The sequence below is a fragment of the Paraburkholderia sp. WC7.3g genome (genome assembly GCF_050436345.1).
GTDB lineage: Bacteria > Pseudomonadota > Gammaproteobacteria > Burkholderiales > Burkholderiaceae > Paraburkholderia > Paraburkholderia podalyriae.
On sequence record NZ_JBNDMA010000002.1, the window covers coordinates 3,326,793 to 3,384,463 of the forward strand.

Here is a 57,671-nt window from a genome sequence, read left to right on the forward strand (position 1 = left end):
CGTAATGGATCGCGGGCGCGAGCACCTGCTTCCATTTGAGCTTGCCGAAGCGTCGTTGCGCTTCCCACATGCCATCGACGGTGCCCGGCACGGCCACCGCGCGATGACCGACCGTGCTCATGCCTGGCACCACGCTGCCCTTGTCGTCGAGGTACATGTCGCGTGTCGCCTGCTGCGGCGCGCGCTCGCGATAGTCGAGAAAATATGGCTTGCCGTCGACCAGCAGCGTCATGAAACCGCCGCCGCCGAGGTTGCCGGCATCGGGCCGCGTGACGGCGAGCGTGAAGGCCATCGCGACCGCGGCATCGACCGCGTTGCCGCCTTCGGCGAAGATCTGCTGCGCGGTGTCGGCGCTGTAGGGATCTGGCGCGGCGACTGCCGACGCATCGAGCGCCGGCTTTGGCGGCGGCGTTTTCGCGGCGGCCGGCAACGGCGCCGCGACGTTCACGGCGAGCGCGGCACACCACGCCGAAGCGAGCACGCGGCGGCTTCGGCAACAGAAACGGGCGCTAGCCAAAGCGCTGGCGAAAGGCGCGCGGAACGCGCCGTGCGTCGGGACAGACATCCGAGAAAACTCCGGCAACGAGGCGGGCATGGCGCACGAGCGGTAGAGCTTCGTGCAAGAACATGAGGGACAGCGTGGACGGCTCGGGCAAGCCCGCCCGCGCGAAGGGCCGGGACAGGCGCGCGGGCCGCGCGCAGCAGCGCATCCTAAGTCGTCGCGCCGCGCGCCGCCAACCCGTTTTACCTCCTGTTACAGCCCCGCGCGCTCACTGCGCTGACTGCGGCACCCGCGCCAAACCCGCCCCGCCGTTGGCTGCGCGCCGCAAGCACCTGCCGCGAACCGGCTCGTCAGGTAGAATTGACGGCTAGGCGGGCGCATTGCGCGCCCCTACGGACTCTCATCTTCTCGCATGACTACCGAACGCAAAGACGCTGAACGCACCGACGCGCCCGCGGCATCCAATTTCATCCGCAACATCATCGACGACGACAACCGCACCGGCAAATGGAGCCAGCGCGTCGAAACGCGCTTCCCGCCGGAGCCGAACGGCTATCTGCACATCGGTCACGCGAAGAGCATCTGCCTGAACTTCGGCATCGCGCGCAGCTACGGCGGCGTGTGCCATCTGCGCTTCGACGACACCAATCCGGAGAAGGAAAGCGTCGAGTACGTCGACTCGATCATCGACTCGGTGCGCTGGCTCGGCTTCGAATGGCAAAAAGACCGCACCGAGCATCTGTACTACGCGAGCGACTACTACGACAAGCTGTACGAGTTCGCCGAGCTGCTGATCCAGCGCGGCAAGGCTTATGTGGACAGCCAGTCGGCCGAGGAAATCCGCGCGAACCGCGGCTCGGCCACCGAAGTCGGCACGCCGTCGCGTTTCCGCGAGCGTTCGGTCGACGAAAACCTCGATCTGTTCCGCCGCATGAAGGCGGGCGAGTTCAAGGAAGGCGAGCACGTGCTGCGCGCGAAGATCGACATGTCGTCGCCGAACTTCAACATGCGCGACCCGGTCATCTACCGCATCCGCTTCGCGCATCACTACCGTACCGGCGACGCGTGGTGCGTGTACCCGATGTACGACTACACGCACTGCATCTCGGACGCGCTCGAAAACATCACGCATTCGCTGTGCACGCTCGAGTTCGAAGACCATCGGCCGCTCTACGACTGGATCCTGAACGAGCTCGCCGAAGCCGGCGTCTTCAGGCGTCCGCTGCCGCAGCAAATCGAGTTTTCGCGCCTGAACCTGACCTATGCGATCACCAGCAAGCGCAAGCTGCTGCAACTGGTCAACGAAGGCCATGTGGAAGGCTGGGACGACCCGCGCATGCCGACCATCGTCGGCCTGCGCCGGCGCGGCTTCACACCCGAGTCGATCCAGCTGTTCTGCGAGCGCATCGGCGTGACCAAGGTCGACTCGTGGATCGACATGAGCGTGTTCGAAGGCGCGCTGCGCGACGATCTCGACGAGAAGGCACCCCGCATCGCCGCCGTGCTCGATCCGGTCAAGCTGATCATCGACAACTTCCCCGAAAACCTCACCGAGCCGTGCAGCGCGCCGGTGCACCCGCATCACCCTGAACAGGGCCTGCGCGAGTTCCCGATTTCGCGCGAGCTGTGGATCGAGCGCGAGGACTTCACGCAGACGCCGCCGAAGGGCTACTTCCGCCTGTTCCCGGGCAACAAGGTGCGCCTGCGCTACGGCTATGTGATCGAATGCACGCACGCGGACACGGACGAAAACGGCAACATCGTCGCGGTGCACTGCAACTACTTCCCGGACAGCAAATCGGGCACCGAAGGCGCGAACAACTACAAGGTCAAGGGCAACATCCACTGGGTCAGCGCGACGGCCGCGTGCCCGGCCGAAGTGCGCATCTACGACCGGCTGTTCAAGGAACCGCAACCGGACGCCGGCGGACGCGACTTCCTCGAAGCGCTGAATCCGGACTCGAAGCGCGTGGTCCAGGCCTACCTCGAAACCGGCGCGCGCCATGCGCTGCCGGAACAGCGCTACCAGTTCGAGCGCCACGGCTACTTCGTTGCCGACCGCGTCGATTCGAAGCCGGGTAAGCCCGTATTCAACCGCATCGTCAGTCTGCGCGACAGTTGGGGCAAGCCGGCGTAAGCTCGCGTCAGCGACGTCCCGGCGTTGCCGGCCGATCCGGTTGCGGGATGTTCGATCGACACTCACTGCGCGCTCGCCTGGGGCGCGCCGGTCCGGGAGGTCCGATGAAGGTTGCAGACCGCCGCGGGGAAAGGTCTGTGGGCACCGTTCGCGTCGCGCGGGGCCCGCGCTATTTACACTTCACGCGTCTGCCGCGCGGCATGCGCAGCGTGCTGCTCGCGCTGGCCGCCTGCGGCCTGGTCATGTTCGCCGCCCCCGCCCGCGCGGACGAACTGACCGGTACGCTGAGAAAGATCCACGACGACGGCGTCATCGTGCTCGGCGTGCGCGAAGCGTCGATCCCGTTCTCGTACTTCGACGGCAAGCGCACGGTCGGCTACTCGCAGACCATCGCGATGCAGATCGTCGATGAGGTCAGAAAAGCGCTCGGCATGTCGCAGTTGCGGGTTCACGAAGTCACGATCACGTCGTCGAACCGCACGCCGATGCTGCTGAACAACCAGATCGACCTCGAATGCGGCTCGACCACGCACACGGTCGAGCGCGAAAACGTCGCCGCGTTTTCGGACAGCTTTTTCCAGTACGCGGTGCGCATGATCACGCGCAAAAACAGCGGCATCGCCGATTTCCCCGATCTGGCCGGCAAGCCGGTCGTGACGACCGCGGGCACGTCCGACGAGCGCCTGCTGCGCAGACTCAACACCGACAAGCAGCTGAACATGCGCATCACGAGCGTGCGCGATCATCAGGACGCCTTCAACGCGATGAAGGAAGGCCACGCGGTGGCGTTCGTGATGGACGAGCCGATCGTCTACGGTTTCAAGGCGACCGACCCGCATCCGGACGATTTCATCGTGACGGGCACGCCGCTCGGCTACGAGGTGTATGCGTGCATGTTCCGCAAGGGCGACGAGCCGTTCCGCGCGCTGGTGAATCGCGTGATCGCGCACTCGCAGACGTCGGGCGACGCCGAACGTCTGTACCGGCAGTGGTTCACGCAGCCGATTCCGCCGCACGGCATCAACGTCAATTTCCCGCTGTCGGAACAGAACCGCGCGTTGTTCGCGCATCCGAACGACCACGCGCTCGATTGAAAGCGGCGTGCGCCGTCTATAGCGAGCGGTGCAGGTCCGCGAGCGACAGCGTCGTCTCGAAGAGCCGCGTCAGACTACGGCTCGCATAGCGCGCGATTTCATCGATCGACGCCCAACGGTAGTCGTCCATTTCGGGGATCAGCGTGCCGTCCGAACGACGCGGAAACAGCGACGTGCAGGTGCAAGTGCTCAGGTCGAGTTCGTCGGCACCCGCGCGCGCCGCGAACAGATGCAGGTCCTTGTCGCGCCGGTAGACGAACAGGCCGAGATCCTTCAGACGACCGGCATCGAGCGCGATGCCGGTTTCCTCGACCATCTCGCGCAGCGCGGTCACGTGCGGCGCCTCGCCCTCCTCGCCCTGTCCTTTCGGGATGTCCCAGTGCGTCGTTCCGGTTGCGTGCGCGAGCAGCACGCGTCCGTCGGGATCGAGCAGCACGATCCCGCACGAGACGATTCGCGGGCTCATCGCGCAGCCTCACCGCATGCACCTGTCCGGCCGCGCTCGCGCATGCTCAACGCTTCTGCAGTTGCCAGGCGCCGCCTTCCTTGCAGAAGTTCGGGCGCAGGTTCATCGATTGTCCTTTCGCCTTGAGTACGACCGCGAGCGAGCGGCAGGCGCGTCCGCCGTCGGTCGAGGTGCTGTCCATCGTGACGGTCGCGTCGATCTTCACGCTATTGCCGGTGCCGTCGTTGACCCACGTGAAGCTCTCGCCGTCCTTCCTGTCATTGAGCGCGCTTAAGACGGCATGCTTGAGCGAGTCGTTGTCACGCTGTCTCATATAGGTGATCGGCGTGTCGTTCAGAAAGGCGAGGCTCGCCCCTTGCGCGCCGATCGCCGCAACGAGCAGCAGGCTCGCGGTACTGAGGTGGAACAGCACACAGGTTCGCGACGACATGAAGGACTCTCCTCGAAGTGAGCACGGCGCGCACGGGCGCACTGCGGCTTTTGATCCAGACCTCAAAAGCATAGCATGCACATTTCGGCAGGCAGCGGCCCTCGCTGCTCACCCACGCGCGGCAGCCGTCCCCTGCAGGCGGAACGTGTTGACGACGTCGCGCAGCATCTGCGCCTGCTCCTGCATCGACTGCGCGGCGGCGGCCGCCTGCTCGACCATCGCCGCGTTCTGCTGCGTGGTCTCGTCCATCTGTGCGATTGCGAGATTGACCTGTTCGATGCCGCGGCTCTGTTCGTCGGACGCGGCGGCGATCTCGCTGATCACGTCGGTCACGCGCTTCACCGCATCGACGAGCGACGCCATCGTGCCGCCCGCCTTCTCGACGAGCGCCTTGCCGCTGCCGACGCGCTCGACCGAATGCTCGATCAGCGTCTTGATCTCCTTGGCCGCGTCGGCGCTGCGGCGCGCGAGATTGCGCACTTCGCTCGCGACGACCGCGAAGCCGCGGCCCTCCTCGCCGGCGCGCGCGGCTTCGACGGCCGCGTTCAGCGCGAGGATGTTGGTCTGAAATGCGATGCTTTCGATCACGCCGATGATATCGACCACCCGCGCCGAACTCGCCGCGATGCTCTGCATGTTCGCGACAACGTGCTGCACGGCCTCGCCGCCCTCGCCTGCGAGCTGCGACGCGGAGCGCGCCATGCGATTGGCCTGCAGCGCGTTGTCGGCGTTCTGCTTGACGGTGGCCGTCAGCTGCTCCATGCTCGCGGCCGTTTCGCCGAGCGACGACGCCTGCTCTTCGGTTCGCGCCGACAGATCCAGATTGCCCGCGGCGATCTCTTCCGCCGCGACCGTGATGGTTTCGGTGCCGCCGCGAATGCGCCGGATCGCGTCGGCGAGGCGGCTCTGCATGCGCTGCATCGCGAACAGCATGCTGTCCCGATCGTCGCCGGCGAGTGTGACCGGGCTCGACAGATCGCCATCGGCGATCGTCTGCGCGACGCTCGCCGCATAGGCGGGCTCCCCACCGAGGCTGCGCTTCACGTTGCGGATGATCAGCACGAGCGCAATGGTGCTGAAGCTGCCGATCACGAGGATGGTCAACAGATAGCGCAGCAGATCGGCGCGGAACGCCGCGTTGATGTCGTTTACGTAGACGCCCGAGATCAGATACCAGTCCCACGCGGGAAAGCGCTTGACGAAGCTGATCTTCGGCACGCGCTCGTTGTTGCCGGCGAGGCGTCCCATGTAGTCGACGAAGCCCTGGCCCCGCGCCTGGGCGACCTTGACCATCTCGACGAACAGCAGCTTGCCGTCGCTGTCCGCGTAGTGAGACACGTCCTTGTTGCGCAGATCGGCAAGCATCGGATGCATGATCACGACCGGCGTAGCCGTCGACACGATCATGTAGCCGCTACCGGGGTAGCGCATCGCGGACAGGCTCGCCAGCGCCTGCTGCCGCGCCTGTTCGGGCGTCAGCTCGTGCTGGTCGGCGCGCTGCGCGTAGTTGGCGACGATGCTGTACGCGCACTCGACGACGTTTTGCACCGCCGACTTGCGCTCGGCGAGCATCGTCGCGCGCGACTGCCACGCGGCCCAGCCGCCGAGGCCGAGCAGGCCGAGCCACGTAATCAGCAGCGCGAGCCAGAGTTTGGTGTTGAGGCTAAGTCGGTTCACGCGGGTTCCTCCATCGCGGCGCGTCAGACGGTTCTGTCGCATTAACGGGCATTAACGGGCATTAACGGCCTGGCGCGCGATTTCCTGAGTCGGGAAACACCTGAAGTGAGCCGTGCGAACACGCGACAGCGTGGCCGCCACCGCGCGCGCAACATTGCACAAAAACAAAAAGGGTTACAGGCGTGAGGCCTGTAACCCTTCGGTGATTCTGGTACGGCAGGAGGGGCTCGAACCCCCGACCCTCGGCTTAGAAGGCCGATGCTCTATCCAGCTGAGCTACTGCCGTATGGATCGATATCTGCATGAAACCGGCACTCGCGACGAGCCGCCCGATTTCCTACAAACTGAAATTCTAACTGACCTGCAACCAGGCGGGCCCGGATTATAACCGATCGCCCAGCGCGCTCAGACCGGCTGCGGATGCAGCAGGAACCAGCCGAGGAACAGGATCCCCGCAATCGCGCAGTACGCGCCGAACGACGCGAGACGTCCGCGGCCTTCGAAATAGCGCATCAGGAAACGCACGCTCAGGTACGCCGCGATCGCGGTCAGCACGCCGCCGAGCACCGCGTCGACGAGCTGGCTCGGCGCGTGAAGCAGCTTCGGCACTTCGAGCACGCCGGCCGCGAAAATGATCGGCGTGCCGAGCAGGAACGAAAACTCGGCGGCTTTCTCGGTGGTGAGGCCGGCCGCGTTGCCAGCGATCATCGTCAGGCCGCTGCGCGAGAACCCCGGAATCAATGCGCCGACTTGCGCGAGGCCGACGAAGAACGCCTGGCGGAACGTCAGCTTTTCCGGCGCCCGATGCGCGCGCGCGCGCTGCAGGCGATCGCCGAACCACAGCAGTGCGCCGTTGACGATCAACGCAATCGCGACGATCCGCAGATCGTGAAAAAGCGCCTCGAGGCGTTTTTCCAGCACGAGACCGACGAGACCCGCCGGTATCGTACCGATGATCAGCGCCCACATCATGTGGCCGTCGTCGTTGCGGCGCCCGCCGAGCGACGCGAAGAAACCACGCACCAGCGCGTACCAGCGCTCGCGGAAGTACCACAGCAGCGCGAACGCGGTGCCCAGATGCAGGGCGACGAGGAACGGCAGCAGTTGCGGCGCATGCTTATCGATATGCATGCCGAACAGCGCGGGCACGAGCAGCGTGTGGCCGAGGCTGCTTACCGGAAACAGTTCGGTAACGCCTTGCAGCACACTCAGAAAAATGAGAAACGACAGGTTCACGCGGCGGTCCTTGTAAGGAAAGTGTCGGGGACTGCGCGCCGCACAAAAACCGAAGCCGGCGCGTCAAGGCGCACCGATTATGCCTGGCTGCAAAGTCAGCGCCAAGCGGGTTAGGCCACATTCGGGGAAATATTGACGCGCCGCGTCACAACTCGACACCGTTGTTACGCGGGAGCAAGAAAGCGGGGCGGCGGATTCGTCGCGCGCGCTGTGAAACAGAGAATGAAACCAGCGGGATCAGCGTTTGAGCGAGTGGAAGAAGTAGTACGTGCTGGCCGTGAATATGCCGAACAAGGCGACCGCCATTGCCGTTGCGAGATCCATGATGCCTCCTGAGCCGATTCGCCCGGGAGTCGAATGGACCGGACGCTCAGGCGGATTATCAATAGGATTCGCCCTTTTCCGACACCCGCAATTTCCCGGGAAGGGTTTCCCCGTAGCGCAAAGCAGCGCAAAATCGCGGTTTCGCCGCGCGCGACGCGGTCGGCGCGAGTGGCGCGAAACGCCGCTTCGATGCAGACCGGGCGGCCCACGCGCACGTCCCCTTTGCGCGACCCTCAACCTTTATCTGGCTACCCATTGACCATGCCTCTCTCCCCGGAACAGGACATTCTCGAGATCGCCCAGGACGCCTCCGTGCTCCGTTTTTCGCCGCAGGCCGGCGGCCGTCTGCTGTCGTGGACGATCGACGGCGAAGAGGTGATTCACTGGCCCGAGCGCGCCGACTGGAGCGTGCCCGCGCGGATTCGCGGCGGCAATCCGCTGCTGTTTCCGTTTCTCGGCCGTCATCGCGTCGACGGCAAGATCGGCTATTGGCGCGACGCGCAGGGCACCGTGCGCGAGCTGCCGATGCACGGCTTCGCGCGCGACCTGCCGTTCGAGCCCCACGCCGACGTGCATGGCGCCGGCCTGCGCATGGTCCTGACCGACAGCGAAACGACCCGCGGCTTCTATCCGTTCGGCTTCCGCTTCGAGGCCGCCTACGCGCTGATCGATCCGCGCACGCTCGAAGTGACGCTCACCACCACCAATACCGGCGACACGCGGCTGCCCTACTACGCCGGTCATCATTTTTACTTCACGCTGCCGCATACGCAGCGCGCGCGGACGACGATCGAGCTGCCGCGCACCAAGCGGTGCCGTCAGCTCGATGACGGCTCGATCAGCCCCGCCGAGCCGGGCGAAGCGAGCTACACGCTCGACGAAGACCGCATCCACGACCGCTTCCATTGCCTGACCGGCACCCCCGACCGACCGGTACGGGTCGAGGCGCCGGGCATCCATCGCGTGATCACGATCGATTTGCAGCGGCCCGGCTCGGTGCCCTGGTACGCGGTGACGACGTGGACCGAAACGCCGCAGTCGGACTTTTACTGCGTGGAGCCGTGGCTCGGGCTGCCCGATGCGATCCATAACGGCCGAGGTTTGCGCTGGCTCGAACCGGGCCAGACCGAAACGGCGGCACTGCGCATGACTGTCGAGAAGACCGGCTGACACGCCGACGCCGGCGGCGAACCGTTCGAAGCGGTCGCGCCCGCCGCCGCCTCGCCCCCCTCGCCGGTGGGGCGCAACACAAAACCGTTAGAATCGAACGCTTTGTCTGACTATGCCGCGTGATCGGGATCGGCGCGCGGCAGCGCTTCGCGGGGTCCAATGCTGGAAACGACAAGAATCAAACGACTCGGCTGCGCGGCGTTGCTCGCGCTGCTCACCGCGTGCGGGTCGGCGCCGGTGGGGCCGGGCTACTACCGGGTCGAACGGGGCGACACGCTATCGAAAATCGCGCGCGGCAACCGGCAATCGGTGCAGAACATCGCGCGCTGGAACAACCTGACCAATCCCGACAGCATCGAAGTCGGCCAGGTGCTGCGTGTCGCGCCGCCGGGCGGCGCGGCGTCCACCAGCGGCGCGATCCGCAGCGGTGGCGGCAGTGGCAGCGCGAGCGCACCCGCTGCGTCGCGTGCTGCGCCCGCCGACTCCGCGCCGGCCACCGCGCCCGCGCCAATCTCGCTGGTATGGCCGGCCGATGGCACCGTGTTCCGCCGTTTCGACGGCGGCAACTCGAAGGGCATCGATATTTCCGCGGCGGCCGGCACGCCCATCGTCGCGGCGGCGCCCGGAACCGTCGTCTATGCGGGCAACGGCCTGCGCGGCTACGGTAATCTGCTGATCCTCAAGCACAACGCCGACTACCTGACCGCCTACGCGCATAACCGCGCCCTGTTCGTGAAGGAAGGCGAATCGGTTCAGCGCGGCCAGAAAATCGCCGAAATGGGTGACACCGATACCGATCGCGTGATGCTGCATTTCGAGCTGCGCTACCAGGGCCGCTCGATCGATCCGTCAAAGGAACTGCCGCCGCGCTAAGCGGCGCGGACGCGGGAGCCCGCCGTGCTATAAACCCTCACTTCGAAGCGGCGTGGCTGCGTGCCACGCCCCTTCCGTTATTTGCAAGGAATCTGAAATGAAAAGCCCATTGGCGCGCGTCGCGACGGCTGCAATGATCGGTCTTGGCCTGCTGACGCTCGGCGGCCTCGGCGGCTGCTCGACCACGACCACGATGACTTATCTGCCGAGCGGCGACACCGGCTTCGCGATCAACTGCAGCGGCAGCGACGCCGGCACGAGCTGGGCCGAGTGCTACAAGCGCGCGGGCGAAGCCTGCGGCAACTATGGATATGACGTGGTTTCGAAAGACGTCGATAACGGCGCGACGTCGGGCGGCACAATCGGCGGGATCTTCGGCGCGAATGTGAAAAATCGCTCGATGGTGATTCGCTGCAGGCAATAAAGACGGCAGCGCCGCGCGGCTGCCCGGCTGGATAGCGTCGCCGGTTAGCGGCGTCGCAAGCGCCCCGAGCGCGGATCGATGCGCGCGGCGAAGCGCAGCAGCAACGCGAGCGCGATCACCCACACGCCGACAAAGACGATCACCCCGGTCATGAGCCCGCGCCGAAAAAGTAATCCGCCATCATCGGCCGCGTATGTGAATTCACGGTGAAGATCGTTGGGCAGATTAAACATCCATGTAAATCCATTCAAAAAAAAGCCCGGCACGAGGGCCGGGCTAACGGGGGTTCGGCGCATATCGGCAAAGGACCGGTTCACCATGCGCCAGAACGGAATCTAACAATCCGCATTTACAAGTGCAATCCATTAATTTTGCGGTCAACGTTACACGGCGTACGGATTCCGCAATTCGTGAATCGGAAATGTCGGAATGAGACCGGCCTAATGCGCCGCAGATGAAATACTCAAGCCGCTAATTCATGGAAACTGGAATGTGCGAGCCTCGCACCAGCTAATGTTCTTGGGGATCGGTGGAAAGTTCCGCGAAAACAGCAGAGGAAAGTGGTCTGGCCGAATAACACTAACTCATTTCTTGATAAAGCCGCTTTTGGTTGCGAATATTAACTTGGTGCGGAAACGCACGTAACGCATCGATTAGTCACGGCAACGCCTCCGAATAAGCTTCGATATCGCTTCACAACAAATTCGCGAATAGTGAAACATTTGACATCGACAATTCCGTGGAAAATCCTGAAATCGCATTCAAAGTGCGTTAAGCCATGAATATTCGGACGATTAATGGTCGCGGTCGTGTGCTGCACGGCTCGCGTGCCCGCGTCGTTGAATCCGCCGCCATCCAGGTTCAGAATCCGAACTGGTCCGATGATGCGCAAAAGACTGCCCGGCGCGTTGCCCCAAGCTCGCCGCGCGGCCCGGCGGTCAGCGCCAATAGTTTATAGTGACGGCCCGTCCGACCCCGCCTACGATGACTTCCCACGACGCCTCCCAAAGCCCCCTGTACGCGAAGCTGCTCGGCGAGACCGCCAAGATCGGCTGGAGCGAACTCGAACGATTCTTTGCGCGCGGCATACTGTTGCGCGTCGCGCGCGATCTCGATCTCGTCAGCGTCGCCGAAGCGATCGCCAACGACGACACCACCCAGGTCGCGCAATGGTTGTCGGCCGGCCTGGTCGAGCGCGTGCAGTCGCAGACGGCCGCCGATTTCGCTGCGCGCGACCCCGAGCTGTGGGCGGTCGTCGTCTCGCCGTGGGTCTGCGTGCAGGAGCGCTCTTGAGCGATGCCGCGCCCGAGGCCGGGACGCCCGAAGCCGGGACGCCCGAAGCGGCCGCGCACTCAGCCAGCGCACCCGGGCTGCCGGTGCACTGGCATCGCCGGGTGCTCGTGCTCGCGTTCCCGATCGTCCTCGCGAATCTGACGCAGCCGATCCTCGGCGCGGTCGATACCGCCGTCGCCGGTCATCTGGACGGTGCCTCGTACCTCGGCGGCGTCGCGCTCGGCGGGCTCTTCTTCAACTTCGTGTTCTGGGGCTTCGGCTTCCTGCGCATGGGCACGACCGGCCTCGTCGCGCAAGCGCACGGCGCGGCCCATAGCGACGAGCTGCGCAACACCGTCGTGCGTGCACTGCTGATGACGGCCGCGATCGGCGCGCTGGTGCTACTCGTGCAGCAACCGCTGATCGACTCCGCGCTGCGGGCGATCGGCGGCAGCGACGCGGTGCAGCGGCACGCGCAGGTTTATTGCCACGCGCGCATCTGGGCGGCGCCGCTCGCGCTCGGCAACTACGTGGTGCTCGGCTGGCTGCTCGGCACGCAGCGGGTGCGGCTAGCGTTGCTATCGCAGGTGTTCATCAACAGCGTGAACATCGTCGCGGTGCTGCTGTACGTGTATGCGTTTCATTGGGGTGTGGCCGGCATCGGCGCGGCCACCGCGACCGCCGATGCGCTCGGCTTCGTGCTCGGCCTCGCCCTGTTATGGCACGGCAGGCCGCGCGGCCTGCCCGCGCTGAATCGCGCCGCCTTGTTCGATGCCGCCGCGCTGAAGCGGCTCGTCGTGCTGAATCGCGACATCTTCGTGCGCACGCTGTGCCTGCTGTCGTCGTTCGGCTGGTTCGCGCATCTCGGCGCGCGCCAAGGCGACGCGACGCTCGCCGCGAACGCGTTACTGCTCAATTTCCAGACCTTCATGGCGTACGGGCTCGACGGCTTCGCGCACGCGGCCGAGGCGCTGGTCGGCGCGGCGATCGGCGCGCGCGATCGTCACGCGTTCGCACAGGCGGTCACGGTCACCGCGCTGTGGTCGGCGCTCGGCGCGATCGGGTTCTCGTTCGTGTACTGGGGCGCGGGCGCGTGGATCATCGAGCGGCTGACCGATCAGGCCGCGGTACGGGCCGCGGCCGAGACCTATCTGCCGTGGGCGGCGCTGTCGCCAGTGATCTCGGTGTGGGGCTTCCTGCTGGACGGCGTGTTTATCGGCGCGACGCGCACGCGCGAGCTGATGACGGCGATGGTGGTGTCGCTTGCGGTGTTCGTGGCGGCCTCATCGGCATTGCTCGCGTTGCACGGCAATCATGGGCTGTGGATCGCGCTGCTGATCTTCATGGCTACGCGCGGCATGACGCTCGCGCGTTATTTGCCGGGGCTGTCGCGAGGGATTGCGGCCGCTTAGCGCGGTGCGCAGCGCTTCGTTGGCCGTTCGCCGAACGACAGGCCGTTACGGCTTGAAACAAGCGCATACATATCGCATAACGAGCGCGTCCTAAAATCCTGTTAGCCCGTGCTCCCCGCGCGAACAGTCGGCGCGGGTCAGAAGCGCCGGCGTGCCCGCGCCGGTGCTTCGCCTTCCCACCCCCGCCCTTTCCCGGTGGTTGTCACTTCATCGGCGTTTGCACGTGGCAGGCGCTTGCGCGGCACGGCGTCATCACAGGCTGCGCTCCTCGCTCTTCGCTGAAACAGCGCTCACTGTACGACGGGTGCCGGCACCATCGCGGGCGGCCGATCGTCGGTGGGCACGCCGTGATAGTCGGCGGGATCGCGTGGCGGGTTGCCGCGATGCGCGGACGGATTGCCGGCACAGCCGGCAACGCCGGCGCACAACAGCAACGCAAGAGTCAGAACGCGGGTCATTTTGCAATCGTCTCCGGGACAAGGATGGCGGACGGACGTCCGCCGGCGCGCCGAGAGTCTACCCGCAAAGAGCGTTCCGCGACGCCATCACGCGCGCTTGCGCCTCGCGGTTTCCATTTCGTGAGATTTCGCCGGAGCTGAGCTACTATGGGTTCATGGCTGGACCTACCGGGAGACTGCCATGGACGGTGAATCGATCGCGGGCCTGATCGGGCTCGCAATAGGCCTGTTCGTGCTGTTGGCGTTGTCGATTTTCGAATCGCGAACCTACCGGCGTGAACACGATGGCGAGGGCATGCTGCATCACTGGACGCATCAGCATCTGCATATGCCGCATTGGAGGCGTCCACGGCATTGATCCGGGTGATCTTTCAGCCGGACTTAATGACCTCTAGTCGCGGCACCGGCATGTTACGGTGCCTCAGTTGCGCGCCCGCTCGGTGACGCGACGGCCGTCGTTGCGGCGCATGCGCGCGCCGCGCGGCTCGCTATGCGCTGGACGGGCGCAATGCCTTTCCAATTCCCTTTCTACGCACAGATCCAACGACGACGCTTCGCCGCGTCACGCTCTGAAAGGCACATGCTTTGCTGATTCAGATCCAGCAAGCGGCGCGCGACCCGCGCGTCGATTGCCGCGGCGCACAGGCGCCAAACCAGCGTGACGATGCGGCCAGCGATTTCGCGGCCCCCTCAAAAAGGAGAACGCCATGACCGTCGGAACCATCCTGCTAATCGTGCTCATCCTGCTGCTGATCGGTGCGTTGCCAAGCTGGCCGTATAGCAGCGGCTGGGGCTATCGGCCGACTGGGCTCGTCGGCGTCGTGCTGATCATCGTGATCGTTCTGCTGTTGTTGGGGCGCATATAGGCCACCCCGAGCCCACCGCGAGCCCACTGCAGTAAATTTCGTTGCCGGCACGATTCGCCCCGCTCACGGATTGACGCTCCTGTCCGAACCCCCTATACTCCCGGATTCGTCGGAGCGTAGCGCAGCCTGGTAGCGCATCTGATTTGGGATCAGAGGGTCGTAGGTTCGAATCCTATCGCTCCGACCACGAAAAGCAACAGGAAACCCGCGAAGCCACCGGCTTCGCGGGTTTTTTGCTTTTTGGCCCAGGTTAGCTCAAACGCCGACGTCCGTCAGGCACTCGCCTTGCACTTCATCACGCGCGCATGCGACAGTGATTGCGCACGCACCTCACTCCGAGGACGTGCAAAACCGAACGCAAACCCGCCGCAACGGCATCCCAAGCCGCTTAAAAAGGAGACTCCCATGGACCTGATCCTCTGGCGTCACGCCGAAGCCGAAGATGTCGCCGCGAGCGATCTCTCCCGCGCACTCACCACGCGCGGCCGCAAGCAGGCGCAGAACGCCGCGAAATGGCTGCGCGCCCGCCTGCCCGACGACGCGGTCGTCCTCGCGAGCCCCGCCGTGCGCACGATCCAGACCGCCGAGACGTTGAGCGACCAGTATCGCGTCGTGCGCGAGCTCGCGCCAAACGCAAGCGCGAACGACGTCCTCGAAGCGGCCGGCTGGCCCGGCGGCATCGCGCAGACGGTGGTGATCGTCGGTCACCAACCGACGCTCGGCCACGTCGCCGCGCAACTGCTCGGCGACAGCCGTGCAAGCTGGCCGCTGAAAAAAGCCGGCATCTGGTGGATCGAGAGCCGCGAGCGCGACGGCGAACAACAGGCGCTGTTGCGCGCCGCCATCAGTCCGGATCTGATCTGACCCGCGCGCGTCGCGCAGCGCACCCGACATGACAGGCACACACGCGAGGGCTTACAGGTAGTCATCCAATCGTCACGGCTTTGCCACGCGAGCGTCACCCCGCATTACTACATTGGCGAAAAAAGAAATCCTCACTCTTTTCGACCTGGACAGCCAATGCGAGAACTGCCGACGCCCACCCTGCCCTTCGCCACGCTTTTCGAACCGCGCCGTCTGCCGCGCGCCGAGGAAACGGTCACCGCGCAACATCGCCTGCAAGTGTCGTGGGCGCGTACCGACGAAGAGCTGCGTGAAGCGCAGCGTCTGCGCTACCGCGTCTTCGCCGACGAAATGGGCGCACGCCTCAGCGGCCCCGCCGGCCTCGATGTCGATGCATTCGATTCCTACTGCGATCATTTGCTGGTGCGCGATCTCGACACGCTAAAAGTAGTCGGCACCTATCGCGCGCTGCCGCCGCATCAGGCCGCACGCATCGGCCGTCTGTATGCGGAAAGCGAGTTCGACGTGTCGCGTCTCACGCATCTGCGCGCGAAGATGGTCGAGGTGGGCCGCTCGTGCGTGCATCCTGACTATCGCAGCGGCTCGGTGATCATGTCGCTGTGGGCGGGGCTCGCCGCGTATATGAAGCACAACGGCTACGAGACGATGCTCGGCTGCGCGAGCGTCGCGATGGCCGATGGCGGCCACTATGCGGCGAACCTGTATTGCTCGCTGCGCGACAACGCGCTGACCGCGCCCGAATATCGCGCGTTCCCGCATACGCCGCTGCCTGTCGACGAACTGCAGACCGGCGCCGCTGTCGCGCCGCCGCCGCTAGTGAAGGGCTATCTGCGTCTCGGTGCGAAGATTTGCGGCGCACCGGCTTGGGACCCCGACTTCAATACCGCTGACTTCCTGACGCTGTTCCGGCTGTCCGATATCAACGCGCGGTACGCGCGTCACTTCCTCGGCGATGCGCTGCCGCGCTAAACCGCGCCGCCGGAAAACGAAAAATCCCTGCTTTTGCAGGGCCTTTTCCGTTCATGCGCACGCTGCAAATCGCAGCGCGGGTCGATCTGCAGCGCATCAGTCGTCCGTATAGACGACACGATACGGAATCCCGACTTTTTCCCACTCGGCCGCTTCCTGGATCAGGCTGTAGTCCGTCAACGGATTGTTGGCCACCCATTCGTTCGGCAGACGCACCTCGTAGCCGCCGTTCGCCCGAGCAACTGCGATGCCCGGCAGACCGACGTCCGCGCGTCGGCGAGACAGCAACGCCGCGAGCCGCAGGCAGAACAGCAGCGGCCATTCGACGTCGCGCGTCTGCGACAGCTTGCCGAGCTTGCCCGCATGGCCGAGCACGAGCGCGGCGAGGCGCGCCTGATCGGTGCGTGAAAAGCCCGGCATGTCGGCGTTGCTTGCGATATACGCCGAATGCTTGTGATATGCGCTATGGGAGATCGACAGCCCGATTTCATGCAGCGAGGCCGCCCAGCCGATGAAAATGCGATTTTCCGCGCGGCGTTCTTCGTCCGGCTCGGCGAACTGGTCGTAGAAGCTCGTCGACAGATCGCCGATACGCGCCGCCTGCGGACGATCGACGCCATAGCGGCGCATGAAGCCCTCGACCGTCACCGTGCGCATGTCCTCGTGCTGCGAACGGCCGAGCAGGTCGTACATGACGCCGAGGCGCAGCGCGCCGTCGGTGGTGTCGACATAATCGACGCCCAGTTCGTCGAACACCGCGATCATGATCGACAGGCCGCCCGCGAGCACCGGCACGCGGTCGCTCTTCAGCGCGACCAGTTTCAGCCGGTTCACGTTTTCGGCCTTGATCAGCGCGCGCTTGAGCCGCTCGAGGCCGCCGCGCGAAATGCCGTGGGTGACGCCCGCATCGTTGAAATTGTTCGCCTCGACCAGTTCGGCGAGCGCGCGCGCGGTGCCCGACGAGCCGATCGCCTGCTCCCAGCCCGTCTTCTTGTATTCGGCGGAAATGATCTGGATTTCGCGGCGCGCCGCAAGCTCCGCCTGGCGCATCGTGTAGTCGTCGACGTTGCCGGCTGGGAAAAACGCGCGGCTATGGCTCACGCAGCCGATGTACAGGCTCTCCATCATGATCGGCGTGTAGTGCGAACCGATGATGAATTCCGTCGAGCCGCCTCCGATATCGACGACGAGCCGCTTGCCTGCGCTCGCCGGCACTGAGTGCGCGGCGCCTGCATAGATCAGACGCGCTTCCTCGCGCCCCGCGATCACTTCGATCGGAAAACCGAGCGCGGCTTGCGCCTCGCCGAGAAACTCGCCCGCGTTCTTCGCGATGCGCAACGTATTGGTCGCGACCGCGCGCACGTGGTCCGGATGAAAATCGCGCAGCCGCTCGCCGAAGCGCTTCAGCGCATCCCAGCCGCGCACCTGCGATGCGCGATCGAGCATCTTGTCGCTCGATAGCCCGGCCGCGAGTCGCACCGGCTCGCGCAAGGCGTCGACCTGATAGATCTGGCTGCCCGCGTCGGTTTCCTCGACCCGGCCCACGATCAGCCGGAAGCTGTTCGAACCGAGATCGACGGCGGCGAGGAGTTGGGGGGTATTGGCCATCGGGTAAGCGTACTCCATGCGCGCGAGCGCGGCGGCCGCGGCCGGGGGGGTGGCGGCGGACGCTGACGGCGCCACGCGCCTGCCCGGCGCCTTCTGCGCATGATGCGCGTCGCGGCCGGCGGCACTGTTCAAAGACGCCATTCTAAGCGTAGCAGCCTTCACTATGTCACCTCGCGGCGCAGAGAGTCCCGTATCGTCGCATATACGGTGCGTCATATTGACGACAGAAGACGATTGCGGCATAAAATGTTAGAAACCCTGCCGATGTCATCAGGACGTCATCAAACCGTGAGAATTTCCGAGCGTCTTTCCGTCTCCATTTCAGACATTCCAATCTCGCCACCGATGTCCGTCCGCTATCCCTTATTGAATCGCGAGCTGGGCATTCTGGGTTTCAACGAGCGCGTGCTGGCGCAAGCCGCCGATCCCGCCGTCCCCTTGCTCGAACGCCTCCGTTTTATCTGCATCACCAGTAGCAATCTCGACGAATTCTTCGAAGTCCGCATGGCCGGGCTTCAGGAACAGATGCGCGACAACCCCGGCGCATTGTCGCCCGACGGCATGTCGCTGCTGCACGTGTACGACCTCGTGGTCGAACGTGCGCAGAAGCTCGTGCATCGCCAGTACACGATGCTGCACGACACGGTGCTCAGCGCGCTCGAACAGGAAGGCATCTATTTCCACGGCACCGAGGCATGGAGCGACGCGCAGACCGAATGGGCGCGCAACTACTTCTTCGACGAACTGCTGCCGGTGTTGACGCCGATCGGTCTCGATCCCGCGCATCCATTTCCCCGCGTGCTGAACAAGAGCCTGAACTTCGTCGTCGAGCTGGAGGGCAAGGATGCGTTCGGCCGTCAGGCGATGATGGGCATCGTGCAGGCGCCGCGCGCGCTGCCGCGCCTCGTGCGCATGCCGCAGGAGCTGTCGGGGTACCCGCATGGCTTCGTGCTGCTGAGCTCGCTGCTCCAACACTTTGTCGGCGAGCTGTTTCCGAGTCTGGTGGTGCGCAGCTGCAATCAGTTTCGCATCACGCGCAATAGCGAACTGTTCGTCGACGAGGACGAAATCACCAATCTGCGCGTCGCGTTGCAGGGCGAACTGCCGGCGCGGCATCTGGGCAATGCGGTGCGGCTCGAAGTGTCGGCGGAAACGCCCGCGCACGTAGTACGGCGCCTGCTCGACGAAAGCGGTCTGTCGAACAAGGACTGCTACTACGTGAACGGCCCCGTCAATCTGGTGCGGCTGATGCAGCTGCCCGAGATGGTCGACCGGCCGGATCTTAAGTTCGTGCCGCACATTCCGTCGACGCCGACACAGATCGCCAACAGCGCGAGCATGTTCGACGTGATCGATCAGGGCGACGTGCTGCTGCATCATCCATACGAAAGCTTCCAGCCGGTGCTCGAGCTGCTGTTGCAGGCGGCCAAGGACCCGAACGTGGTCGCAATCAAGCAGACCATCTACCGCACGGGCACCGACTCGCCGTTGATGGATGCGCTGATGCAGGCCGCGCGCAACGGCAAGGAAGTGACGGTGGTCGTCGAGTTGCTCGCGCGCTTCGACGAGGAAACCAACATCAACTGGGCCTCGCAGCTCGAAGCGGTCGGCGCGCATGTGGTCTACGGCGTGGTCGGCCACAAGTGCCACGCGAAGATGATGCTGATCGTGCGACGCGTGTCGGCGGGCGGCAAGTCGACGCTCAAGCGCTACGTGCACCTCGGCACCGGCAACTATCATCCGCGCACCGCGCGCCTCTATACCGACTTCGGTCTGTTGACCGCCGAGCAGGAGATCTGTGAGGACGTGCACCATGTGTTCCAGCAACTGACCGGTATCGGCGGCGAGCTGAGGCTGCACGAGCTGTGGCAATCGCCGTTCACGCTGCATCCGAAGCTCGTCGAAGCGATTCGCATGGAAGCCGAGCATGCGCGCGCGGGCAAGAAGGCGCGCATCGTCGCGAAGATGAACGCACTGCTCGAACCGACGGTGATCGCTGAGCTATACGAAGCATCGCAGGCCGGCGTGAAAATCGATCTGATCGTGCGCGGCGTGTGCTCGCTGCAGCCCGGCGTGCAAGGGCTCTCCGAGAACATCACGGTGCGCTCGATCGTCGGGCGTTTTCTAGAACACCATCGCATCTACTACTTCTACGATGGCGGCAAGGAGCAGGTTTATCTATCGAGCGCCGACTGGATGGATCGCAATCTGTTCCGGCGCGTCGAAGTCGCATTCCCGGTCAACAACCGGCGACTGAAGCGGCGCGTGATCGCGGAAGGGCTGTCGGCGTTTCTCGGCGACAATCAGTCGGCCTGGCTGATGCAAAGCGACGGTCACTATCGCCGGCGCCGGCCGGGCAAGGCGTCGCGCAATGCGCAGATGAGTCTGCTCGGCAAGTTCTGCTCGTAGTCGCTTGCGTGCCGCGTTCAAACCTGCGCGGTTTGACAACGCGCCGTCCGATACACCGGAAAGCGCACCGTGAAGGTGCTGCCGCGCCCTTCTTCGCTCTTCACTTCGAGTTGCGCATCGTGCCGTTGCAGCACGTGCTTGACGATCGCGAGACCGAGTCCGGTGCCGCCCGTGTCGCGCGAACGGCTGCGATCGACGCGATAGAAGCGCTCCGTGAGCCGCGGGATATCGGCGGCGGGAATGCCGAGCCCGCTATCGGTGACCGAGAACACCGCATGGCCGCCCTGCGCACGCCAGCTCACCTTGATCGAGCCGCCATCCGGCGTATAGCGGATCGCGTTCGTCACCAGATTGCCGAACGCGCTGAAAATCTCGGTTTCGACGCCGGTGACGGTCAGCGCCTCGTCGGCATCGAGAACGATCTTGTGATGATCGCTGGACAGGCTTTGAGCGTCGTCGCGCAGGTGCCGCAACACCGCGCGCATGTCGATCATCTGATCGCTCGGCGGCTTGTTGTCGCCTTCGAGCTTCGCGAGCACGAGCAGATCGCTGACGATATGACGCATGCGCGACGCCTGCTGCTCCATCAGCTCAAGGTAACGCGCGCGCTCGGCTTCGCCCAACGGCAGCTCGCGCATCGTCTCGAGAAAACCGGACAGCACGGTGAGCGGCGTTTTCAATTCGTGCGACACGTTGGCGACGAAGTCACGCCGCATCGCATCGGTGCGTTCGAGCTCGGTGATGTCCTGCGACAGCACCAGCTTGCGATTGTCGCCATAAGGAAACACCTGCACCGACAGCACGTTCTGGCGCTTGGCGCCCATGCCGCGCATGATCAGCATTTCCTCGTATCGATGCGAATTCAGATAGCGCACGAAATCCGGTTGACGCACCAGATGCGTGATGTGCTGACGCAAATCGCGCTTCGCATCGAGTCCGAAGTGGCTTTCGGAAATCGCATTGCACCACTCGATCTGATCGTGATCGTCGAGCATCGCGACACCGTTCGGCGACGCCTGGATCGCCTGGATGAAACGCGAATGCTGCTGCTCGACCTGGCGCACCTGTGCGTGCCAGCGCTTCGCGAGCTTGTGCAGACGGTAGTAGATTTCGCCCCAGATGCCGGGGGCGCTCGGCACTTCGCCGTACACCGGCGCATCGAGCAGACGCCACAGACGCTGCTTGTGGAAGGTACTGAAGGCGCTCTGTGCGAGCAGCATGACGATGGCGAGAGCGAGCCCAGCCTTGACGTTCACCAGTGCGCCGACCACCGCGCACAGAACAGCAAGCAGCACGACCGACACGATGGAGCGCGCCCAGATGATGTTCATGGTCTAGCGAACGAAGAGAAAAATGCAGCGCAGTAGGGAGGTGTGGCGGCAAAGCGCAACGCTGTGCAGTGCGCCGCCGACGGCTATCAGGCGCTCTTCGCCAGCCGGTAGCCGCTGCCGCGTACCGTTTCAATCATAGCATCGCACCCCGCCGGCTTGAGAGCCGCGCGCAGGCGCTTGATATGCACGTCGACGGTACGCTCCTCGACGAACACGTGATCGCCCCACACCTGGTCGAGCAGTTGCGTGCGGCTGTGCACGCGCTCCGGGTGCGTCATGAAGAAGTGCAGCAGACGGAATTCGGTCGGGCCGAGATCGAGCTTGATCTCGCTGCCTTCCGCATGCGCGGCGACACGGTGCGTGGCCGGATCGAGCTTCAGGCCGTTGATCGCGACGACGTCTTCGGTCAACTGCGGCGCGCGACGGCGCAGCACCGCCTTGATGCGCGCCATCAGTTCCTTCGGCGAGAACGGCTTCGTCACGTAGTCGTCGGCGCCGATCTCGAGGCCGAGCACCTTGTCCTGCTCGTCGCCGCGAGCGGTCAGCATGATGATCGGGATATGCTTCGTACGCTCGTTGTTGCGCAGATCGCGGGCGAACGAAATCCCCGATTTACCCGGCAACATCCAGTCGAGCAGCACGAGATCGGGCAGCACGTCGCTGATCAGGTTGTGCGCCTGCTCCGCGTTGTACGCGCGAATCGGGCAATGCCCGGCGTGTTGAAGATTGACCGAAATCAGTTCGGAAATGGCGGGCTCATCTTCAATGACGAGAATGCTGCTGGGCATCGGCACCTCTGTTCCTTATCTCTGGATTAGCTGAGCGCTTCGCGCTCGAGCGCGTCGCGCGACTGGTGCCGCACGTCGGTACCCTTCACGATGTAAATGATGAATTCAGCGATGTTCTTCGCGTGGTCGCCGATCCGCTCGATCGCCTTGGCGATGAACAGGAAGTCGAGGCCCACCGAGATCGAACGCGGATCTTCGGTCATATACGAAATCAGCTTGCGCACGAACGCGCGGAATTCCTCGTCGATCGCCTTGTCGTCGCGCACGATCTGCGCGGCGGCGACCGTGTCGAGACGCGCGAACGCGTCGAGCGCGCGACGCAGGATCGACACGGCCATTTCGCCGGACAGCTTGATCTCGGCGATGTTGATGGTGCGCGATGCACCGTCTTCCATCAGACGCTTGGTACGTTTCGCGATCTTTTCGGCCTCGTCGCCGGCGCGCTCGAGGTTCGTGATGGTCTTCGAGATCGCGATCAGCAAGCGCAGATCGCGCGCGGCCGGCTGACGGCGCGCGATGATGTTGCTGCACTCTTCGTCGATCTCGACTTCCATCCTGTTCAGACGGTCTTCGGCGACGATCACCTGCTCGGCGATGTCGAGGTCGAATTCGTTGAGTGCCTGCATCGCGTTGACGATCTGCGATTCGACGAGGCCGCCCATTTCGAGCACCTTCGACGAAACGAGGTTCAGGTCGGCGTCGAACTGGCTGGACAGATGTTTATCGGACATGTCGTACTCCGTTGTATTGCCCGGCGGATCAGCCGAAGCGGCCAGTGATGTAGTCCTCAGTTTCCTTGCGGACCGGCTTGATGAAGATCTTTTCGGTGTCGCCGAATTCGATCAGTTCGCCGAGGTACATATAGGCAGTGTAGTCCGAACAGCGGGCCGCCTGCTGCATGTTGTGCGTGACGATCACGACCGTGTAGTCGCTCTTGAGTTCAGCAATCAGCTCTTCGATGCGGCCCGTCGAGATCGGGTCGAGCGCCGAGCACGGCTCGTCGAGCAGCAGCACTTCGGGGCGAATCGCGATACCGCGCGCGATGCACAGACGCTGCTGCTGGCCACCCGACAAACCATAGCCGCTCTGGCCGAGCTTGTCCTTCACTTCGTTCCACAGCGCCGCCTTCGTCAGCGCCCATTCGACGCGGTCGTCCATTTCCGAGCGCGACAGCTTCTCGAACATCTTCACGCCGAACGCGATGTTGTCGTAGATCGACATCGGGAACGGCGTCGGTTTCTGGAACACCATGCCAATGCGCGCGCGCAGCAGCGAGATGTCCTGGCGCGTGGTCAGCAGGTTTTCGCCGTCCATCACGATTTCGCCTTCCGCGCGTTGCTCCGGGTAGAGCGCGTACATCTTGTTGAAGGTACGCAGCAGCGTGGACTTGCCGCAGCCCGACGGGCCGATGAACGCGGTCACCTTGCCTTCGGGAATCTGCAGATTGATGTTCTTCAGCGCGTGATACTTGCCGTAGAAGAAGTTGAGGTCCTTGACCTCGATCTTCGGACGCGACGGCGTTTGTGCGTGAGCGCTGCTTTCGGGGTCGGAGCCCGCGGGCGCGGCTGCGTGCCCGATCGGATTGAGTTGGGTTTCTGCCATGTTCATCGGATTCACTCCGCCCTTACTTGTTCGAGAAGATCGTGCGCGCGAGGATGTTCAGTCCCAGCACCGCGAGCGTGATCAGGAAGACACCGGCCCACGCGAGGGATTGCCACTGCGCGAACGGGCTCATCGCAAACTTGTAGATGGTGACCGGCAGGTTCGCGACCGGCTGGCCCATATCGACCGAGAAAAACTGGTTCGACAGCGCGGTGAAGAGCAGCGGCGCGGTTTCGCCGGCAATCCGCGCGACCCCGAGCAGCACACCGGTGACGATACCTGCGATCGACGCCTTCAGCGTGATCGACAGTACCATCCTCCACTTCGGCGTGCCGAGCGCGAACGCGGCTTCACGCATCGCGCTCGGCACGAGCTTCAGCATGTTTTCGGTGGTGCGGATCACGATCGGAATCTGCAGCAGCGCCAGCGCGAGCACGCCGGCCCAGCCGCTGAAGTGCCCCATCTTCGCGACGACGAGCGCGTAGACGAACAGACCGATGACGATCGACGGCGCCGACAGCAGGATGTCGTTGATGAAGCGGGTAATGTTCGCGAGCCAGCCTTTCTGGCCGTATTCGGCGAGATACACGCCCGCCATGATGCCGATCGGCGTGCCGATGAAGGTTGCGAGCGCGACCAGCATCAGGCTGCCGACGATCGCGTTGGCGAGACCGCCGCCGTCGGTATTCGGCGGCGGCGTCGACTGCGTGAACAGCTCGACCGACAGACCGCCGATACCGAGACGCAGCGTCGTATAGAGGATCCACACTAGCCACAGCAGGCCGAACGCCATCGCAGCAAGCGACAGCGTCAGCGCGAACGCGTTGGTCATGCGACGGCGCCCTTGCAGACGAACGCGCATCGTTTCGAGCGTCGCGGGGTCCTTCAGACCTGGCATGTTCAGAGACGGCCCGCTCATTTCGCGCCCTCCCCTTTCTCGAGACGCAGCAGCATGACTTTCGAAATCGCCAGCACGATGAATGTAATCACGAACAGGATCAGGCCGAGTTCCATCAGCGCCGACGTATGCAGGCCCGGGTCCGCTTCCGCGAACTCGTTGGCGAGCGCCGACGTGATGCTGTTGCCCGGCGAAAACAGCGAAATATTGTCGAGCAGATTGGTATTGCCGATCACGAACGTGACCGCCATCGTCTCACCCAGCGCGCGGCCGAGGCCGAGCATGATGCCGCCGATCACACCGCTCTTCGTGAACGGCAGCACGATCTTCCACATCACTTCCCACGTCGTGCAGCCGATACCGTACGCCGATTCCTTCAGCAGCACCGGCGTCACTTCGAACACGTCGCGCATCACCGCCGCGATGTACGGGATGATCATGATCGCAAGGATCACGCCCGCGCACAGAATGCCGATGCCGATCGGCGGACCCGCGAACAGCGCGCCGACGATCGGAATGCTGCCGAGCACCGCGCCGAGCGGCTTCTGGAACCACACCGCGAAGATCGGCGCGAACACGAGCAGACCCCACATGCCGTATACGATCGACGGAATCGCGGCGAGCAGTTCGATCGCGATGCCGAGCGGCCGGCGCAACCACGCGGGCGACAGTTCGGTCAGGAATAGCGCGATGCCGAAGCTAACAGGCACCGCGATGATCAGAGCGATGATCGACGTCGCGAGGGTGCCGTAGATCGGCACGAGCGCGCCAAATTGCTTGCTGGGTGGATCCCAGACCGGCGTCCACAGGAACGCGAGACCGAACTCGCGAATCGACGGCATCGATGAGATGATCAGCGATACGATGATGCCGCCGAGCAGCAACAGCGTGACGATGGCGGAAAGGCGTGCGAGGCCACCGAAGATCACATCGCCGGAGCGGCCAGGCGCTTTCTGCTGCGACCCGCTGCCAGGCGGAGTGGCCCGGCTCGTGCCGGACGCAAAATGAATATCGGACATGAGAGCCTGAGGGACCTGTTTCCAGTTGCCGGACGACACATGTCGGGCGGTCGGTGATGCATGCGGCGCATGCCGCTTGAAAGTCACAGGCCGTCCTCACACGAGGACGGCCGGGGTGCTACAGGGCGCGGTCCCGATCGACCGCGCCCACTTACGCGCGTTACTCGGAGAGCGTCTTGCCTGCCGAATCCTTCACCTTCTGCTTCCACTGCGTGCGAATCTCCGACACGACCGATTCCGGCAGCGAGATGTAGTCCAGATCGTTCGCAGCCTGACCGCCGTTCTTGAACGCCCAGTCGAAGAACTTCAGCGTTTCCGTGCCTTGCGGTGCCTTGTCCTGCGTCGTGTGCAGCAGCACGAACGTCGCGCCGACGATCGGCCATGCGTTCTTGCCCGGCTCGTTCGTCAGAATCTGGTAGAACGACTTCGACCAGTCAGCGCCAGCAGCCGCTGCCTTGAACGTTTCGGTCTGCGGCTCAACCACTGCGCCAGCTTCGTTCTTCATCGCGACGTAGTTCATGTGGTTCTGCTTCGCGTACGCCCATTCGACATAGCCGATCGCGCCCGGCAGACGCTGCACGAAAGCGGCGACGCCGTCGTTGCCCTTGCCGCCCGTGCCGGTCGGCCAGTTGACCGTCGAACCTTCACCGACCTTCGTCTTCCATTCCGGGTTGACCTTCGACAGATAGTTCGTCCAGATGAAACTGGTGCCCGAACCGTCAGCGCGACGCACCACGGCGATGTCCAGGTCCGGCAGCTTGACCTTCGGGTTCAGCGCGGCGATTGCCGGGTCGTTCCACTTCTTGATCTTGCCCAGGTAGATGTCGCCGAGCGCTTCACCCGACAGCACCAGTTCGCCCGGCTTCACACCCGGCACATTGACTGCCGGCACCACGCCGCCGACCACCGTCGGGAACTGGAACAGGCCGTCCTTGGCGAGTTCGTCGTCCTTCAGCGGAGCGTCCGAACCGGCGAAATCGACGGTCTTCGCGACGATCTGCTTCACACCGCCCGACGAACCGATACCTTGATAGTTAACCTTGCCGCCGCCGGACTTCTGATAAGCATCGGCCCACTTCGTGTAGATCGGTGCTGCGAACGTGCTGCCCGCGCCGGTGATGTCTGCGGCTTGCGCTGCGATTGCGAAGAGCGCGCCAGCGACGCCAGCGAACACGGTTTGCATCAATTTCATGAGACCTCCAAGGGGGTGTGAGCGTGTGGTGTGAGCGTGAAACTCGAACACCGCGAAGCTTAGGGTCTCTTTATGACAAAAACGTGACTGATCGTGAATCGGATGTGACAGTAATATTACCGGGTGAAAGGTGCCGGGATGGACTGATTGCGCCCGGCGCGAGGCAGGTCGCGCCGCATTATTCAAGGTAGGCGAAAAAGATGGGGCGCGAACGTTTGCGCGCTGCGTGAAGAGGGATTTTTGTGCGGGACGTGTCGATGTTTTGGCGGGTGCGCGTGAGGTTTCGCCGGGGCTCGCGATCGAGCCGAGGTTTGGGGGGAAGCCCGGCCTGATGGCGACGATCAGGCAGGCGCCGGCAAGCGATCGCCACCGCCCGCCGTCAACCCGGGAACCGATCAGGCCGTCGCTTCCCGCACGGCTTCGGCGATCGCTTCCGAATGTTGAAGCGCGTCCGCGAGGTTCTGCGCCTCCACCATCACGCGCAGTACCGGCTCGGTGCCCGAAGCGCGGATCAGCACACGACCGCGGCCGTCGAGCGCGCCTTCGGCCACCTTGATCGCGCTACGAATCGTCGCGCTGCCCTTCCAGTCCGCGCCGGGCTTCATGCGCACGTTGATCAGCTTCTGCGGGAACAGTGTGACGCCCTCGAGCAGATCGGCGAGCGATTTGCTGCTGCGCTGCATCGCCGCGAGCACGAGCAGCGCGGAGACGATTCCGTCGCCGGTCGAATGGCGATCGAGCGACAGAATGTGGCCCGAGCCTTCCGCCCCGAGTTGCCAACCGTGCTCGCGAAGCTGTTCGAGCACATAGCGGTCGCCGACCGCGGCGCGCACGAACTTAACGCCGGCGTTCTGCAGCGCGACCTCCACCGCCATGTTGGTCATCAGCGTTCCGACCGCTCCTTCTACATGGCCGGCGGTCGCGATACGGTCCTTGACCAGTACGTACAACAACTCGTCGCCATTAAACAGACGGCCGGATTCGTCGACGACCTGCAGACGGTCGGCGTCGCCATCGAGTGCGATACCGAGGTCCGCGTGGTTCGCGCGCACCGCGCGAACCAGCGCATCAGGCGCGGTCGCGCCGACGCCGTCGTTGATGTTGAAGCCGTTCGGCGAGACGCCGATCGGGATCACTTCTGCGCCGAGCTCATGGAACACATGCGGCGCGACGTCGTAGGCGGCGCCGTGCGCGCAATCGACGACGAGCTTCATGCCGCGCAGGTCGTACGCGGCCGGGAACGTGCTCTTGCAGAATTCGATGTAGCGGCCAGCGGCGTCGTCGAGACGACGCGCCTTGCCCAGTTGCTCGGAGGCCGCGCACGCAAGCGGCAGCTCGAGCTGCTCTTCGATCTGCGCTTCGACGTCGTCCGGCAGCTTGTTGCCGTCGGCCGAGAAGAACTTGATTCCGTTGTCGTAGTATGGGTTATGCGACGCGCTGATCACGACGCCCGCGGCAAGCCGCAGCGCGCGCGTCAGATAGGCGATGCCGGGTGTCGGCATCGGGCCGGCCAGCATCACGTCGACGCCGGCCGCCGAAAAGCCCGATTCGAGCGCGGCTTCGAGCATGTAGCCCGACACCCGCGTATCCTTGCCGATCAGGACTGTCGGCCGGGTGCCGGTTTTGGCCCACTGATCGGCGCCCGCGAGCACCTTGCCTGCCGCGTAGCCGAGTCGCAACACGAATTCCGGTGTGATCGGGCCTTCGCCGACCTTGCCTCGGATGCCGTCCGTTCCGAAGTAACGACGTGCCATGATTGTTCTCCCTGTTTGTGGCTGCGGGTTCAACCGTGCGCGCGGCTCTGCCTGGTTGCGTCGCGCAGGGTTGCCCATACTTTCAATGCATCGAGTGTTTGCGCGACGTCGTGTACGCGCAAAATCGCGGCGCCCCGCTCGGCCGCGCACACCGCCGCGGCGATGCTGCCGGCCACGCGCTCCGGCGCCGGCCGCCCCGTGACCGCGCCAATCATCGACTTACGCGACATGCCCGCAAGAATCGGATACGGCGCTGCGGCGCGTGGCGCCGTGTCGCGCAGATGCGCGAGCAACGCGTAGTTGTGCTCGACGACGGTCTTGCCGAAGCCGAAACCCGGATCGACGCTGATGCGCTCGCGCCCAATCCCCGCCTGCTGCAACGTCGCGACACGCTCCTCGAGGAAATGGCGGACGTCGCTGACAACGTCGCCATAGTGCGGCTCGCCGAGCTGCATGGTCTGAGGCTCACCCAGCATATGCATCACACAAAGGCCGCAGTCGCTGTCGCGCACCGCGTCGATCGCGCCGGGCATGCGGAAGCCCCAGATGTCGTTGATCAGGTCGGCGCCCGCGCTCAACGCATGACGCATCACTTCCGGCTTGTACGTATCGACCGACAACGGCACGTTCGCACCGCGCAGTTGCTCGACGAGCGGTATCACGCGCTGCAGCTCTTCGTCGAGCGGCACCGGCGGCGCGCCGGGACGCGTCGATTCTCCGCCGATATCGATGATGTCCGCGCCCTCGAGCATCATGCGCTCGGCCTGGCGCAGCGCATCGCCGCGCATCGCGTACATCCCGCCATCGGAGAAGGAATCGGGCGTAACGTTCAGGATGCCCATGACCAACGGGCGTTCAAACGTCAGCTTGAATCGGCCGCATTGCAGCGGCTCTGGAACGGGTACGGAAGAAGAATCGACTTTCGACACGTAGCAATGCTTCACTTGGAACGGATAAATGCAAAACGGGCCGGTGTGTAGCACACCGGCCCGCACTTTCTACTGGCTGCCGATCAGGCCGGCGCGGTTGCGCTGCCCGGCTTGACTTCGGTGCCCGGGCTGCCGCCCGACGAGGCGTCGCTTGCCGACGGCGGCGAGCTTTTCGGTGAACGCGGCGGACGGCCAGCCATGATGTCGTTGATCTGATCGGCGTCGATCGTCTCCCACTCCATCAATGCGGCGGTCATCGCTTCGACCTTGTCGCGGTTCCCTTCGAGCAGGCGCCGTGCGAGATTGTACTGCTCGTCCAACACATGGCGGATTTCCGCGTCGACCTTCTGCTGCGTCGCTTCCGAAATGGTCCGCGTAAAGCCGCGGCCGAACGGCGAAGCCTCGTTTTCGTCGTCGACATAGACCATCGGCCCGAGCGCGTCCGTCATGCCGAAGCGGGCAACCATTGCGCGGGCCGTCTGCGTCGCCTTGTTGAAGTCGTCCGACGCGCCGGTGCTGATCAGGTTCAGGAACAGCTCTTCCGCGACGCGGCCACCGAACAGAATGGCAAGTCGGTCGAGCAGATATTCCTTCGAGTACGTTTCGTTGTCATGCTCCGGCAACTGCCACGTGACGCCCAGCGCGCGGCCGCGCGGAATGATCGTGACCTTGTGCACCGGATCGGCCTTCGGCAACAGCTTCGCGATCACGGCGTGACCCGATTCGTGATACGCGGTAGCACGCTTCGATTCTTCGCGGATCACGGCCGACTTGCGCTCCGGCCCCATGAAGATCTTGTCCTTTGCGTCCTCGAAGTCCGTCATTTCGACGATGCGCTTGCCGCGGCGCGCCGCGAATAGTGCTGCCTCGTTGACGAGATTCGCGAGATCGGCGCCCGAGAAACCCGGCGTGCCGCGCGCGATCACTGCCGCATCAACGTCGTTCGAGATCGGCACCTTGCGCAGGTGCACCTTCATGATGTGCTCGCGGCCGCGAATATCGGGCAGACCCACGTACACCTGACGGTCGAAACGGCCCGGACGCAAGAGCGCCTTGTCGAGCACATCCGAACGGTTCGTCGCGGCGATCACGATGACGCCCGAGTTCGCCTCGAATCCGTCCATTTCGACGAGCATCTGGTTCAGCGTCTGTTCGCGCTCGTCGTTACCGCCGCCCATGCCGGCGCCGCGATGACGACCGACTGCGTCGATTTCGTCGATGAACACGATACACGGCGCGTGCTTCTTGGCCTGCTCGAACATGTCGCGCACACGAGCCGCGCCGACACCGACGAACATTTCGACGAAGTCCGAGCCCGAAATACTGAAGAACGGCACCTTCGCCTCGCCGGCGATAGCGCGCGCGAGAAGCGTCTTACCCGTTCCCGGCGGGCCAACGAGCAGCACGCCGCGCGGAATACGACCACCGAGCTTCTGGAATTTCTGCGGATCGCGCAGGAAGTCGACGAGTTCCGACACTTCTTCCTTGGCTTCGTCGCAACCGGCGACGTCGGTGAAATTGATTGCGTTGTTGTTCTCGTCGATCAGTCGCGCGCGCGACTTTCCAAACGAGAAGGCCCCGCCTTTGCCGCCCCCCTGCATCTGTCTCATCATGTAGAACCAGAAACCGATGATCAGGATCGTCGGCCCGAGGTAATACAGCACGGACATCAGTGCATTGGGTTCGTCGTCAGCCTTGCCGCTCACCTGTACGCCATACTTCATCAGATCGCCGACCATCCAGATGTCGCCGGGCGACACGATCTGGTACTTCTGGCCGTCTGCTGGAGTGACCGTGAGGTTCCGCCCCTGGACAATGACGTTCTTGACTTTGCCGTTCTTCGCGTCGTCCATGAACTGCGAATAGGAAACACCTTCCTGGACACGGGGCTTGTCGAACTGCTTGAACACCGTAAACAGCACCAGTGCGATCACCAGCCACACTGCTGCTTTCGAAAACATATTGTTGTTCAAAGCACCACTCCTTCACTTAGACGGGCGCCTACATTTGCCTTGCGGCACCACTAAAGCATTCTAATCCAGTCCGCAGACCCCTGCCATAACGTTTCACTACCACGAAAATAGGTAGCGGCCCGGCTCGACGCCAGTCTCCAACGCATCGGGCTCGTTATTGGCAGAGGTGAAAAATGGATCGCCGCACCCCTATGCGGGACGCTTCAAATGCTTACCCAAAATAAATGTTTCTGACGATTTATCCCGCGACGCCTTCGGCTTGCGGGCCGCCACCACCTTGAATTGGCGCTTGAACTTTTCGACAATCTGACTATAACCGCTGCCGTGAAAGCATTTGACTAAAAGGGCACCATCCGATTTCAGGTGATTTTGCGTGAATTCCAGTGCGAGATCGCATAAGTGCTCGATCCGCGCCGCATCCGCGATCGCCACGCCAGACAGGTTGGGCGCCATATCCGAAATTACAAGGTCTACCTGGCGCGCACCGACCAATTCTTCGAGCTGGACCAGTACCGAGTCTTCGCGGAAATCACCTTGGATGAAGTGCACGTCGGCCACGGGCTCCATTGGCAGAATGTCTAGAGCGATGATCGTGCCGTCGATGCCACCTTCGCGCTCCAGGTTGCGCTGCGAGCCACCCGCGAGCTTGTTGCGCGCGTACTGGCTCCAGCTGCCCGGCGACGAACCCAGATCGACGATCACCTGCCCCGGACGGATCAGCTTGTCCTGCTCGTCGATTTCCTTCAGCTTGTAGGCCGCTCGGGCGCGATAGCCTTCCCGCTGCGCCATTTTGACGTACGGATCGTTGATGTGGTCATGCAGCCACGCGGTGTTGAACTTGTTTTTTGCCATTAAAGATTGAACTGTTGCTGCGTCGGGTCGCGCTTTAGGGGATAATACGCGGTTAATTCGCGCGGCCACCGCCACACTGGCGGCTATCCGCGATTCTGTTGTTCTGACGCGCGCCCTGCCGAATCAAGCCGCCCGAATCGCTCGGACAAAACGCAGGAGCCGCCATTTTAGTCGAGTCTCCCACTTTCCATGCCAGCCCTCAAAGTCTCTTCCGACCAACGCGCCGAGTTGCGCTCCCAGGCACATGCGCTCAAACCGGTCGTGCTCGTCGGGGCCGAAGGCTTGACCGACGCTGTGCTCACCGAAATCAAGGTGCATCTCGCGGCACACCAGCTGATCAAAATCCGCGTGTTCGGCGATGAGCGCGACGAACGCATCGCCATCTACGAAGAAATCTGCGACACCCTGTACGCGGCGCCGATCCAGCATATCGGCAAGCTGCTCGTGATCTGGAAGCCCGAATCGGCACAGCCCGCGGCAAAAGCGAAGCGCGGCGCGTTGCCGAGCGCCCGCGAAGCGGCAGCCGAAGAAGCCCGGCCGGCCAAGGGGCGCGCGCCGCGCGTCGTCAAGGTCGTCAAGCCGACCGACGTGCCGATGCGCAAGCCGCGAGCCAAAGCGGTGCTGGTGCGCGGCAATGAACGCGTGACGCAGGGTGGCAACATCAAGCGTGCGAAGAAGCGTCAAACCAGCGCGAAGCGCTCGCATCAGTCGAAGTAGGAGAACATGCGGCCACGGTGCGGACCGACTCCGCACCGCGCGACTGAATCGCAGTTGGCCACCGGATTTCGCGACGATTAGCCGCGACTCGACGCTCATCGCGGGCATCGGCACCAACCCGCGGCAATAGCGCGGCGTCACACCACTAGCCATCAGAGTCACCCGCGAACTTCAGCCAGCCACCTTCCTCGCAACATCGCGCGCGCCCTCTTCGTCGGCCGCCACACCAACACGCGACGGCAGCAGCCACACGAGCGCAAGACCCAGCAGGCTCTCGATCAGATAGAACAGACTCGACACGCCATGCAGGATGCCGAATCGCGTCGCATAAACGGAATGCCCGACGTCGCTGCCCGCCTCCACCGCGGCGACGCGCATCGCGTTCATGAACGGCTGCAACGCGAAATAGCCAACAAGCACGCATCCGAGCATACCGGCGAGCAGCCAGCGCAAGCGGCGATACTCGCCACTGCCGCGCCGCACGAGCAGATTGGCGAGACCGAGCAGCAAAATGCCGCACACGACGCCAATCACACCCTGAACCCGAAACAGCTGCGCGGCAACGGCACCCGCCGTCATCCGGTCGAGCGTCGTGAATAGCACGGGCGCGACCGCGTAGCCGATAGTCAACAGACTACCGACCCACGCGACCGTCAACAGGCGGAAAAAACGATGCGGCATCAGAGACACCGGCGTCACCCTCAGATGTAGCTGACCGCGATGATTTCGTATTCGCGCACGCCGCCAGGCGCCTGCACCGACGCGACATCGCCTTCCGACTTGCCGATCAGCGCGCGCGCAATCGGCGAGCTGATCGAGATCAGGCCGTGATCGATGTCTGCTTCGTCATCGCCGACGATCTGGTATTTGACCGACGCGCCCGACGCGAGGTCCTCGAGCTCGAGCGTCGCGCCGAACACCACGCGCCCGTCCGCTTCCACTTGCGACGGATCGATCACCTGCGCGCCCGCGAGCTTCGACTCGATTTCGGCGATGCGGCCTTCGATGAAGCCCTGCTTTTCCTTCGCAGCGTCGTATTCCGCGTTTTCCGACAGATCGCCCTGGGCGCGCGCTTCCGCGATCGAGTTGATCACGGCCGGACGTTCAACCGATTTCAGGCGCTGCAATTCATCGCGCAGCATGTCTGCGCCGCGCTTCGTCAATGGAATAGTGCTCATAAACAACTCTGGAGGCAAAAAACGGCCATAAAAAAAATCACCGCGGTTAAGTGCATTCCGCGAAAGCCGCCGCCCGTGCACAGACCCGGGCCGCAGCACCTGCGGAACGCCGCTTAACCGCGGCACTTACATCTTGGACAGGAAGTCGAAGCCCTAGTTTAGGCGAGCATGGAGTCCTTGTAAATCATAGACTTCCAGGTTCTTCAGATAGCGAAGACCCTCCACCGCCGCGCGCGCGCCCGACATCGTCGTGTAGTACGTGACCTTGTTCGCCTGCGCGCTCATGCGGATCGAGCGGGAATCGGCGATCGCCGCGCGCGTTTCGTCGACCGTCGTGAAGACGAGCGCGATCTCGCCGTTCTTGATCATATCGACGATGTGCGGACGGCCGTCCTTCACCTTGTTGACGACCTTGACCGGCACGCCGGCCGCTTCGATCGCGGCAGCCGTGCCCTTGGTCGCGACGATCGGATAGCCGAGCTCGTGGAGCATGCGCGCGACTTCGACTGCCTTCGGCTTGTCGGCGTCCATCACGGTCAGGAGCACCGTGCCCGATTCCGGCAGACGCGAACCCGCCGCGAGCTGCGACTTGAACAGCGCCTCGCCGAACGTCTGGCCGACGCCCATCACTTCGCCGGTCGAACGCATTTCAGGTCCGAGCACCGGGTCGACCGCCGGGAACTTGACGAACGGGAACACTGCTTCCTTCACGCTGAAGTACGGCGGTTCGACTTCCTTCGTCACGCCTTGCGCTGCGAGCTTCTGGCCGACCATCGCGCGCGCCGCGATCTTCGCGAGCGGCAGGCTGGTCGCCTTCGACACGTACGGCACCGTGCGCGACGCGCGCGGGTTCACTTCGAGCACATAGATGATGTCGTCCTTCGAACCGTCAGCCCGCGGTACCTGCTGGATCGCGAACTGCACGTTCATCAGTCCGATCACATTCAGCGCCTTCGCCATCGCGGCGGTCTGGCGCTTCAGTTCGGCGACCGTCGCCTTCGACAGCGAATACGGCGGCAGCGAGCAGGCCGAGTCGCCCGAGTGCACGCCCGCCTGTTCGATGTGCTCCATCACGCCGCCGATGAACACGGCCTCGCCATCCGAAATGCAATCTACGTCGCATTCGATTGCGTCGTTCAGGAAGCGATCGAGCAGCACCGGCGAGTCGTTCGACACCTTGACGGCCTCGCGCATATAGCGTTCGAGGTCGCGCGGCTCGTGGACGATTTCCATCGCGCGGCCGCCCAGCACGTACGACGGACGCACGACGAGCGGATAGCCGATTTCGTCGGCGAGCTTCAGCGCTTCGTCTTCGGCGCGCGCGGTGCGGTTCGGCGGCTGACGCAGACCGAGCGCTTGCAGCAGCTTCTGGAAGCGCTCGCGGTCTTCGGCCGCGTCGATCATGTCCGGCGACGTACCGATGATCGGCACGCCGTTCGCCTCGAGATCGAGCGCGAGCTTCAGCGGTGTCTGGCCGCCGTACTGCACGATCACGCCGACCGGTTTTTCCTTGTCGACGATTTCGAGCACGTCTTCGAGCGTCAGCGATTCGAAGTAAAGACGGTCGGAGGTGTCGTAGTCGGTCGAAACGGTTTCCGGGTTGCAGTTGACCATGATTGTTTCATAGCCGTCCTCGCGCATCGCGAGCGCGGCATGCACGCAGCAGTAGTCGAACTCGATACCCTGGCCGATCCGGTTCGGGCCACCGCCCAGCACCATGATCTTCTTGTTGCTGGTCGGATTCGCTTCGCACTCTTCCTCGTAGGTCGAGTACATGTACGCGGTCCTGGTCGCGAACTCAGCCGCACAGGTATCGACGCGCTTGTACACCGGACGCACGTTCAGCTCGATACGGCGCGCGCGCACGTCCGCCGGCTTCGCGCCGAGCAGCTTGCCCAGACGACGATCCGAGAAGCCGCTCTGCTTCAGATACTTCAACTCTTCTTTCGTGAGGCTCGCGAGCGTGTGGCCCGTCAGCGCCTTTTCCTTCAGCACGATCTGTTCGATCTGCGCGAGGAACCACGGGTCGATCGCGGTCTCCTCGAAGATCTCTTGCGCGCTCATGCCGACACGGAACGCGTCGCCGACATACCAGATGCGATCCGGACCGGCTTCGCCGATCTCGCGGATGATCTCGTCGCGATTGGTGGTCTTTTCGTCGAGACCGTCGACGCCGACTTCGAGGCCGCGCAGCGCTTTCTGAAACGACTCCTGGAACGTGCGGCCGATCGCCATGACTTCGCCGACCGATTTCATCTGCGTGGTCAGGCGCGAATCGGCTTCACGGAATTTCTCGAACGCGAACCGCGGGATTTTCGTGACGACGTAGTCGATCGTCGGTTCGAACGACGCCGGGGTCTGGCCGCCGGTGATTTCGTTCTTGAGTTCATCCAGCGTATAGCCGACAGCGAGCTTTGCCGCGACCTTCGCGATCGGGAAGCCGGTTGCCTTGGACGCCAGCGCCGACGAGCGCGACACGCGCGGATTCATTTCGATCACGATCATCCGGCCGTCATTCGGATTGATCGAGAATTGCACGTTCGAGCCGCCCGTGTCGACGCCGATCTCGCGCAGCACCGCGAGCGATGCGTTACGCAGGATCTGGTATTCCTTGTCGGTCAGCGTCTGCGCTGGCGCGACCGTGATCGAGTCGCCGGTGTGGATGCCCATTGGGTCGAGGTTTTCGATCGAGCAGACGATGATGCAGTTATCCGCCTTGTCGCGGACCACTTCCATCTCGTACTCTTTCCAGCCGAGCAGCGACTCTTCGATCAGCAGTTCGCGCGTCGGCGACAGGTCGAGACCGCGCTTGCAGATCTCTTCGAATTCGTCGCGGTTGTACGCGATACCGCCCCCCGAGCCGCCCAGCGTGAACGACGGACGGATAACGACCGGATAGCCGCCGCTGCCAGTTTCCGCGGCGATCTTCGCCTGCACCTGCAGCGCTTCTTCCATCGAATGCGCGGTGCCCGATTTGGCCGAACCGAGGCCGATCCTGGTCATCGCGTCCTTGAACTTCTGGCGGTCTTCCGCCATGTCGATCGCTTCCGGCGATGCACCGATCAGCTCGACCTCGTACTTCGCCAGCACGCCGTGCGCGTGCAGATCGAGCGCGCAGTTCAGCGCGGTCTGGCCGCCCATCGTCGGCAGGATCGCGTCCGGGCGCTCCTTCGCGATGATGCGCTCGACCACTTCCCACGTGATCGGCTCGATGTAAGTCACGTCGGCCGTGTTCGGGTCGGTCATGATCGTCGCCGGATTGCTGTTGACGAGAATGACCTTGTAGCCTTCCTCACGCAGCGCCTTGCATGCCTGCGCGCCCGAATAGTCGAACTCGCACGCCTGGCCGATGATGATCGGACCCGCGCCGATGATGAGGATGCTCTTGATGTCTGTCCGCTTCGGCATAACGCTCTCGCTAATGTATTCCTGAATTCTTTCCGTCGGCGCGCGCAGTTTTGAGAATGCGCGCGCTGTTTCGCAGCGTGCCCGCAGCGTGGAGCCGCCGGCCGCAGCGGCCGCCGCGAGCCGTCTCCGGCTGGTCTTTGCGGCCGGCCTTACTGCTTCAAGCCGCTGCGCTGTTGCCGGCCTTCTGCGCGTCCATCAGCGCGGTGAAGCGGTCGAACAGGTACGCGATATCGTTCGGACCGGGCGACGCTTCCGGGTGGCCCTGGAAGCAGAACGCCGGCTTGTCGGTCAGCGTGAAGCCCTGCAGCGTGCCGTCGAACAGCGAAACGTGGGTCACGCGCGCATTGGCGGGCAGCGTGTCGGCATCGACCGCGAAGCCGTGGTTCTGCGACGTGATCACCACGCGGCCGTCTTCGAGATCCTTGACCGGATGATTCGCACCGTGGTGGCCGGTCTTCATCTTCATGGTCCTGGCGCCGACCGCGAGGCCCATGATCTGGTGGCCGAGGCAAATACCGAAGGTCGGGATGCCACGCTCGATGAACTCCTTCGTCGCCGCGATCGCGTAGTCGCACGGTTCCGGGTCGCCGGGGCCGTTCGACAGGAACACGCCGTCCGGGTTGAGCGCGAGCGCGTCAGCGGCGCTCGATTGCGCCGGCAGCACGGTGACATGGCAGCCGCGCTCGGCCAGCATGCGCAGGATGTTCTGCTTGACGCCGTAGTCGAATGCGACCACCCGGTACTTCGGCGCCTTCTGCTCGCCGTAGCCCGTGCCCAGACGCCATTCAGTTTTGGTCCACTCGTAGGTTTCCTGGGTCGACACGACTTTCGCGAGGTCCATGCCCGCAAGGCCCGGGAACGAGCGTGCGAGTTCGATGGCCTTGGCTTCGTCGTCGGAACCAGCGAGGATCGCGCCGTTTTGCGCGCCTTTGTCGCGCAGTACGCGGGTCAGCTTGCGGGTGTCGATGCCGGCGATCGCGACCACGCCTTCGTCCTGCAGATATTGGGGGAGCGTGCGCTCCATGCGGAAGTTTGACGCGAGAACCGGCAGATCACGGATGATCAGGCCGGCGGCATGGACTTTCGTCGCTTCGACGTCTTCGGCGTTCACGCCGACGTTGCCGATATGCGGGTACGTGAGGGTCACGATCTGGCGCGCGTAGCTCGGGTCAGTCAGGATTTCCTGATAGCCGGTAATGGCGGTGTTGAACACGACTTCACCGATGGTATGCCCGGGGGCGCCGATCGAATAACCACGAAAGACCGTGCCGTCGGCGAGCGCGAGCAAAGCGGGAGAAAATGACGGCAACACGGGAGACTCCTTGGGGGAACACCCTGTTGCCACCTGTCGATCCGATTGCAAGCCGCAGCGAAACACATGCTGGATGCGCGCGCAGACTCGCTCGCGAGCTGCCGGTGACGCTGCAAGGGGCGCGATGGTCCAATGTGTGGACGACTCGGCTGGGTGCGGGGCCCTTCTTGCTACGCCAATGGCGCGCGGCGGATGAACGGTATGGGGGAGGTAGGCGCTAGGGTGCGGGTTGATAAGCTCAAACCTTGAAATTATAGCCTGAATCCGCCCTTCCCTCCAAATCCGAGATAGGACACGAACCCCGGACGGCCTGCCGAGCGGACGATCAAAGCCTTGCCAGGCGGCGGAGCGAGATCTTTGCCACGCACTTCCATACGGCTCGAGGGCACGACGTTGGCGGGAACGGAACAGCCGTGGCGGCCCGTCCCTCCGACGCAAGAGCCGACGCGCCGCCGCTCAAGCCTCCTGTTTCGCGCGCATCTCGGCCGACTGGGCAAGTTGCCGACCGGGCAACACGTACCAGATCGCGCTCAGCACCTGCAGCGCGACGAGGATTTCCCACGCGCTCAGATGCGCGATCACCGGGTAATGTCCGCCGCTGGCCGGCCAGTGCGACAGCACCGCGCCGACGCCGATCTGAAAACCGAAGATCAGCAGAAAAATGATCAGCGTCAGCGTCGTGTTGACCCGCCCGATCATCTGCGGCGGGAAATGCTGCGCCATCACCGCATAACTCAAAATGCCGGTGCCGCCGAAGATCCCGTAGGCGGCCCACAGCAGGCTTGCCGGCAACGGCGCGTTGAACATGATCAGCATCTGCGTCAGCACGTACAGCGCCATGCCGATGCCGCAGAACGCGTGCAGCGAGATGCCGCGCCGCTCGAGGCTACGCGCGGCCGCGCCGAACCCGACGCAGCCGGCCATCATCGCGAAGCCGAGAATCGACACGAGCGCCGCCGCCCGGCGTGGCTCGAAGCCTTGTACATCGCGCAGCCATGCTCCGACCCACAACGACTGCATCGCGTAAAAAACGCCTTGCGTAACGACCGAAAACGACGCGATTTTCCAGAACGCCGCGCTGCGCAAGATGTGCCACGTGCCCTTGAACTGCGCGACGAGGTTCGCCTGACGATGCGTTTCGCGCGCGTCCGGCGCGAGCGTCCATTGTGCGAGCGCGACCATCAGCGTCAGTACGCCGAGCCCGACGCAGACCGGGCGCCAACCGGAGAAACCGAGCACCCAGGTGAGCGGCGAGCCGACCATCACGCCACCGAACCCACCGATCGCCATCACGAGCCCGTTCATCAATGGCAGACGCGCCACCGGAAAATGCTGCGCGAGCGCCTTGAACGCGGCGCCGAGACACACGGACACGCCGACGCCGATCAGCAACCGCCCGACCATCATCATGCCGAGACTGTGCGCGGCGCCGAATACCCAGATGCCGAGCGCGGCAAAAAGCAGCGTGGCAGCCGTCACGCGACGTGCGCCGAAGTGGTCGAGCAGCACGCCGGCGGGGATCTGCGCGCCCGCGAAACCGAGGAAATACAGACTGGTTAGCACACCCAGATCGGCGGCGGACAGACCGAGATCGCGCGTGATGAACGGCGCGAAACCGAGATTGACGCCACGAAACACGTAAGAGACGAAGTAGCCGGCGGAAAAAAGCAGAAAGACGCGCAGTCGGGTCGACGACATAAATCAGGAAGTAAGCCTGGAAATGATCTCAAGAACCTCGCCTGAGGTTCGGACGGATCGGGACAGGACGGCACCGAACGGCCAATGTGACCGAAGCACGAACAATAAAGTAAATACGGCCAACCCGCAGGAATCGTCCGCACAATGAAAAACGCCGTCACCCTAAGGGGACGGCGTTGCATGAACACGGTGCGTGATCGGAGCGCAATCCATGCGCTGCCCCCGCAACGCATGTGGTCACTACCGTGGGAGCCGCTATTGGTCTATTTACCCTTCTTCTTCGCGTTGGCCGCGGTCTTCGGGCGGCTCTCTGCCGCGGCCTTCGACGCCTTGCCGGGCACCGAGGCCGACACCTTCTCGACCTTGCCCTTGGTGGCAACGGGCGCCGCCGGCTTGTCACCCTTACCGCCCGGCTCGGAGACCTTGACGATGGCTGAATGGCCGCGCCCTTTCTTCTTATCGTAGCGCGAATAGCCGTGTGTGTCTGCGGCACGGACGCCAATCTTCTGCACGCTGCCGCCTTGCACGTCGGCGGCGATTTTTTCAGGACCTGGCTCGTTCGGCACCGACTTGCCGACCGGCACGTGCAGCACGACGACCTGACCGCGCGAAACCTGATCGCGATGCGTCTTGTTCCACGCTTTCAACTGACCGACCGACACGCCATAGCGCAGCGCGATGGCGGCCATCGACTGATTGCGGCGCACGCGGATCAGCATCTTGCGCGTGTCGGGGACGTCGGGCTCCATCGCGAGCACCGCGCTCTCGGCAACGTCGGCGCTGATGTCCTCGTCGTCGTCCGAGCCGCGCGGCACGACGATCGTCGAGCCCGGCTTCAGGCGCATGCCGACGGGAATCTTGTTCACCTCCATCAGCGTGTCGGCGTCGACGCCGATTTTCTGCGCGATCGCCGCGGGCGTCGCGCGTTCGTCGACCGTGTAGGTGGTCCAGGACGACAGCGAGCCCGAGTACGTTTTCAGATTGCGCTCGAACGCGGACGCGTTGTCGAACGGCAACAGGATCTGCGGCTGCGTCGCGCCGAGAATCACCGGCTTCTTGAACGACGGGTTCAGCGAACGGAACTCGTCCGTCGACATATTCGCGAGCCGCGCGGCGATGTCGACGTCGATGTCGTGCGAGGTCGTCACGGTCACGAAGTACGGGTGATTCGGAATAGACGGCAGCGTGAGCCCGTACATCTGCGGGTTCATCACGAGGTTTTTGACCGCCTGCAGCTTCGGCACGTAGTTGCGCGTTTCGCTCGGCATACGCAGGCTCAGGTAGTCGGTCGGCAGACCCGCCGCCTCGTTACGCGCGATCGCGCGCTGCACGTTGCCCTCGCCCCAGTTATACGCGGCGAGGGCGAGTTGCCAGTCGCCGAACATGTCGTGCAGGTTCGACAGGTAGTCGAGCGCGGCGCTGGTCGACGCGAGCACGTCGCGGCGCTCGTCCTGCCACATGTTCTGCTTCAGGTTGTAAGTGCGACCCGTGCCCGGCATGAACTGCCACATACCAGCCGCCTTGGCGACCGACAAAGCCTGCGGGCTATACGCAGATTCGATGAACGGCAGGAGCGCGAGCTCGGTCGGCATATGGCGAGCCTCGAGCTCCTCGACGATGTGATACAGGTATTTCTGCGAGCGCTCGGTCATGCGCTGCACGTAATCGGGACGCTGTAGATACCAGTTGAGCTGCATGTCGACGAGATCGCTCTGCAGGTCCGTCATCTGGAAGCCACGACGAATGCGGCCCCACAGATCGGCGTCCTGGCTCGTCAACTGATTGACGGAGCTCTGGTCGACATTGATGGTTTCTTTAGCGGTGGCGTTCTTGCGAAGGGCGTCGGCTACGGCTTGCTGGCTGGCGGAGTTATTGGCGGTGTTCGTCGTCGGTCCCTGGCTCGCGCACGCGGCGAGTGTCAGGACCAATAACGCACTTAAGATGAATCGCATGAACGTCTCGGTTTCCACAAGGGGCTGGAATTTGCAGCCGATAGTACGAAACGTCAACGTTTCCGTCAATCGGAAAATCGAGAAAAAAATCAACCAAATCTTGGGCTTGGCGAATTCTTCCGATTCATCGCGTGAAGAAGCGCCGAATGCCCTCCGGATCAATGGAAGCGGTTCTTCCATTCGCGCATCAATGTGAAGGCTTTCAGCCGGTCGGACACCGTCTCGTGCAATTGTGCTTCAAGGTTCGATTGGATCGCCGGCTCGCCGGCTCGCAGGAACGGATTGACCGCGCGCTCGTGCGCGATCGTGGTCGGCAATGTCGGCTGACGGCGGGCGCGTAGCTCGTTCGCCTTGTCGCGCCACGCTTGCAGTTCGGCGTTGTGCGGCTCGCAAACGAGCGCGAAGCGAATGTTCGACAGCGTGTATTCGTGCGCGCAATGCATTTCGGTTTCGCCGGGCAGCGCGGCGAGTGCATCGAGCGAGTTCAGCATCTGCTGCGGCGTGCCTTCGAAAAGGCGCCCGCAGCCGCACGCGAACAGCGTGTCGCCACAAAATACGTGCGGCGTGCCGCGCGAATCGGCCGCGTGGAAATAAGCAATGTGTCCGCTCGTGTGGCCCGGCACGTCGAGCACGCTGAATTCGAGTGCGGGTGCCGCGATCGTAACGTGATCGCCGTTTTTGAGACGATGCGTCAGGTGCGCGATCGCTTCGCCGGCGGGGCCATAGACCGGCACGTCCTGGCCGTTCAGCAGATCGGCCACCCCGCCGACGTGGTCTTGATGATGGTGCGTGAGTAAAATAGCGCTCAGCCGCCAGCCTCGTTGGGCCAGACAGGCGCGCACTGGGGCGGCTTCGCCCGGATCGACGACGACCGCGTGGTGTCCGTCGGCAATGATCCAGATGTAATTGTCTTCAAACGCCGGGACCGGTACGTACTCGAGCGCATTCATAGGCGACGCATTTTTAATATGACTGACCGAGCGATTATAGACTGGCCCGCCTGGACCGATTCGCCGCCAGGCCGCTACGTGCTCGACTGGGAGCAAACCCAGCTCGACCGCGTGGTGTCGGACATGTTCGGCTATCATGCGCTGCAACTCGGCCTGCCGCAGCTTGACGCGCTGCGCGAGAACCGCATGCCGTGCCGCGGCCTCGTGCTCGACGCGGCGAGCGGCGCGAGCGCGCCGTACACGTATCCGCGCTCGGCACGTCGTGGCAGCGCGAGCGGCATCAGCGGCGCGGGCATAGCTGGCGGCGACAATCCCGCGAATGCCGCGTCAGGCGCCCTTGGTCTGCACGCGCCGGCCGGGCGCAGCGCGGTCTGGTGCGACCTGCTCGATCTGCCTTTCGAAGCGCAAAGCGTCGACCTGCTCGTGATGCCGCACACGCTCGAATTCACCAGCGACCCGCACCGGCTGCTGCGCGAAGCCGAACGCGTACTGGTGCCCGAAGGCCAGCTGATCATCCTCGGCTTCAACTCGTTGTCGCTGTGGGGCGTACGGCAGTCGATCGGCAAGATGACAGGCCGCCCGTTCGTGCCCGCCGCCGTCGACCTGATCGCGTTCACGCGCCTGAAGGACTGGATCAAGCTGCTCGGCTTCGACCTTGAACGCGGACGCTTCGGATGCTATCGTCCGCCGCTCGCGAGCGATCAATGGCTCGCGCGTTACGGCTTCATGGAAGCCGCCGGCGACCGCTGGTGGCCGATTTTCGGCGCCACCTACATGATCAAGGCGATCAAGCGCGTGCGCGGCATGCGCCTCGTTGGGCCGCTGAAAGTTAAAAAGCCCGTCCTCGCAGCGGGTCTCGCGCCCGCCACCCCGAACACACGTAACCATAGCGAATGACTCCGGATCACATCGACATCTATACCGACGGCGCCTGCAAGGGCAATCCCGGCCCTGGCGGCTGGGGCGCGTTGCTGCGCTTCGGCAGCCAGGAAAAAGAACTGTTCGGCGGCGAGGCCAACACGACCAACAATCGCATGGAGCTGATGGGCGTGATTTCCGCGCTCGAGGCGTTGAAGCGCCCGTGCAAGGCGATCGTGCACACCGACTCGCAGTACGTACAGAAGGGCATCAGCGAGTGGATTCACGGCTGGAAGAAGAAAGGCTGGGTCACCGCGGCGAAGCAGCCGGTCAAGAACGCCGATCTGTGGAAGCGGCTCGATGCGCTCGTCGCGCAACACGAGGTGGAATGGCGCTGGGTGCGCGGCCACAACGGACATCCGGAAAACGAACGCGCCGATCAGTTGGCCAATCGCGGCGTGGCATCGCTCGCGCAGTTGTAAGGAGACTGCGCGCGTCAGCAACGACGCGCAGCGCCCTCTCCACTTTTTTCTGCAATTTTTTCGAAGCTGGCTAATCCGACATGCGTCAACTGATCCTCGATACCGAAACGACCGGCCTGAACGCCCGCGGCGGCGACCGGATTCTCGAACTGGGTTGCGTCGAACTGGTGAACCGCCGGCTGACCGGCAACAACCTGCACTTCTATATCAACCCGGAGCGCGATAGCGATCCGGGCGCACTCGCGGTGCACGGCCTCACCACGGAATTTTTGAGCGACAAGCCGAAGTTCGCCGAGATCATCGACCAGTTCCGCGACTTCATCCAGGACGCGGACCTGATCATCCACAACGCGCCCTTCGACATCGGCTTCCTCGACGCCGAGTTCGCGCTGCTCGGTCTGCCGCCGGTGAACACGCACTGCGGCGAGATCATCGACACGCTCGCGCAAGCCAAGCAGATGTTCCCCGGCAAGCGCAATTCGCTCGATGCGCTGTGCGACCGCTTCGGCATCAGCAATGCGCACCGCACGCTGCACGGCGCGCTACTCGACTCGGAACTGCTCGCAGAAGTCTATCTGGCGATGACGCGCGGCCAGGAAAGCCTCGTCATCGACATGCTTGGTGAAGCGCAGACCGGAGGCGATACGCACGCGCCGCGCGTCGCGCTCGACTTGCTGGAACTGGTCGTGATCGCTGCGAGCGACGTCGAAAGCGCCGCGCACGAAGCGGTGCTCGACGGTCTCGACAAAGCAATCAAAGGTATCAGCGTCTGGCGTACTGAACCCGCGCCCGCAACGGATGAGCAAACTGCTTGAAAAAGACTGGACGTACCCGGAAATCCCTGACATAATTTGACTCTCTTCGGGTGGTTAGCTCAGCGGTAGAGCACTGCCTTCACACGGCAGGGGTCACTGGTTCGATCCCAGTACTACCCACCAGATTCTTGGTGTGTCGATCACCGAAGACAAAAGGGCTTACGTAGCAATGCGTAAGCCCTTTTTCTATTTGCCGGCAATTCTTCGCGTGCGCCATCCGAGGTACTGCTGGCCGTAGAACCACGTCGTTCCGTAGGTTGGCGAGCGCCCCGCCTTGTTGCTATATTCGGCGAACGGGCATTCGCCCGATCCGGCTCCGTCCGGTTTCTCCATCTTGAACCATCTCAGGGAGGCGCCACATGTTCGCAGTGCATCGCGCATTCCCTCGCATGGTGTCGCGACCGTCGGCCCGTCCGCCACGACCGATGAGGCCATAAAGCCGCCGCGTCGTCGCTGATGCTGGGGCGCCTCGACAGGCGCGCCGCGTTCATTCCGGACAGTCCGTTGTTCCGTTGCCGTTGCCTGCCGTCGCGTTCCCGCGCGGATTCCGGCCTCCGCTGGCTGTCTACCCTTTTTCGTTTCTGACTGGAACCTCGGCGCGCTCGTGCGTCGCCGGGTCGAAAGCAAATGGCCAACAGAAAACTCGACTTTCGCGGACAAGCCTTCAAGGATGTCCTCGGCTTCACCTTCCGTCACTGGGCACAACAGCCGTGGCGCATCGTCGTGATCACGGCGCTCGCGCTGCTCACAGCGGGCGCCGACATCCTGACGCCGGTCTTCGCCGGACGTCTCGTCGACGCGATCGCTGCCGGTCCGGCATCGTCGGCGCCCGTCTGGCACCACGCGCTCGATGCCTTCGGCGTGCTTGCCGCGCTTGGCCTCGCCGTGACCCTGCTACGCCAGGGCGTGTACTTCAACATCATCCGCTTCACGCTGAAGATGATGAGCGAGATCGCCGCGCGCGCGTTTCATCGCGTGCAGCGCTTTTCGACCGACTGGCACGCGAACAGCTTCGCTGGCTCGACCGTGCGCAAGATCACGCGCGGCATGTGGGCGCTAGACCTGCTGAACGATACGCTGCTGATCGCGCTGCTGCCATCGCTCGTGATGCTGGCCGGTGCGACCGCGCTGCTTGGTTGGCGCTGGCCGATGATGGGCGTCGTCGTCGGCATCGGCTCGCTGCTGTACATCGGCGTGACCGTGACGGTGTCGCTCGGCTTCGTCGCGCCATCCGCGCGTCTCGCGAACGCCTGGGACACGCGCATGGGCGGCGCGCTCGCCGATGCGGTCAGCTGCAACGGCGTCGTCAAGGCGTTCGGCGCGGAAGCGCGCGAGGAAGCGCGCCTCGCGCACGTGATCGGCAAATGGCGGCAGCGCACGCGCCGCACGTGGGTGCGCGGCACGCTCAACGGCGGCCTCCAGGGCGGCATGCTGGCCGCGATCCAGGCCGCGATTCTGGGCGTGGCGCTGCTGCTGTGGGCGCGCGGCGAAGCGAGCGTCGGCGACATCACGTTCGCGCTGACGATGTTCTTCATGCTGCAAGGCTACCTTCGCGACATCGGCATGCACATCCGCAACCTGCAACGCTCGGTCAACGACATGGAGGAACTGGTGTCGCTCGAAAGTCAGCCACTCGGCGTCGAGGATCGTCCCGGCGCCGGCCCGATCGCGATCCGCGTCGGTGAGATCCGCTTCGAGCACGTGTCGTTTCATTATGGCGCGCACAGCCGGCCGCTCTACGACGACTTCTCCCTACGCATCGCGCCGGGCGAGCGCGTCGGGCTGGTCGGTCATTCCGGCTCGGGCAAGACCACCTTCATCAAGCTGATCCAGCGCCTTCACGACATTTCGGGCGGCCGGATCACGATCGACGGTCAAGACATCGCGCAGGTCCGGCAAGCGTCACTGCGCAGCCAGATCGCGATCGTCCAGCAGGAACCTGTGCTGTTTCACCGCTCGCTTGCTGAGAATATCGCGTATGCACGGCCAGGCGCGAGCCGCGCCGACATCGAGCGTGCCGCGCGGCTCGCGAGCGCGCACGACTTCATCGCCGCGCTGCCGAATCGCTACGACACGCTGGTCGGCGAACGCGGAATCAAGCTATCGGGCGGTGAGCGTCAACGCGTCGCGATCGCGCGCGCGTTTCTCGCCGACGCACCGATCCTGATCCTCGACGAAGCCACGTCGAGCCTCGACAGCGAAAGCGAAGTGCTGATCCAGCGCGCGATGGAGCGGCTGATGCAAGGACGTACGACGCTGGTGGTCGCGCATCGGCTGTCGACGGTGCGAGCACTCGACCGGCTGCTGGTGCTCGACAAGGGCAAAGTGATCGAAGAAGGCAGCCACGACGCGCTGATCAAACGCGACAACGGCTTGTACCGTCGCTTGTTCGAGCGTCAGGCGCTGGAGTTGATCAAGGGTCTCGGCGAGCCGGAGCGCGTGCGCGAGACGGCAGAGTTCAAAGCCGACCGGGTCGGCGATTCCGGTTTGCTGGTCGGCTAGCGCGACGCAGGGATGGATTAGCCGCCGCGGCAAGCCTCGCCACGCTTAACGCCACTAGCCTCGCAGGAATGGAAGGCCCGCCGCGCTAAACCACGCCGGCGGGCAGCCCGATACCACGCGCCATTCCGGTCGCGGCAAACACCATCAGTACCAGCAGAACGGTCTGGATCACGCTGAAATGCGCGTAGGAACGCGCCCTCTTCAGATTTGGCGCCGCGCCGCTCCGGATCGACGCGCGCCAGCGCATCAGGCCGAGCATGGTGGGCACCTCGAGGATCAGGATCAGCACCAGAAACGCCATCTTCACGTGAAAGAGCGGCTCGTGCAGGTAGTAGTCGGCGCCCTTCTCATACCCGCCGAACACGCGCATCAACCCGGTCACGATCAGCACCAGCGCGGCGATGCCCCAGCCTGAATCAGCACGGAACACCGAACGCAACGCGGCGGGCACCGACGCGCGACGCAGCGACCACGTGCGCCTGAGAATCGACGCGAGCGCAAAACCATAAGCGAGCAGATGAAGGGCGGCAAGCAACCAGCGAACCAGCATGGCGACTCCTGCGAAAGACGCAATACGATCGATGAGTGTTTCCCACGCCCAGCTGTAGGCCGGGCGCCGTGATTGCATTATCGGCGAAGCTTCGCTTCGGGATGCGTGCATCGGTCATGCGACGTGCTTAATAGCACAAAACGTGCTGCGTCAGACCTGACGCAGCGTCGTGTCGAGCGCGCGGGCGGCGACGCGATCTCCTTCGGTCGTCAGCGGGGCGCGGAAAACGGTCTGCCGGTTATGACCCGCGGCGGCCGGCGAATCCCACAGCAACTCAACCTTCGGACGTACGCCGAACGCACTGCGCGCAAGCGACGGCGCCGCGACCGAGTTCATCGGCGCCGCTGACGCACCGGCCTCGCTCGCCGCGCCGAAAGCAACCACGGGCGCCGGCCTCGCGCGCGTATCGGAACCGCTCGCCCAACGCACCGACAACTCGCGCGCGTCATATTGCCCGATCTTGCGCCGCTCGGCCCACACGACGACGGTGCGCGTCAGCGGATCGAGCGACACGGCATAGCGGCCGATCGCGAAACGCCGCGCCGCCACATTGGTACGCCACAACGGCAGCGGCCGGCAGATCCACAAGACCATCGCGTACAGCACCGGCGCCGCGACGAGCCAGCCGTTGGTGGCTGCGACCGCCTGCATTGCGCGACGCCAACCGGCGCTCGCGACGAACGCGCCGACCGACCACAGCGCAAACAGAAACCCGAGGAACGCGAACAGGCGCAGTGCCTGCCGCAGCCATTGCGGCAACGGATGAAACGGACGCTCGGCGACGGCGCGCGCGCCCGGCAGAAAGATCAGCAGGAACAGAAAGACGAGGTTGATACATGCCCATGGCGAAGATGCCATCGCGGTCAGCGCGGTGGTCACGTTCATCTCGGACATCGAGAAAAGCCAGCGGGCGGCGAGCACGAGACCGATGGCGCGCAACGTAAAAATCGTTCCGGCGCCGGGCGCGGCGTTCGCACGCGTCTCCTTCGTTCTCGCCAAGGCATCCTCCTGTCGTCGGCGCGCCGCAGCCCATTTTGCGGCACGGCCATTATAGGGATATTACCGAGACTGGCTCGTTCGCGCCGCGCGGAAATCCGAATTTTCAGTTGCGCGCCGACGAAAAACGCGGCGCATGCAACAACGCCCCGCGGGCGACATGCCAGCGGGGCGTCGAAAGCAGCGAAGGAAGTTTACAACCGGTCCTTGCTGCCAGGTCTTTCTAATGCGAATCAACTATGGCGAATCAACTATGGCGAATCAACTACGTCGAATCAACTACGTCGAATCAACCGCCAATCAGCCCGCGTTGACTTCGCGCAGCACCGTGCGATGCTTGCGTCGAAGCAACTCTTCGTACGTGGCGACGTAGTTCTGCGCCATCACCTTCGACGAGAAGCGGGATTCGAACGCCTTGCGCACGCCAGCGCGCGACAGCGTGTTCAGACGCTTGACGGCAGCGACCGCGCTGATTTCGTCTTCGACGACGAAACCCGACACGCCGTTTTCGATCACTTCGGGCACCGAACCGCGATTGAATGCGATCACCGGCGTGCCGCAAGCCATCGCCTCGATCATCACGAGACCGAACGGCTCCGGCCAGTCGATCGGGAACACCAGTGCGTGCGCATTGCCGAGAAACTCGCGCTTTTCAGCTTCGCCGATTTCGCCGATGTACTCGACGTATGGCAACGACATCAGCGGCTTGATGACTTCTTCGTAGTAGGCACGGTCGGCCTTGTCGATCTTGGCGGCGACCTTGAGCTTCATGCCTGCCTGCCCGGCAATGCGAATCGCCCTGTCAAGCCCCTTCTCCGGCGAGACGCGGCCCAGGAATGCGAGGTAGCTGGGCTCGACGTCGGGAATCGGCTTGAGCACGTCTTCCGGCAAACCGTGATAGACGGTTTCCAGCCAGTGCGCCTGAGGCAGCGGACTGCGCTGGTTGTCAGAGATCGACACGACCGGCACGTCGCTGAACGTGTTGAAGATCGGCTGCAGTTCCGGCAGATCGAGACGGCCGTGCAGCGTCGTCACGAACGGCACCGGCTGACGCGCGAACAGCGAGAAGGGGTAGTAGTCGATGTGGAAATGCAGCACGTCGAATTCGTCCGCGCGGCGGCGCACTTCTTCGAGCAGCAGCATGTGCGGCGCCATCACGTCGCGAATCGTCGGGTCGAGGCGCAGCGCCTGCGGCCAGAAAGCTTCGAGCTTCGCCGAGGTTTGCGAATCGCCGCTTGCAAACAGCGTGACGTCGTGGCCTTGCTCGACCAGAGCCTCGGTCAGGTAGGACACCACGCGTTCCGTACCACCGTACAGCTTGGGAGGAACCGCCTCGTGCAGCGGAGCGATTTGAGCGATTCGCATAATGACGAACTCCTAGTAAAAAATCAGGCAAAAGTACTGCATTTGGAAAAAGCGACTCGCTTGCTCGCCAGGGCAGTCTGGCCGGAGATGCCGGCGCGGGCCTGATTCTTTTGAGAAATCCTGCGATGGATCGCTTCGGTAACGGGCTCAGACAAATGGACCAGCGTCTGCGCATGTGCGAGTAAACGCGCACCGTGCACCTACGTTGACAAACTGTCAGAAAATTTGCCGGCCTAACGAGCATGCATTATCGATGCCCGGATGGTTGCCGCAGCGCGGCATTTCAAAGTCTTTACGTTGTTACAACCACGAAACACTTTGCAAACCCTTGTTTTCTAAGACAGTTCTAAAGTGTCCATGAAGTTTCCGCGACGCAGGCGCAACCTTGTCTGTGAACTCCCGTGCGTCAATCTTGCCGATAGGAATGCAAAATTGCCGCGGCGCGGTTGAATGCAATTTGTAATCATATCTCGAAATTTTCCGCAATCTGCCTGAATGCCCCGACGGCTGGTGTCGAGATCATGCAGATCGTGGAGGTCCATCGCGAAATCAATCGCGTCAAAGCCCGGATACACAGGGCGCAATCGCCTTTGCATGTTTACAATGCGAAGCATCGGCTTCACGGAGAGCCATGCTTGTCCGTGTAGTCGGCGCTTTGCATGCACAACCCGCAACACATCGATCTCAGCTCAATTGGAACACTTGACCATCGCCCAACGTAACGCCCAGAACGCAAAGCTCGCGAGCTATGCGCACCGGCCGCTTGCGTTTCTCTTCCGCTTTATCCGCCGCCATCCGCTCGCGCATGCGATCGTGTTGTGCAGCGTGTTTGCGGCCGTGGGCTGTGCACTCGCTTCGCAATATGCGATCAAACATCTGATCGACGTGCTCGCCGGCGGCCGGCATCATCCCGGGCCGCTGTGGGGCGCGTTCGCGATCCTCGTCGGCCTGATCGCCGCCGACAATATGTTGTGGCGGGTCGGCGGCTGGTTCGCCGCCCACACATTCGTCGCCGTGACGGGCGATCTGCGGCGGGACCTGTTCCAGTACCTGAGCGGCCACTCGCCGACTTACTACGCCGAAAAGCAGCCCGGCATGCTGGCAAGCCGGATCACCGCGACCTCGAACGCCGTCTACACCGCCGAAAACACCACCGCGTGGAACGTGCTGCCGCCTTGCATCGCGGTGCTCGGCGCGATCGTCATGATCGTTGCGGTGAACCCGCTGATGGCGGCCGGCCTGATGCTGTGCTCGGCTATCCTGGCGGTTGTGCTGTACAAGCTCGCGGGCCGCGGCTCCGCGCGCCACCATAATTTCGCGACCAAGGCGGCATCGGTCGACGGCGAACTTGTCGACGTGATCAGCAACATGGGCCTTGTGCGCGCGTTCGGCATGACGTTCCGCGAACAGCGCCGTTTTGCGTCGACGGTCAAGTCGGAAATGGACGCGCGCCAGCAAAGCCTGCTCTATCTGGAGAAGCTGCGTCTGCTGCACGCCGTGATCACCGCGTTGCTGTCGGCCGGACTGCTCGGCTGGGCGCTGTGGCTGTGGGACCAGGGCCGCGCGACCTCGGGCGACATCGTGCTCGTCAGCTCCCTCGGCTTCACGATCCTGCACGGCACGCGCGACCTCGCCGTCGCGCTCGTCGACGTCACCCAGCATGTCGCGCGACTCGCGGAGGCCGTGCGCACGCTGCTCGAACCGCACGGCATGCCCGATCGCGACGACGCAACCGAACTCGTGCCGCAGGGCGGCCGCGTCACGTTCGACAGCGTCACGTTCGCCTATGCGCGCCGGCGGCCGATTCTCGATCACTTCGACCTCGATATCGAACCCGGTCAACGCGTCGGCCTGATCGGCAAGTCGGGCGCCGGAAAATCGACGGTACTTTCGCTGTTGCAACGCTTCTACGAAACCCAGGGCGGCGCGATCAGGATCGACGGCCAGGACATTGCATCGATTACCCAGGACAGCCTGCGCCACGCGATCGCGCTGGTGCCCCAGGACATCTCGCTGTTCCATCGCTCGGTGTACGAGAACATCGCGTATGGCCGCCCGGACGCGAGCCGCGAGGAAGTGCTCGCGGCCGCGCGCGAGGCGCGTTGCGCGGACTTTATCGATGCGATGCCGGAGGGCTACGACACGATCGTCGGCGACCGCGGCGTGAAGCTGTCGGGCGGCCAGCGCCAGCGCATCGCGATCGCGCGCGCGATTCTGAAGAACGCGCCGATCCTGCTGCTCGACGAAGCCACGTCCGCGCTTGACAGCGCGTCCGAAGAAGCGATCCAGAAGGCGCTCGACCGGCTGATGGTCGGCCGCACCGTGATCGCGATCGCGCACCGTCTGTCGACGCTGAACAACTTCGACCGGATCATCGTGATGAGTGCGGGCAAGGTCATCGACGACGGCACGCCGGAAGAACTGCGTCAGCGTCCGGGCCTCTATCGCGATCTGCTCGCGAAGCAGTATGGCAAGGGCCAGACGCTGCATATCGGCGGCAAGAAGGTCGACGAACAGCACGTAGCCTGAGTCACGCAGGGTCCGCGCACTGCGTGTCGCATGAAAAAGGCCGCTCCCTGGAGCGGCTTTTTGCTGTCTGGCTCGCGGCCCGGCTTGGCTTAGCCGGCCGCGCTCTCGCGCGCCGCCCTCTTGCGCGCGGCGCCCGCCCTACCCAACGGCGCGCGCGCCTTCGCGCTTCTGGCACGCTTCGCGGCATCGACATCCTGCAGATCGCGCATGAAGTTATCGCGCCACACCGACACGTTGTTCTCGCGAAGTTGCGCCATCATGTCGCGATAGCGTGCCTGGCGCTCGGCGAGCGGCATGCCGAGCGCCTGCGCGAGCGCTTCGGCCATGCCGTCGATATCGACGGGATTGACGATCAGCGCGCCGTCGAGTTCCTGCGCCGCGCCCGCGAAGCGCGACAGCACGAGCACGCCGGGATTCTCCGGATCCTGCGCCGACACGTATTCCTTCGCGACGAGGTTCATGCCGTCGCGCAACGGCGTCACGTAGCCCACGTGAGCGGTACGGAACAGCGCCGCCAGCACCGGGCGCTCATACTGTTTGTGGATGTACAGAATCGGCGTCCAGTCCAGCTCGGCGAAACGTCCGTTGATCCGGCCCGACTCGCCTTCGAGCTGCAGCCGGATGTCCTGATACGCGTGCAAGTCGGCGCGCGTCGGCGGCGCGATCTGCAGGAACGACACCTTGTTACGCTGCGCGACCGTATGTTCGAGCAGGCGTTCGAACGCGCGGAACCGCTCGACTAGCCCCTTCGAATAATCGAGCCGGTCGACACTCATGATCAGCTTGCGCGAATGCAGCGTTGCCTTCATCGTACGCACCGGCTTGCCACGCTCGCCCGCCTTCGCGAGCTCGGCGATCTCGTCCGGATAGACGCCGATCGGATACGCCGAGGCGCGCAGCGTGCGGCCGAACGCATGCACGGTGAGCGGCCCTTTCGCCGATGCGTCGATCGAGCCGCCCGCCTCGTTGACGACGTAGTCGCAGAACGCGCGCAGATCGGGGCCGGTCTGGAAGCCGAGCAGGTCGAATGAACACAGCGCCTCGACGAGCTCGCGATGCGGCGGCACCGACAGCAGCACCTGCGAGGCCGGAAACGGAATGTGCAGGAAAAAACCGATGCGATTCTTCACGCCTGCCGAGCGCAGCGCCTGCGCGAACGGGATCAGGTGATAGTCGTGCACCCAGATCACGTCGTCGGCGTGCAACAGCGGCACGAGTTGCTGCGCGAGCCACGCGTTGACGCGGCAGTAGCCTTCGAAGTCGTGCCGGTCGTACTGGAGCAGGTCGGATCGATAGTGGAACGCGGGCCACAACGTCGCGTTCGAGAAACCGCGGTAGTACTGGTCGTAATCGCGGCGCATCAGCGGGACGGTCGCGAAGGTCACCGGACCGCGCTCCTCGACCTTGATCTGCGGCTGGCCGGAGGTGAGCACGTCGCCGCTCCAGCCGAACCACATGCCGCCGGTTTCCTTCAGCGCGTCGTACACGCCGACCGCCAGACCGCCCGCCGCCGGGCCGCCCTCCGAAATGGGCGCCACCCGGTTCGAAACAATGATCAGTCGGCTCATCAAGCGCGATTCCCGATGCAGTATGTTGTTTTCGTTGAACGGGGCGCCGGCGTCATGCGCCGCGCGCCGCCGCGACGATCGTTTCGAGCCAGTCGAGCAGTGACGACACCGATTCGACACGCGCGTGCGCCATCGTTTCGCCCGCGCCGACCTTGATCGACAGACCGCCGCGCTCGTTGACGACCGCGAAGCCCTTCTCGTCGGTCAGATCGTCGCCGGCGAAGATCGGCGTGCGGCCGGTGAACGGCAGCTCGTCGAGGAACGCGCGCGTCGCGCGGCCTTTGTCGACGTCCTTCGGCTTGATCTCGTAGACCATCTTGCCGGGCTGCAGAACGTACGAAGCGGGGTAATCGGCGACGAGCCGCTCAGTCGCCGCGCGCGCGACCGGCTCGCGCTCGGGCGCGTTGCGGTAGTGCAGCGCGAGCGCCGCGCCCTTGATCTCGAGCAGCATGCCCGGATGTTCGTTGACGACCTGCGCGAGCACCTGCTCCATGCGCAACAGGCGCTCGTCGTGAAAGCCGATGCGCTGCGTGTCGCCATTCGCATCGCGCCGCTCGGCGCCATGCAGACCGGCGACCGGCAAATCGGGCATGCCGAGAAAACTGTCGATGCTGTCGATGCCGCGCCCCGACACCACCGCGACCGCGCCATTCGTCAGACTGCGCAGCTCGCGCAGCAGGTCGATCACGCGCGGCTGCACCAGCACGCCGTCCGGGGTGGGGGCGAGTTCGACGAGCGTGCCATCGAAATCAAAGAAAAATGCCGTCTCGCTCGGAGACAGAACAGCCGGAAGTGCTTGCATCGCGTAGGTTCGCCTTTCAGCCATCGATGGCCGGAAAAGTGTGCGCATCTTACCGCGCATCCATCAATTTTTCGAGAAAGTAAGCCGGGACTCAAGCCCGGCGGGCAGTCTGTGTGGCTGTTTGCGTCGATTGCGTTCAAAAGCGCAACGATCGGATTTCACCCGGCTTTCAGCCAGCTGCGTCAAATTGACTCGCAAACCGTGCGCCCGGCGTGTCGCGCGACGCTGGCGTCGATTTTGCGCTACAGTCGCTGCCACGCGGCCCCCTCGGCGGTATGCACACCGTTGCATGCGCTCCCTCAATCGTGTGTCGCGCGCGAATCTTGCGCGCCATGATCAGGTGACGGTGCGCCTCCTGCTCCATCGATTCGTGTTGTCTGCTCTTCAATCGAGTCATTGAACCCTGCTTTGTTCCCGATCCTTCCACCCCAGCGCCCGCAGTTAAAGCTGTCCCGCTCACGACCCAGGCGAACTACGCACCGGTTCATGCAAGGGGTGGCACGCCGGTTTGCAGCGGCAGCGTCACTGATTACGCTGGCCGCGCTCGCCGCACTGACCGGTTGCACGCGGCACGCCGAGCCGTGGCAATTGACCGACGTGACCGGCCACCTGCCGGATCTGGATTTCACATTGACCGACGACACCGGCCGCCCCGTCAACGCCGCTTCGTTCAAGGGCCGCGCGTCGCTCGTCTACTTCGGCTATACGCATTGCCCGGACGTCTGCCCGGAAACGATGGGCCGCCTGATGCAGGTGCTCGGCAAGCTCGGCCCCGATGCGCAGAAGGTGCGCATCCTGTTCATCACCGTCGATCCCGCGCGCGACACGCCGCGGGCCTTGCACGACTACGTCGGCGCGTTCGACGCACAGCGCGCCGAAGGGCTGACCGGCACCGACTGGCAGATCGAGTCGCTGGCGAAGCGCTATCGTGTCGCTTATCAGATGGAAAAGCGCGACCCGAACGGCAACTACGAGGTCACGCACAGCTCCGCCGTCTATGTGTTCGACAGCCAGGGCCGCGCTCGCTTGCTCGTCACCGATCACGACACGCCCGATGCGATCGCGCAGGACCTGCGCCGCATCATCGATGACCCAACCTGATTCTTATCCCAATCCATTCCATCATGACGTTCAAGCTCAAACCATTCGCTTCCCTCGCCTGCGCGCTCGCGCTGTCACTCGGCGCCGCGTCGGCCGCGCAAGCGGCCGATGCTCACGCGATCAGCATCAAGGACGCGTGGGTACGCTGGCTGCCGAACAACCTGCCCGCGGCCGGCTATGCGACGCTCGTCAACGCGAGCGACAAGCCGATCGACCTCGTCGATGTGTCGAGCGACGACTACGGCGATGCGATGCTGCATCAAACGGTATCGAACGGTTCGACGCAGAAGATGGTGATGGTCGACAAGCTGACGGTGCCCGCGCATAGCCAGGTCGCGATCGCGCCGGGCGGCTATCAC

The 57,671-nt window shown here is 63.8% G+C and carries 51 protein-coding genes and 3 tRNA genes (2 of these 54 cut by a window edge); 22 read left to right on the forward strand and 32 right to left on the reverse strand.

Annotated elements, in window-relative coordinates; all coding sequences use genetic code 11:
• Positions 1-565 carry the start of a gamma-glutamyltransferase gene (ggt, locus tag OKW43_RS26675; protein ID WP_429450745.1) on the reverse strand. It extends 1,241 nt beyond the left edge of the window, so 565 of the gene's 1,806 nt are visible here — the first part of the coding sequence; it begins with the start codon at positions 563-565; the stop codon falls past the left edge of the window.
• Between the two features lie 349 nt (positions 566-914).
• On the opposite strand from ggt, the gene OKW43_RS26680 reads away from it, so the two are divergent.
• Both OKW43_RS26680 and OKW43_RS26685 read left to right on the forward strand, forming a co-directional pair.
• A complete protein-coding gene (locus tag OKW43_RS26680; RefSeq protein WP_187634870.1) occupies positions 915-2,639 on the forward strand; it encodes a glutamine--tRNA ligase/YqeY domain fusion protein in 1,725 nt (574 codons plus the stop codon).
• A gap of 200 nt (positions 2,640-2,839) precedes the next feature.
• Entirely contained in the window at positions 2,840-3,733 is an 894-nt protein-coding gene (locus OKW43_RS26685; RefSeq protein WP_429451796.1) for a transporter substrate-binding domain-containing protein, read from the forward strand.
• Between the two features lie 16 nt (positions 3,734-3,749).
• Here the strand turns inward: OKW43_RS26685 and OKW43_RS26690 are convergent, their stop codons facing one another.
• From OKW43_RS26690 to OKW43_RS26710, 5 genes are all read right to left on the reverse strand, one after another.
• Positions 3,750-4,199, reverse strand: a complete 450-nt coding sequence (locus OKW43_RS26690) for an NUDIX hydrolase (protein WP_187634869.1) — start codon at positions 4,197-4,199, stop codon at positions 3,750-3,752.
• A gap of 46 nt (positions 4,200-4,245) precedes the next feature.
• On the reverse strand, positions 4,246-4,629 hold the full coding sequence (locus OKW43_RS26695; RefSeq protein WP_429450748.1) for a hypothetical protein: 384 nt from the start codon (positions 4,627-4,629) through the stop codon (positions 4,246-4,248).
• 108 nt (positions 4,630-4,737) lie between these two features.
• On the reverse strand, positions 4,738-6,306 hold the full coding sequence (locus OKW43_RS26700; protein WP_429450750.1) for a methyl-accepting chemotaxis protein: 1,569 nt from the start codon (positions 6,304-6,306) through the stop codon (positions 4,738-4,740).
• 209 nt (positions 6,307-6,515) lie between these two features.
• Positions 6,516-6,592, reverse strand: a tRNA-Arg gene (locus OKW43_RS26705).
• A 119-nt stretch (positions 6,593-6,711) separates the two neighbouring features.
• Positions 6,712-7,542: an undecaprenyl-diphosphate phosphatase gene (locus tag OKW43_RS26710; protein ID WP_187634866.1), complete on the reverse strand. Its 831-nt coding sequence runs from the start codon at positions 7,540-7,542 to the stop codon at positions 6,712-6,714.
• 585 nt (positions 7,543-8,127) lie between these two features.
• Here OKW43_RS26710 and OKW43_RS26715 point away from each other — a divergent pair.
• The 3 genes from OKW43_RS26715 (at position 8,128) to OKW43_RS26725 (ending at position 10,333) form a co-directional block, all read left to right on the forward strand.
• Positions 8,128-9,036, forward strand: coding sequence for an aldose epimerase (locus tag OKW43_RS26715; protein ID WP_429450752.1), 909 nt, complete (start codon positions 8,128-8,130; stop codon positions 9,034-9,036).
• Positions 9,037-9,195: 159 nt separating this feature from the next.
• Complete coding sequence (locus OKW43_RS26720; protein WP_429450754.1) at positions 9,196-9,909, forward strand: peptidoglycan DD-metalloendopeptidase family protein; 714 nt, start codon at positions 9,196-9,198, stop codon at positions 9,907-9,909.
• A 97-nt stretch (positions 9,910-10,006) separates the two neighbouring features.
• Complete coding sequence (locus OKW43_RS26725) at positions 10,007-10,333, forward strand: hypothetical protein (protein ID WP_429450756.1); 327 nt, start codon at positions 10,007-10,009, stop codon at positions 10,331-10,333.
• Between the two features lie 44 nt (positions 10,334-10,377).
• Here OKW43_RS26725 and OKW43_RS26730 read toward each other — a convergent pair whose 3' ends face one another.
• Positions 10,378-10,653: a hypothetical protein gene (locus OKW43_RS26730; protein ID WP_429450760.1), complete on the reverse strand. Its 276-nt coding sequence runs from the start codon at positions 10,651-10,653 to the stop codon at positions 10,378-10,380.
• 664 nt (positions 10,654-11,317) lie between these two features.
• Between OKW43_RS26730 and OKW43_RS26735 the strand changes: the two genes are divergently transcribed.
• Both OKW43_RS26735 and OKW43_RS26740 read left to right on the forward strand, forming a co-directional pair.
• A complete protein-coding gene (locus OKW43_RS26735) occupies positions 11,318-11,626 on the forward strand; it encodes a DUF2288 domain-containing protein (RefSeq protein ID WP_429450762.1) in 309 nt (102 codons plus the stop codon).
• Positions 11,623-13,017, forward strand: coding sequence for an MATE family efflux transporter (locus tag OKW43_RS26740; RefSeq protein ID WP_429450764.1), 1,395 nt, complete (start codon positions 11,623-11,625; stop codon positions 13,015-13,017). Before OKW43_RS26735 ends, OKW43_RS26740 begins: the two co-directional genes overlap by 4 nt.
• 290 nt (positions 13,018-13,307) lie before the next feature.
• Here the strand turns inward: OKW43_RS26740 and OKW43_RS26745 are convergent, their stop codons facing one another.
• Positions 13,308-13,475, reverse strand: a complete 168-nt coding sequence (locus OKW43_RS26745) for a hypothetical protein (protein ID WP_187634861.1) — start codon at positions 13,473-13,475, stop codon at positions 13,308-13,310.
• Between the two features lie 181 nt (positions 13,476-13,656).
• Here OKW43_RS26745 and OKW43_RS26750 point away from each other — a divergent pair, with 181 nt between their 5' ends.
• From OKW43_RS26750 to OKW43_RS26770, 5 genes are all read left to right on the forward strand, one after another.
• Positions 13,657-13,833 carry a hypothetical protein gene (locus OKW43_RS26750; protein WP_187634860.1) on the forward strand — a complete coding sequence of 59 codons (177 nt, stop codon included), beginning with the start codon at positions 13,657-13,659 and terminating at the stop codon, positions 13,831-13,833.
• A gap of 349 nt (positions 13,834-14,182) precedes the next feature.
• The gene (locus OKW43_RS26755) at positions 14,183-14,341 is read left to right on the forward strand and encodes a DUF3309 family protein (RefSeq protein ID WP_429450767.1); all 159 of its coding nucleotides are present in this window, start codon (positions 14,183-14,185) and stop codon (positions 14,339-14,341) included.
• A gap of 110 nt (positions 14,342-14,451) precedes the next feature.
• Positions 14,452-14,528, forward strand: a tRNA-Pro gene (locus tag OKW43_RS26760).
• A gap of 218 nt (positions 14,529-14,746) precedes the next feature.
• A complete protein-coding gene (locus OKW43_RS26765) occupies positions 14,747-15,205 on the forward strand; it encodes a SixA phosphatase family protein (protein ID WP_429450769.1) in 459 nt (152 codons plus the stop codon).
• 156 nt (positions 15,206-15,361) lie between these two features.
• Positions 15,362-16,174, forward strand: coding sequence for a GNAT family N-acetyltransferase (locus tag OKW43_RS26770; protein ID WP_187634857.1), 813 nt, complete (start codon positions 15,362-15,364; stop codon positions 16,172-16,174).
• Positions 16,175-16,270: 96 nt separating this feature from the next.
• Here OKW43_RS26770 and ppx read toward each other — a convergent pair whose 3' ends face one another.
• The gene (ppx, locus tag OKW43_RS26775) at positions 16,271-17,923 is read right to left on the reverse strand and encodes an exopolyphosphatase (protein WP_429450771.1); all 1,653 of its coding nucleotides are present in this window, start codon (positions 17,921-17,923) and stop codon (positions 16,271-16,273) included.
• Positions 17,924-18,127: 204 nt separating this feature from the next.
• Here ppx and ppk1 point away from each other — a divergent pair, with 204 nt between their 5' ends.
• Positions 18,128-20,191: a polyphosphate kinase 1 gene (ppk1, locus tag OKW43_RS26780; protein WP_187634959.1), complete on the forward strand. Its 2,064-nt coding sequence runs from the start codon at positions 18,128-18,130 to the stop codon at positions 20,189-20,191.
• A 17-nt stretch (positions 20,192-20,208) separates the two neighbouring features.
• Here the strand turns inward: ppk1 and phoR are convergent, their stop codons facing one another.
• The 11 genes from phoR to OKW43_RS26835 form a co-directional block, all read right to left on the reverse strand.
• Positions 20,209-21,522: a phosphate regulon sensor histidine kinase PhoR gene (gene phoR / locus OKW43_RS26785; RefSeq protein WP_187634855.1), complete on the reverse strand. Its 1,314-nt coding sequence runs from the start codon at positions 21,520-21,522 to the stop codon at positions 20,209-20,211.
• Positions 21,523-21,608: 86 nt separating this feature from the next.
• A complete protein-coding gene (gene phoB, locus OKW43_RS26790) occupies positions 21,609-22,310 on the reverse strand; it encodes a phosphate regulon transcriptional regulator PhoB (protein ID WP_008922879.1) in 702 nt (233 codons plus the stop codon).
• A 26-nt stretch (positions 22,311-22,336) separates the two neighbouring features.
• Positions 22,337-23,041, reverse strand: a complete 705-nt coding sequence (phoU, locus tag OKW43_RS26795; RefSeq protein WP_187634854.1) for a phosphate signaling complex protein PhoU — start codon at positions 23,039-23,041, stop codon at positions 22,337-22,339.
• A 28-nt stretch (positions 23,042-23,069) separates the two neighbouring features.
• A complete protein-coding gene (gene pstB / locus OKW43_RS26800; RefSeq protein ID WP_376776370.1) occupies positions 23,070-23,912 on the reverse strand; it encodes a phosphate ABC transporter ATP-binding protein PstB in 843 nt (280 codons plus the stop codon).
• Between the two features lie 22 nt (positions 23,913-23,934).
• Positions 23,935-24,831 (reverse strand): phosphate ABC transporter permease PstA, encoded by an 897-nt coding sequence (gene pstA / locus OKW43_RS26805; RefSeq protein WP_429450774.1) that lies wholly within the window; start codon positions 24,829-24,831, stop codon positions 23,935-23,937.
• Positions 24,828-25,829: a phosphate ABC transporter permease PstC gene (gene pstC, locus OKW43_RS26810; RefSeq protein ID WP_187634851.1), complete on the reverse strand. Its 1,002-nt coding sequence runs from the start codon at positions 25,827-25,829 to the stop codon at positions 24,828-24,830. The genes pstA and pstC overlap by 4 nt, the downstream gene beginning before the upstream one ends.
• Before the next feature lie 160 nt (positions 25,830-25,989).
• A complete protein-coding gene (gene pstS, locus OKW43_RS26815; protein ID WP_187634850.1) occupies positions 25,990-27,021 on the reverse strand; it encodes a phosphate ABC transporter substrate-binding protein PstS in 1,032 nt (343 codons plus the stop codon).
• A 395-nt stretch (positions 27,022-27,416) separates the two neighbouring features.
• The gene (glmM, locus tag OKW43_RS26820) at positions 27,417-28,775 is read right to left on the reverse strand and encodes a phosphoglucosamine mutase (protein ID WP_187634849.1); all 1,359 of its coding nucleotides are present in this window, start codon (positions 28,773-28,775) and stop codon (positions 27,417-27,419) included.
• A gap of 29 nt (positions 28,776-28,804) precedes the next feature.
• Complete coding sequence (gene folP, locus OKW43_RS26825; protein WP_376776366.1) at positions 28,805-29,704, reverse strand: dihydropteroate synthase; 900 nt, start codon at positions 29,702-29,704, stop codon at positions 28,805-28,807.
• A gap of 83 nt (positions 29,705-29,787) precedes the next feature.
• Positions 29,788-31,677 (reverse strand): ATP-dependent zinc metalloprotease FtsH, encoded by a 1,890-nt coding sequence (gene ftsH / locus OKW43_RS26830; RefSeq protein WP_187634848.1) that lies wholly within the window; start codon positions 31,675-31,677, stop codon positions 29,788-29,790.
• Positions 31,678-31,866: 189 nt separating this feature from the next.
• Positions 31,867-32,529 carry an RlmE family RNA methyltransferase gene (locus OKW43_RS26835; protein WP_187634847.1) on the reverse strand — a complete coding sequence of 221 codons (663 nt, stop codon included), beginning with the start codon at positions 32,527-32,529 and terminating at the stop codon, positions 31,867-31,869.
• A 189-nt stretch (positions 32,530-32,718) separates the two neighbouring features.
• Between OKW43_RS26835 and OKW43_RS26840 the strand changes: the two genes are divergently transcribed.
• A complete protein-coding gene (locus OKW43_RS26840) occupies positions 32,719-33,246 on the forward strand; it encodes a YhbY family RNA-binding protein (RefSeq protein ID WP_187634846.1) in 528 nt (175 codons plus the stop codon).
• Positions 33,247-33,417: 171 nt separating this feature from the next.
• Here the strand turns inward: OKW43_RS26840 and OKW43_RS26845 are convergent, their stop codons facing one another.
• From OKW43_RS26845 to gloB, 7 genes are all read right to left on the reverse strand, one after another.
• A complete protein-coding gene (locus OKW43_RS26845; RefSeq protein WP_187634845.1) occupies positions 33,418-33,927 on the reverse strand; it encodes a DUF4149 domain-containing protein in 510 nt (169 codons plus the stop codon).
• A gap of 20 nt (positions 33,928-33,947) precedes the next feature.
• Positions 33,948-34,424, reverse strand: coding sequence for a transcription elongation factor GreA (greA, locus tag OKW43_RS26850; RefSeq protein WP_187634844.1), 477 nt, complete (start codon positions 34,422-34,424; stop codon positions 33,948-33,950).
• A 153-nt stretch (positions 34,425-34,577) separates the two neighbouring features.
• Complete coding sequence (gene carB, locus OKW43_RS26855; protein ID WP_187634843.1) at positions 34,578-37,832, reverse strand: carbamoyl-phosphate synthase large subunit; 3,255 nt, start codon at positions 37,830-37,832, stop codon at positions 34,578-34,580.
• A 157-nt stretch (positions 37,833-37,989) separates the two neighbouring features.
• Positions 37,990-39,144: a glutamine-hydrolyzing carbamoyl-phosphate synthase small subunit gene (gene carA, locus OKW43_RS26860; protein ID WP_187634842.1), complete on the reverse strand. Its 1,155-nt coding sequence runs from the start codon at positions 39,142-39,144 to the stop codon at positions 37,990-37,992.
• 456 nt (positions 39,145-39,600) lie between these two features.
• Positions 39,601-40,842 carry an MFS transporter gene (locus OKW43_RS26865; protein WP_429450780.1) on the reverse strand — a complete coding sequence of 414 codons (1,242 nt, stop codon included), beginning with the start codon at positions 40,840-40,842 and terminating at the stop codon, positions 39,601-39,603.
• 263 nt (positions 40,843-41,105) lie between these two features.
• The gene (locus tag OKW43_RS26870; protein ID WP_429450782.1) at positions 41,106-42,794 is read right to left on the reverse strand and encodes a transglycosylase SLT domain-containing protein; all 1,689 of its coding nucleotides are present in this window, start codon (positions 42,792-42,794) and stop codon (positions 41,106-41,108) included.
• A 158-nt stretch (positions 42,795-42,952) separates the two neighbouring features.
• Positions 42,953-43,744, reverse strand: coding sequence for a hydroxyacylglutathione hydrolase (gene gloB, locus OKW43_RS26875; protein ID WP_429450784.1), 792 nt, complete (start codon positions 43,742-43,744; stop codon positions 42,953-42,955).
• 18 nt (positions 43,745-43,762) lie between these two features.
• Here gloB and OKW43_RS26880 point away from each other — a divergent pair, with 18 nt between their 5' ends.
• From OKW43_RS26880 to OKW43_RS26900, 5 genes are all read left to right on the forward strand, one after another.
• The gene (locus tag OKW43_RS26880; protein ID WP_187634838.1) at positions 43,763-44,641 is read left to right on the forward strand and encodes a class I SAM-dependent methyltransferase; all 879 of its coding nucleotides are present in this window, start codon (positions 43,763-43,765) and stop codon (positions 44,639-44,641) included.
• Positions 44,638-45,084, forward strand: a complete 447-nt coding sequence (gene rnhA, locus OKW43_RS26885) for a ribonuclease HI (RefSeq protein ID WP_187634837.1) — start codon at positions 44,638-44,640, stop codon at positions 45,082-45,084. Before OKW43_RS26880 ends, rnhA begins: the two co-directional genes overlap by 4 nt.
• 80 nt (positions 45,085-45,164) lie before the next feature.
• Entirely contained in the window at positions 45,165-45,899 is a 735-nt protein-coding gene (dnaQ, locus tag OKW43_RS26890) for a DNA polymerase III subunit epsilon (protein ID WP_187634836.1), read from the forward strand.
• Positions 45,900-45,947: 48 nt separating this feature from the next.
• A tRNA-Val gene (locus OKW43_RS26895) sits at positions 45,948-46,022 on the forward strand.
• A gap of 504 nt (positions 46,023-46,526) precedes the next feature.
• A complete protein-coding gene (locus OKW43_RS26900) occupies positions 46,527-48,401 on the forward strand; it encodes an ABC transporter ATP-binding protein (RefSeq protein ID WP_187634835.1) in 1,875 nt (624 codons plus the stop codon).
• 85 nt (positions 48,402-48,486) lie between these two features.
• Here OKW43_RS26900 and OKW43_RS26905 read toward each other — a convergent pair whose 3' ends face one another.
• From OKW43_RS26905 to OKW43_RS26915, 3 genes are all read right to left on the reverse strand, one after another.
• Positions 48,487-48,951, reverse strand: coding sequence for a DUF2214 family protein (locus tag OKW43_RS26905; RefSeq protein WP_187634834.1), 465 nt, complete (start codon positions 48,949-48,951; stop codon positions 48,487-48,489).
• Positions 48,952-49,101: 150 nt separating this feature from the next.
• Entirely contained in the window at positions 49,102-49,950 is an 849-nt protein-coding gene (locus OKW43_RS26910) for a hypothetical protein (protein WP_429450789.1), read from the reverse strand.
• 297 nt (positions 49,951-50,247) lie between these two features.
• Positions 50,248-51,312, reverse strand: coding sequence for a glycosyltransferase family 4 protein (locus tag OKW43_RS26915; RefSeq protein WP_429450791.1), 1,065 nt, complete (start codon positions 51,310-51,312; stop codon positions 50,248-50,250).
• A 693-nt stretch (positions 51,313-52,005) separates the two neighbouring features.
• Between OKW43_RS26915 and OKW43_RS26920 the strand changes: the two genes are divergently transcribed.
• Positions 52,006-53,841: an ABC transporter ATP-binding protein gene (locus tag OKW43_RS26920; RefSeq protein WP_187634831.1), complete on the forward strand. Its 1,836-nt coding sequence runs from the start codon at positions 52,006-52,008 to the stop codon at positions 53,839-53,841.
• An 89-nt stretch (positions 53,842-53,930) separates the two neighbouring features.
• Here the strand turns inward: OKW43_RS26920 and otsA are convergent, their stop codons facing one another.
• Together otsA and otsB are read right to left on the reverse strand one after the other, a co-directional pair.
• A complete protein-coding gene (otsA, locus tag OKW43_RS26925; RefSeq protein ID WP_187634830.1) occupies positions 53,931-55,409 on the reverse strand; it encodes an alpha,alpha-trehalose-phosphate synthase (UDP-forming) in 1,479 nt (492 codons plus the stop codon).
• Positions 55,410-55,461: 52 nt separating this feature from the next.
• Positions 55,462-56,211, reverse strand: coding sequence for a trehalose-phosphatase (otsB, locus tag OKW43_RS26930; protein ID WP_187634829.1), 750 nt, complete (start codon positions 56,209-56,211; stop codon positions 55,462-55,464).
• Positions 56,212-56,577: 366 nt separating this feature from the next.
• Between otsB and OKW43_RS26935 the strand changes: the two genes are divergently transcribed.
• Positions 56,578-57,312 (forward strand): SCO family protein, encoded by a 735-nt coding sequence (locus tag OKW43_RS26935; protein ID WP_376776369.1) that lies wholly within the window; start codon positions 56,578-56,580, stop codon positions 57,310-57,312.
• A 23-nt stretch (positions 57,313-57,335) separates the two neighbouring features.
• Positions 57,336-57,671, forward strand: partial view of a copper chaperone PCu(A)C gene (locus tag OKW43_RS26940; protein ID WP_429450795.1) — the 5' portion only. 126 nt of this gene lie beyond the right edge of the window; the window shows 336 of its 462 coding nt (coding positions 1-336); its start codon is at positions 57,336-57,338; its stop codon lies beyond the right edge, outside the window.

What these genes read in the sequence shown, in the direction of transcription:
- OKW43_RS26755 (WP_429450767.1), top strand. Translation starts at nt 14,183, where the DNA reads ATGACCGTCGGAACCATCCTGCTAATCGTGCTCATCCTGCTGCTGATC.
- OKW43_RS26840 (WP_187634846.1), top strand. Translation starts at nt 32,719, where the DNA reads ATGCCAGCCCTCAAAGTCTCTTCCGACCAACGCGCCGAGTTGCGCTCC.
- dnaQ (WP_187634836.1), top strand. Translation starts at nt 45,165, where the DNA reads ATGCGTCAACTGATCCTCGATACCGAAACGACCGGCCTGAACGCCCGC.
- ppx (WP_429450771.1), bottom strand. Translation starts at nt 17,923, where the DNA reads ATGGCGTCTTTGAACAGTGCCGCCGGCCGCGACGCGCATCATGCGCAG.
- OKW43_RS26870 (WP_429450782.1), bottom strand. Translation starts at nt 42,794, where the DNA reads ATGCGATTCATCTTAAGTGCGTTATTGGTCCTGACACTCGCCGCGTGC.
- phoR (WP_187634855.1), bottom strand. Translation starts at nt 21,522, where the DNA reads ATGAACATCATCTGGGCGCGCTCCATCGTGTCGGTCGTGCTGCTTGCT.
- pstA (WP_429450774.1), bottom strand. Translation starts at nt 24,831, where the DNA reads ATGAGCGGGCCGTCTCTGAACATGCCAGGTCTGAAGGACCCCGCGACG.
- phoB (WP_008922879.1), bottom strand. Translation starts at nt 22,310, where the DNA reads ATGCCCAGCAGCATTCTCGTCATTGAAGATGAGCCCGCCATTTCCGAA.
- OKW43_RS26845 (WP_187634845.1), bottom strand. Translation starts at nt 33,927, where the DNA reads ATGCCGCATCGTTTTTTCCGCCTGTTGACGGTCGCGTGGGTCGGTAGT.
- OKW43_RS26725 (WP_429450756.1), top strand. Translation starts at nt 10,007, where the DNA reads ATGAAAAGCCCATTGGCGCGCGTCGCGACGGCTGCAATGATCGGTCTT.
- OKW43_RS26865 (WP_429450780.1), bottom strand. Translation starts at nt 40,842, where the DNA reads ATGTCGTCGACCCGACTGCGCGTCTTTCTGCTTTTTTCCGCCGGCTAC.
- OKW43_RS26730 (WP_429450760.1), bottom strand. Translation starts at nt 10,653, where the DNA reads ATGGTGAACCGGTCCTTTGCCGATATGCGCCGAACCCCCGTTAGCCCG.
- otsB (WP_187634829.1), bottom strand. Translation starts at nt 56,211, where the DNA reads ATGCAAGCACTTCCGGCTGTTCTGTCTCCGAGCGAGACGGCATTTTTC.
- OKW43_RS26745 (WP_187634861.1), bottom strand. Translation starts at nt 13,475, where the DNA reads ATGACCCGCGTTCTGACTCTTGCGTTGCTGTTGTGCGCCGGCGTTGCC.
- gloB (WP_429450784.1), bottom strand. Translation starts at nt 43,744, where the DNA reads ATGAATGCGCTCGAGTACGTACCGGTCCCGGCGTTTGAAGACAATTAC.
- OKW43_RS26770 (WP_187634857.1), top strand. Translation starts at nt 15,362, where the DNA reads ATGCGAGAACTGCCGACGCCCACCCTGCCCTTCGCCACGCTTTTCGAA.
- OKW43_RS26900 (WP_187634835.1), top strand. Translation starts at nt 46,527, where the DNA reads ATGGCCAACAGAAAACTCGACTTTCGCGGACAAGCCTTCAAGGATGTC.
- OKW43_RS26735 (WP_429450762.1), top strand. Translation starts at nt 11,318, where the DNA reads ATGACTTCCCACGACGCCTCCCAAAGCCCCCTGTACGCGAAGCTGCTC.
- OKW43_RS26720 (WP_429450754.1), top strand. Translation starts at nt 9,196, where the DNA reads ATGCTGGAAACGACAAGAATCAAACGACTCGGCTGCGCGGCGTTGCTC.
- pstC (WP_187634851.1), bottom strand. Translation starts at nt 25,829, where the DNA reads ATGTCCGATATTCATTTTGCGTCCGGCACGAGCCGGGCCACTCCGCCT.
- OKW43_RS26905 (WP_187634834.1), bottom strand. Translation starts at nt 48,951, where the DNA reads ATGCTGGTTCGCTGGTTGCTTGCCGCCCTTCATCTGCTCGCTTATGGT.
- OKW43_RS26680 (WP_187634870.1), top strand. Translation starts at nt 915, where the DNA reads ATGACTACCGAACGCAAAGACGCTGAACGCACCGACGCGCCCGCGGCA.
- OKW43_RS26690 (WP_187634869.1), bottom strand. Translation starts at nt 4,199, where the DNA reads ATGAGCCCGCGAATCGTCTCGTGCGGGATCGTGCTGCTCGATCCCGAC.
- pstS (WP_187634850.1), bottom strand. Translation starts at nt 27,021, where the DNA reads ATGAAATTGATGCAAACCGTGTTCGCTGGCGTCGCTGGCGCGCTCTTC.
- carB (WP_187634843.1), bottom strand. Translation starts at nt 37,832, where the DNA reads ATGCCGAAGCGGACAGACATCAAGAGCATCCTCATCATCGGCGCGGGT.
- ppk1 (WP_187634959.1), top strand. Translation starts at nt 18,128, where the DNA reads ATGTCCGTCCGCTATCCCTTATTGAATCGCGAGCTGGGCATTCTGGGT.
- otsA (WP_187634830.1), bottom strand. Translation starts at nt 55,409, where the DNA reads ATGAGCCGACTGATCATTGTTTCGAACCGGGTGGCGCCCATTTCGGAG.
- OKW43_RS26685 (WP_429451796.1), top strand. Translation starts at nt 2,840, where the DNA reads ATGCGCAGCGTGCTGCTCGCGCTGGCCGCCTGCGGCCTGGTCATGTTC.
- OKW43_RS26750 (WP_187634860.1), top strand. Translation starts at nt 13,657, where the DNA reads ATGGACGGTGAATCGATCGCGGGCCTGATCGGGCTCGCAATAGGCCTG.
- OKW43_RS26695 (WP_429450748.1), bottom strand. Translation starts at nt 4,629, where the DNA reads ATGTCGTCGCGAACCTGTGTGCTGTTCCACCTCAGTACCGCGAGCCTG.
- pstB (WP_376776370.1), bottom strand. Translation starts at nt 23,912, where the DNA reads ATGGCAGAAACCCAACTCAATCCGATCGGGCACGCAGCCGCGCCCGCG.
- OKW43_RS26765 (WP_429450769.1), top strand. Translation starts at nt 14,747, where the DNA reads ATGGACCTGATCCTCTGGCGTCACGCCGAAGCCGAAGATGTCGCCGCG.
- greA (WP_187634844.1), bottom strand. Translation starts at nt 34,424, where the DNA reads ATGAGCACTATTCCATTGACGAAGCGCGGCGCAGACATGCTGCGCGAT.
- OKW43_RS26835 (WP_187634847.1), bottom strand. Translation starts at nt 32,529, where the DNA reads ATGGCAAAAAACAAGTTCAACACCGCGTGGCTGCATGACCACATCAAC.
- OKW43_RS26915 (WP_429450791.1), bottom strand. Translation starts at nt 51,312, where the DNA reads ATGCGAATCGCTCAAATCGCTCCGCTGCACGAGGCGGTTCCTCCCAAG.
- phoU (WP_187634854.1), bottom strand. Translation starts at nt 23,041, where the DNA reads ATGTCCGATAAACATCTGTCCAGCCAGTTCGACGCCGACCTGAACCTC.
- rnhA (WP_187634837.1), top strand. Translation starts at nt 44,638, where the DNA reads ATGACTCCGGATCACATCGACATCTATACCGACGGCGCCTGCAAGGGC.
- OKW43_RS26715 (WP_429450752.1), top strand. Translation starts at nt 8,128, where the DNA reads ATGCCTCTCTCCCCGGAACAGGACATTCTCGAGATCGCCCAGGACGCC.
- glmM (WP_187634849.1), bottom strand. Translation starts at nt 28,775, where the DNA reads ATGGCACGTCGTTACTTCGGAACGGACGGCATCCGAGGCAAGGTCGGC.
- OKW43_RS26880 (WP_187634838.1), top strand. Translation starts at nt 43,763, where the DNA reads ATGACTGACCGAGCGATTATAGACTGGCCCGCCTGGACCGATTCGCCG.